Origin of the sequence: Achromobacter sp. UMC46 (genome assembly GCF_014170335.1) — a bacterium.
Lineage (GTDB): Bacteria > Pseudomonadota > Gammaproteobacteria > Burkholderiales > Burkholderiaceae_B > Achromobacter.
The window spans coordinates 1-56,909 of sequence record NZ_LZZS01000031.1; the positions used below are offsets into that span (position 1 = coordinate 1).

The following is a 56,909-nucleotide window of genomic DNA, read 5'->3' on the forward strand; positions in this document are numbered from 1 at the left end:
GGGCAAGGGGGCGCACGTGGGGCGGACGCGGGGGGTGGACGCGCCTGACTGCCCCCGTAACACCCCGTATAATCGCTGGTCGAATCCCCTGCCGCATCTGGCGGGCCCAGCGGTAAGAGCCCCACGAGGCTCGTTTCACTTGTCGGATACGTCTTGAACCTCCCCGCGCTTATTGCCCCCATTGTTGACGATATGAAGGCTGTCGACGCGGTTATCCGCGATCGGCTGAATTCCGATGTGGTGCTGATCCGCACGATCGGCGACTACATCATTGGCGCGGGCGGCAAGCGCATGCGCCCGGCCATGGTGCTGATGGTGGCGCGCGCCCTGGGGTACGAAGGGACCCATCACCAGCTGTTGGCCGCCGTGGTGGAATTCATCCACACGGCCACCTTGCTGCACGACGACGTGGTGGACGAGTCCGACCTGCGCCGCGGCCGTGACACCGCGAATGCCGTGTTCGGCAACGCCGCCAGCGTGCTGGTGGGCGATTACCTGTATTCCCGTTCGTTCGAGATGATGGTCGAGGCCGACTCGATGCGCATCATGAGCATCCTGTCCCAAGCCACTACGGTGATCGCCGAAGGCGAGGTGCTGCAGCTCTTGAACGTGCACGACCCGGACGTCTCGCAAGAGCGCTACCTGCAAGTGGTGCGCTACAAGACCGCCAAGCTGTTCGAAGCCGCCGCCCAGGTCGGCGCCGTGCTGGCGGGCGCGACGCCCGAGCAGGAAGCCGCCGCGGCCGCCTACGGCCGCCATGTCGGCACGGCTTTCCAACTGGTGGACGACGTGCTGGACTACAGCGGCGACGCCGCGGCCCTGGGCAAGAACGTGGGCGACGACCTGCGCGAAGGCAAGCCGACACTGCCGCTGATCCGCGTGATGGAAGTGGGTACGCCGGAACAGCAGCAACTGATCCGCGACGCCATCAAGACGGGCGACGCCGACTTCGCCGCCGTGGCCGCCGCCATCCAGGCCACTGACGCGCTGGAACATGCCCGCCAGGCTGCTGTGGCCGAGGCCGATCGCGCCCGCGAAGCCCTGTCCGCCTACCCCGTTTCCCCTTTCCTCAATTCTCTGCTAGAATTCTGCGCTTTCGCGGTGAATAGAGATCGCTGACCGAAAAGCAGGGGTTTTGAGAAGTAAGGTTTAAAACGTGATGTTTAAAACCCGATTTTCAAAAAAACTGAATTTAGGTTCTAATAGCGGTCGCTGTTGATGGTGAAAAAAGCTGTTGATGGTGGAAAAAGCTGTTGATGGTGAAAAAGACAGCAAGATGTTTGGTTGCACTGAGCGTAGCCGAGCAAGCAGGTGGAGTAGTGATACTCCAAGAAGTAAGACTCGGGGCGTAGCTCAGCCTGGTAGAGTACTGCGTTCGGGACGCAGGAGTCGGAGGTTCGAATCCTCTCGCCCCGACCACTTGATGTGGTCGAATTTTTGAAAGTGTTTCCCGACACTTTTAGCTGAAAGCCGGTATCGCGAAAGCGGGCCGGCTTTTTTGCGTTCGGGAATTACGCTGGTAGGTTGGGCGGCAGCAGAACGAAGCCGTGTCGATCGCGTCGCAAGTTTTCCGGCAGATCAGACTGTCCAATCCTCTAGACGAAGGCCGGGAACTCGGGCGAACTCGCGGGTGTTGTTTGTCACCAGGACAAAGCCCTGAGACCGGGCATGGGCCGCGATCACGTGTGGCGGCCAAGGTCTTTCGGGCATTGCGGGTATCTGGGGGGCTTGGCGGCGGGGGAGACTCGGTTTACTTTCCACTTCCAACCCCACTTCCAACCCCATTTCCAACCCTTAACGGAGCCACGCCATGGTCGGAAAAAAGCCCGCTAGCGAACTCGCCGCCAACGAGACAACCGCCATCGCCAAGCCGAAAAAGGCCGTGAAGTCGTCCGCCGCCAAGCCTGGCGCGCAGGCGGACGGAAAACCCGTTCTGCTGTCTGGCGGCAATCCGCAAATACCCAAAGGCGAAGGCGATGCGCCCGTGCAAGCCTATATCGACGCCATGCCGGGCTGGAAGCAGGACTTGGGCCGTCGTCTTGACGCGCTGATCGCGACAGCCGTTCCGAACGTGCACAAAGCGGTCAAATGGAATTCGCCGTTTTACGGCTTGAAAGGCGAGGGCTGGTTCCTGAGCCTGCATTGCTTCGCCAAGTACGTCAAAGTCGCGTTCTTCCGCGGCCAGTCGTTGCAGCCCGTGCCGCCGGGCGCGTCTAAGAGCCAGGACACGCGTTACCTGGATATCCGCGAGGACGACGTGCTGGACGAGGCGCAGTTCAGCGATTGGGTCAGGCAGGCGAGCCAGTTGCCGGGCGAACGCATGTGACCAGAGACAAATAAGCCACCTTTTGAACTAACCCCCGAAAGTTGGACGTTGATCCAACCTTCGGTGGCTTATTTCTTTGCCGCTCGTTCAAGCGTCTCAGGCGCCGATCAAACCCCGATCGGCCCGCCATCCGCGCGCTGGATCACGACCGTCGACGAGCGCGGGCGCACTGTGCCCGGGGAGGCGACCGTGGCGTCGTCCGTGCCGTAGGACGGCCAGTTCACCGGGTGCTGGATGTTCAGGAAGATGCTGGTGTAGTCCGGCGTGACGGCGAAGCCGGTGATTTCGGCTTCGTTGGGGCCGACGAAGAAACGGCGCAGGTCGGCCTGGTTGGATGCGTTGATGGCCGGGCCCGTGCCGGTGCTGTCGGCCAGCGATCCGGGGATCACGGCCAGCATCTGGTCGTTGGTGGCGCGGGCCACGTTGTTGTTGCGGCCGCCGTCGATGCCGTTGTCGGTCTGGATCCACAGGATGCCGCGGGCGTCGAAGCCCAGGCCGTCGGGGCTGGCCAGCTGGTTCAGCGCGGTCAGGCCCGAGCGGTTGGTGTCGGCGTCGGCGCCGGCGTCCGAACCGAAGACGAAGATGTCCCACTCGAACTTGGCCGAGCCGGCCTCGTCATGCCAGCGGATGATGTGGCCGTTGACGTTGTTCAGGCGGGGGTTCGGCGGGTTGGTGCCGGTGCCGGCGTTGCGGGCGCTGTTGTTGGTCAACGTCAGGTAGATGTCGCCGTTGGTGGGGTGCGTGGCCGTCCACTCGGGGCGGTCCATGGGGGTCGCGCCCACGAAGTCGGCGGCGCCGCGCGTGTTGATGAGGATCGCGTCCAGGCTGCCGAATTCATCGGCCAGCGTGCGGCCGCCCGTGCCGGTGGTGGTGCCGGTCAGCGCCAGCCATTCGCCCGTGCCGTCCGCGTTGAAGCGGGCGACGTACAGCGTGCCGCGGTCCAGGTACTTGGCGCCGACGGCCAGGCGGTCGGTGCGTTCGGCGTCCTTCGGGTCCCACACCGCTTCGGACACGAAGCGGTAGATGTATTCGAAGCGCGAATCGTCGCCGCTGTAGAAGGCCAGGGGCTTGCCGGCTTCAGGCTTGCCGTAGGCGCAGCCTTCGTGGGCGAAGCGGCCCATCGCCGTGCGCTTGGTGGCGATGCTGGTGGGGTCATAGGGATCGATCTCGACCAGGTAGCCGAAACCATTGACCTCATTGCGCCAGTCCTGCGTGGCGCTGGCGCCCGTTTCCGTGACGTTGAAACGCGCGAATTCGCCGAGCACTTCCGAGGCGTCGCCAGCGGCGGTTTCCCACTGGTAGCGGCCGACGGGGCCGGCGGATACGCCGACGCGGCGCTGGTGCGCGGGGCGCGTGCCGGTGTTCACGAAGCAGGCGGCCCAGTTCTCTTCAGCGGTGATGTAGGTGCCCCAGGGCGTGAACCCGTTGCCGCAGTTGTTGTTGGTGCCGCGCACTTGCGTGCCGTTGGGCGAGAACGGGGTTTTGACCCAGTCCGTGCCGCCGACGGGGCCGGCCAGTTTCATGGCCGTGGCCGACGTGAAACGGCGGTTGTAGCGCGAATTGTTGACGATGTTCCAGCGGCCGTTCTCACGGCGCACGTGGACGATGGCCACGCCGTGGGCGTTGATTTCCTTGCGCACTTCTTCGGCGGGGCGCTTGCCGGCCACGCTGGTGGGGCCGTTCGGATGCAGGGCGCGCTCGTCGATGTATTCGTGGTTGACGGCCAGCAGGCCTTCGGTGGAGCTGCCTTCGACGGGGAAGAAGTGCATGCCGTCGTGATGCATGCCCATCGAGTTGAGCAGGTCGTTGGACGTGTTGTTGCCGTTCCGGTCCCACGGCATGGCGTTGTCGTTCAGCGGCGTGCCCCAGGGCGCGAACACATGAGCGACGTAGCCGTTGGGGACCACGCAACCGTCGGTCATCGAGGTGGGCAGGGACTCGAAACCCAGCTTGACCGGGGCCGGCGGTTCGGTGCCGGGGACTTCGGGGTTCGGATTCGGGTTCGGACCGCCGTCCACGGCGTCGTCATCGTCATCGCTGCTATTACAGCCGGCCAGGCCCAGGCTCGTCATCGTGGCGAAGGCGGCCGCAAGACCGCCGCGCATCATCGTGCGGCGCGACAGGCTCTTTTCGAGGATTTCGCTGAAGGGCGTGTTCTGGCCGGGGTTGCGGACGGTCTTGTCGGAAATGGATTTGCTCATTGGGATTCCTGGCGTGGGGGCTGCGTCTTGGGGGACGAGCAATGCTAGAAGTCCGAAATGAAAGGTTCATGACAATGGGCTGAATGATCGGGATCAATGGCCGGGCAGCACATTACCGCGGGCAATTCGTCGCAGTTGTCGGATGGCGCGTCCGCCTGCGTGGTCATGGAAGCCGCCGAAGCGCGCCGGCGCGGGGTGCGCTATGCGGTGGTGACGATGTGCGTGGGCGGCGGCATGGGCGCGGCGGGCCTGTTCGACATCACGGGCTGAGCCTGCCTGGCGTAGCGCTACTTCGCGGTGTTCTCGTCGTCTACCGTCAGCCCGCCGTCTTTCATGATGCCTTGGGCGATCTCTTCGGCGGACTTGCCCGCAAAACCGTGTTCGCCGGCGGTGATGCGGAAGCTGTCGCCTTCCAGCGGGCTTTGCAGCGTGGCGGAGGTCAGCAGCACGCCGTTGGAACGCAGTTGAATGCGCTTGCCCACGCGGTTGCGCGTGAAGTCGGCCAGGGCCTTTTGGCTGTCGGGTTTCAAGGCCACATCCACGACGCGGGCGCCCGTCGCCGGGTCGGCGCCTGGGGTGGCGCTTGCCGCCTGCAAGGTGACGGTTTCGGCGTGCGCGGCCCACGGCAGCGACAGGGCGATGACGGCCGCGCTGGCCAGATGCTTGATAGAGGGCATGGCGGTTTCCTTCGGCTGGGCGATGCCTACATCCTAGCCGAAGCGGCGTCCGGGGACGAGGTCAGGGCTGCCCTGGCGGGCGGGCGCCCAGGGCCCGCAGGATGTCCGGCAGGCCCTGCACCGGCGGCATGCCCGGCACTGGCATGCCCGGCGGATGGCGGACGGCGTCCTGCAGCGTGGCGGCCCATTCGCGCGGATCCAGCGGTTCGCCCATGCGCACGCGCAAGTCCAGCAGGTCCAGCGCGGCGCGGCGGTGGCCGGCGTCCGCGGCGTCGCGGAACAGGCGCTCGGCCACGTTGTAGTTCTTGGGCACGCCCCGTCCCATGCCGGTCAGCTCGCCCAGGTAGGTTTGCGCGGGGGCGAACCCCTGATCGGCGGCGCGCTGATACCAGCGGGCCGCCGTCTTGTAGTCCTGCTGCACGTGCTCGCCGTTTTCGGCGATCAGGCCCAGCGTGGTCATGGCGACCACGTCGCCGGCCTTGGCGCGGGCCTGCAGCGACGCCAGCCGGGGTTCGTCCAGATATTGCGCGCCGCGTTCGATCTCGTATTCCCACGCGCTCATGCGCGCCTTGATCAGGTCGCGGCCCAGCGCAGGCGATGGGCCGCGGCCCGCTTGTCCGGGCTTGCCGCCCGGCGTGGCCGGCGTCTGGCCGTCGGCCAGCGTCGTGAGCGTGACGGTGCCGACCAGGCTGCTGGCGTAGTGCGGAATCTGCCGGTAGGCGGTGGCGACTTGCACATCGCCCGTCAGTTGCTTGAAGAAGTTCTCGACCGGGGCCGAGGCGGGCAGCGTGTCCAGCCCTTGCGCAAAGTAGTACGCGTAAGGGCTGTGGCGCGGCCCTTCGCTGCCGAAGCCGTCTTCGGCCGTGGCCCCGGGCTGCGTGGAAAAGGCGATGAGCTCGCCGCCGGCGGGCACGGCGTGGACGAGGCCGGCTGCGGGCGCGCCGCGGGTCAGGTTGGTGCGGCAGGCGTCCAGCACCATCAGCCGCGCACGCACATTCGCGCGGCGCAACGCCTGCGACACGCGCTTCAGGCTCAGCGAGCTTTGCTGTGCGGTGCGGATGCGGACTTCGCCCACCGGCAACGGCAAGTCCACGCCGAACAGGTAGTTCACGTCGTCCACGGCCACCGCATGGCCGGCGAAGTACACCAGCGCCAGATCCGCGCCGCTGGCCCGGGTGGCGAACTCGTCGACGGCCGCTTCCATTTGCGCAGTGGTCAGATCCGTCAACAGGGTGACGTCGATGCCGCGCTTGCGCAGCGTCTCCGCGATCAGGCGGGCGTCGTTGACCGGATTGACCAGCGCGTTGGCGGGCACGGCGTAGCGCGCGTTGCCGATGACGAGCGCATGCCGGTGCTTGGCGGGAACCGGCGCGGGGGCGGCGGCGGGGTTGGCAAGCGCGACGGCATGCGCCGGCAAGATGCCGGCGCCCAGCAGCGCGGCGAGCAGCCGCCGGCGCGTCAGGGGCGTTGCTGCGGGCGTCGGGATCTTCTTCATGCGTGTGACCTCAAGGCCGGGGGCAGGCGCCGGCGGGGCCGGGGGCGGCGGACAGGACGCCCAGCGCCGCGGCGGCGTCGCGCAGCGAGGACTCGCGCGCGGCGCTCAGCACGTAGCGCCCGTCCGCGTCGGGGCCGTCGACGATGGACACGGCATATTGGGACAAGGTGTTGCGCAGCTGCCTGGCGGTCAGGGTGTCGGGCAGGTCCACCACCAGGCGGGGGCAGGAGCCGCCGCCGCGCGTCAGCACGCCGTCCGACACGGGCGCATCAGGCTGGGCGTCAAAGGGCGCTTGCTGCGCGACCATGACGGACAGCATCAGCGCCAGCGCCCAGCCCAGCGGCATCAACGGGCTGGCGGGCGTGGGCCACAGCCACTGCCACAGCCGGCGTGCGCGCGATGGCGGGGGCGGCGCGGGTTGCGGGCGTTCGGCCAGTGCGCGCAGGAACGCGGAATCGCGGTCGGCCTGGCCGATGTCGTTGTGGGCCAGTTGGCGCGCCTGGGCCAGATTGCGCCATGCTTCGACCTCGGCCCGCAGCGCGGGGTCGCGCGCCATATCGGTTTCGAAGGCGCGGCGGGCATCGTCGTCGAGCTCGCCCGACAGGTAGGACAGTACTCGGTCTTCAACCATGATCAGTCCATCCCTTTGCGGGTGCATTCGGTCACGAGCTTGCGCGCGGCGTGCAGGCGGCTCTTGACGGTGGGCACGTGCAGGTCCTGTTGCTTGGCGATCTGATCCATGGGGACCTCGTCCAGATACAGGAACATCGTGGCGCGCAGGGTGTCGCTAAGCTTGTTCAAGCAATCGCGCATGCGCTTGACGAGCGACAGGTGCTCATAGGCGTGCGCGGGGTCGGCGAATGGCGAGGGGTCGCCCACATCTTCGGCGGGGTCGAAGAGGTTGCCGTCTGGTCCCTGGTCGCCTTCGGGACCGGTCCATCTCACTTCGTGCCGCGTCCGACGGTGCATCTGGATCAGCTCGTGCAGCGAGCCCCGGTACAGATAGCCGCCCAGCTTGCTGACCGCGAGTTCGTGCGCGGCCCATCCGCCGGCCGGTTGGCCGTGCTGGAAGCCCTCGTCCTTGAACGTGCGCGTCTGCAGGAATTTCATGAGCGCGTTATTGAAGGCGTCCACCACGCCTTCCGGCGAGGTGTTGAAGAATTTCTTGCGCAGCTTCAGCGTGATGTGCTGTTCGGCCTTGTTGCGGAACTCCAGCGCATAGCGCGGGTCGGCATGCATGATGCGGAGCAGCGCGTCGACGTTGTTGATGACGTAGCGCTTGGGGTCGAGCGTGTTCATGGTTCAGGTTCTTGGGGTCGAACTGGACGCGGAACGTCAGCCCATCGGCGGGATATGCCGCAGCCCTCCGGGGTGAGGGCTGCGGCACCTTAGCCGTGCAAAGGCGGAAAATCAAGCGCGCCGCCGCAGTACGGCGATGCCGCGGACCGCGAAGGCCACGACGATCGCCAACGACAGGTAGAAGCCGAAACCGAAGCTCAGGCTGTTCCACAACGATGAGGCCATGTCGCCGGCCATGTTGCGGCTGGCGCGCGAATTGCCCATGAAACCGGCGAATTGGCGCGTGGCATCCATGAGTTCGCGCACCTGCGACACGACGCCGGCAAGCGCGATGCCCCACAGGGCCAGCGGCAGGAAGTAGCCCAGGCGGGCCGCGCGCCGGGGCAACAGGGACGGCAGCAGCGGGCCGATCACGGCCAGCAGCCACAGCAACCCGTAGAGGCCTGCGCCCTGGCTCTTGGTGCTTTGAATGTCGCCGCTGTTCTGCAAGCGCAGCAGGTCGTAAAAGCTGAGGCTGCCGGTCGAACCCATCATGCGCACGGTGATCACCGAGAACACCGTGGTGGCCAGCAGGAACAGCAGCGCGCCCACGGCATCGCCGCGGTTGACGCGTCGGGCGGCAATGGCGGCCCAACGTGCGCCGTGGGTCTTGGCCTGGGTCAATACGTCGCGTACCGCTTTGCCTTGCATGGTCTTTCCTTATAGGTGAGGCGGGGATGCCTGTATCCGTAGCTATGCGCGGCAGCCGGAAAGGTTCGATTTATTTTTTGCAGAAATTTTTCGAACCTTTTCCCGCCCGCCGCGTAGCAGGGGGCAAGGGCGCGGATTTTCCCGCCGCCATCCATCCGACCGGAGAATCCAATCATGTCCAACCCCACCCCGCTGACCGCCCTGTACCAGACCGTGGTCCAGGAAGAACTGGGGCTGGTCGCCCGTATTGACGAAGACGGCGACGTGCTGTTCCGGTATCCCGACCTGGGCACCATGTTCTTCAGCCTGAGCGAAACGGACCCGGAGTTCCTGCGCCTGGTCTACCCGAGCTTCGTGGACGCCGACGAACTGGGCCTGACCCGCGCGCAGCTGCTGGAAGTCATCAACGCCGTGAACAACCGCTGCAAGGCCGTCAAACTGAGCCTGCAGCAGGACCGGGGCGCGAAGGCGGGACGCGTGTCGGCGTCGCTGGAAAGCTTTGTGGCCGCGCCCGACACGCTGCCTGCCGAAGCGCTGCTGCGCGCCATCGTGTCGCGTTGCGTGTCGGTCATCCGCCATAGCGCGGGCGAACTGGTGAAGGACGCGCTGGCGCGCAAGCAAGCCGCCGCCGATTGATCCCTGCGCTGGCTACGCGGAATTGAAACAAGCCTGGCCCTGCGTTGTAACTTTGAGATACATTGCACGGCTTTGACAGAAACCGCGCCTAGCTGCCGCCCGGTTTCCCGCCACCACGATGATGTCGATGCACCCGCTCTTATCCCGTTCGCTGATCCTTCGCCTTGCGGCCATGCTGCTGTTGATGGGAGGGTTGAGCGCGTGCGCGGTCAAGACCAATTCCCGCGGCGGCCTGGTCTACGGCGTCGATACCGCCGCCTTGTTCGGCACCGAGATCGGCCAGTTCCCGCTGCAGGACGGGGGGCTGGGCACGCTGCGCCGCGAGGGCAAGAACTTCTCGGTCAAGCTTTCGGGCAATCAACGCGTGGTGCCCTTGAACAACGTGGATTCGGCCCGCATCGCGCGCACCGAGAACGTGGGTCCGCGCACTGTGGTCGTCATCGAGACGCAGCGCCGCAACTGCGACTACCGCTATACCGTGCTGGCGATCGAAGGGTCCGACGTGCTGTCGTGGGACCTGGGCAATTGCCGCGACCGGCCGGCCGTGCTGGTGCAGGACGACCGCAGCGCGATGACCTTCGATTTTCCGAAGGGATCCCGCATCGAGCGTTTCGTCTACACGCAGGACGGCCGCATGCGGCGGGGCGACGTCAAGACGGTGGCGGGCCTGAATCCGCGCGCCAATCCCTTTGCCGACGAGTCGCTGTATCCGCCGGGGTACTTGGAATCGCTGCGTCTGCACGGCGTCTTCCCGCCGCCCGCGGCGCCTGCCGCGAAAGCGGGCAAGCCGGGCAAATCCGGCAAATCGGCAACGCCTGCCCGGCCCGCCGCGCCGGACGCACCCGCCAGGACCCCGCCGGCCGACAACCCGGCTGGACAAAGCCAAAGCGCGGGCCGCGTCATCCCGCCGCCGCCGCAGCGCGTGCCGGGCGGCGACGGACCAGCGCCGGCCGCCAGCACCGCACCACGCGCGGGCGGCGCATCGCGGGTGCCGGCCAAGCTGGACCTGCCCGACGAGGAAATCACCTCGACCCGTCTTGATCTGAGGGATTGACGTGCGCCAGGCCCAAATTCGCCAACTGCTTTTCCTGATCGTCCTGACGGTCGTCTATCTGAGCTTCGAGCTGGGATTTAACGCGCGCCTGCTGGACGTGGTGGGCAGCCGCGCCACGCCGCACGACATCGAAGAACTGGAGTTCTTCGGCCGCACGCTGTCCGGCATCGCCGCCGCGCTGGTGGTGCTGCAATTGTTGCTGACCCGGCGCCTGCGCACGGGGGGGAAGCCGTCTTACCTGAAGATCGGCATTGCCTGCGGGGTGACGGCGCTGGTGGTGTTCACCGCGATCAAGATGCTGGTGAACGTGCTGGTGGATACGCGCGACGGCGATTTCCGCCGCATCGCGGCCAATGCCGGCTTGTTGCAGCGGTCGCTGGTGCAGGGCGACCTGCATCTGGACGGGCTGGTCGACGACGACGTCTATGCGCGGCCCGAGGGCAAGGCGTTCCTGGCCGTGTTCCAGGTGCTGCTGTCCAATATCGACAACCTGGACGAGAAGGTCGAACCCAAGAAGCGCCAGGTGATCCGCACCGATCTGCAGCGGCAGATGAAGACCTTCACGTTCGACGGACGCGAGGTCCGCATGACGGCGCCCGGCATCCGCGGCTACCACCAGGTCTACACCAGCGTGATGCAGTCCGTCGCCGAGCGCTGGAAGCAGTATGCGGGTGTGCCGGTGGGCAATGACATCGGTCTGGCGCGCGAGCAGGACCGCGCCTGGAGCGACTACCGCAGGAACCTGTCGCGCCGGGGCTGGACGCCCGAGAACGTGCCCGCGCGCTATCAGGGCCGCGTGGTGCAGGACGTGCGCAAGCGCATTCCCGTGCCCGGCGATTGGCAGCCCCATGACCGGGCTACGTTCAACCAGGCGGTCGCGCAGCAGTACTGGAAGACGATGCGCAGCCGCACCGTCCATGTAGAGGGCGATGCGATTCCGCCGGGCCTGTCTTACGAGGACTTCGTGGCGCGCCCCGGCGTGCAGAAGCTGCTGCGGCAGACGCTGATGGTGCCGGCCAGCATGAGCGTGGCGTCCAACTACACCGACGCGGCCAGCTTCAAGCGGCTGTACGACGGCATGCTGGACCGCGCCGTGGACGAGGCCATGCCGCGCTTCTCGGCCAGAAGCGAAGACTTCGGGCGGGGCGGCCAGCACTACACGCTGGGTCAGGACGCAGCCCGGGCGGCGATCGTGCCGCCGGTGGCGCTGCTGTTTTCCTTGCTGGGCGCGGTGGGCCACTTCGCCAAGCTGCTGTATTTGATCGCCAAGCTGGTCGTATGGCTGCGCACGCCCGCCGGGCAGGAGCCGGGCCGCACCGCGACGCGCGCCGCAGGCCTGGCGCTGGTGTTGACGCTTGCATGTGTGTGGACGGCATTCTCTTTCATGCAGAACGGCGTCACGAAGAGCGACCTGTTCCAGCAGATGTCGCGCGTGGAATCCGGGCGCGACGACGAATCGGCCGGGCAGGCGCTGCGCCGCCGCGTGCTGGCCAACGTGGCGCACGTGGTGGTGGTGGGGCAGGCCTACACCTATCCTTTCAACGAGGCGGTGCGCACGCGCTTGCTGGGCGGCATCAAGTACGGGTACCACGGCGATGCGGACTAAACGCCTGATCGCGCTGGCGCTGGCCGTCGCGTTGCCCGGCTCGGGCGCCAGCGCCGCCTGCCTGGGCATGCAGGTGCATGCGCATCGCGGGGCGCCCGCGCTGCCCGAGAATTCGCTGGCGTCGATCCGTGCCGCGTACGCGGGCGGCTGGGATGGCGTCGAGATCGACATGCAGCGTTTGCAGGACGGCCGCTGGGTGCTGCACCACGACATGCTCACGGGCAGGACGGTGAGCGGGGTGGGGCGCAAGGCGGTGCTGCAGTTGAGCAGCGCCGATTGGCGCGGCGCCAAACTTGCGGGGCCGGGCGGCGGGTCGTCGCCGCCGTTCCTGGACGACGCCTTGAAAGTGGCGGCCGCGCAGCCCGCCAAGACGTTCAATGCCGAATTGAAGGTCGTCTACCGCGACTGCGCCCCGGTCGGCAAGCTTGTCGCCGGCATGAAGCAGTCATTGCCGCACGGCAATTGGATGATCACGTCGGCCTTCCCCGAGGCATTGCGCTGCGTGCGCGGCACCGACCGGCAAGGCTATCTGGGGCTGATCGTCTTTGATCCCAGGAACGCCGAAGCGGTCAGCGCCAACCCCCTGGGCAAATACGTGTCGCAACGCGCCACGGCGCCCAAGCTCACGCGGCAATGGCTGGGCAATCTGGCCAGGACCGTGGGCGCGCCGGTGGGCGTGCATGTGGACGCGATGACGCTGGCCGCGAACCCGCAGCTATTGCGCGACGCGGCGGCGGAATCGGTGCGCGTCTTCGTCTACGCGGTGGGCGGCGACGCGGCGCTGGCGCAGCAATTGCGCGCGACCCGGCAGCGGGAAGGCTATCTGCCGTCGGGCGTGATCGTCGACGGCGACGCGCAGGCGTTCTGCCAGGCGATGGGCGGATAGGTACCCGGCTGGTAGCGTTGCTGGCGGCGTTGCTGTCGGTGTTGTCTCCGGAATTTCCGCCTACACTTGCCGCTCCCTTCCCGCCGCTCCCACGCAAGGAAACGCCCATGACCGCACGCGCCGCCTGCCTTCTTTCCTGCCTCTTTTTCGCGGGCGTGGCCCAGGCCGGGTCCGCCCCGGCCGAACTGTCGTGCGTGTCGGAAAGCGGCAAAGTGGCCTTGAAGGGGGTGGTGCCGTCGCCGTCGTCGGAAGACCTGAACATCAAACTCAGCTATTTCGACGCGGACCTGACCTTCAATTCGGACACCGCCGCCAACAGCTATGTGGTGTCGGATTTCCCGCAGTCGGTATTCACGCTGCTGGTGCCGTCCGCCGGCACCGCGCTGACGCTCTACGCGCTGCCGTCCACCGTGGTGGTGGACAAGAACGCCGACGGGGACATCGTGGGCGCGTTCCAGGCCAAGCTGACGGCGCCCCGGCCCCGCTCGGCTGCGGGCGCGCAGACCGGCAGCCCACTCAAGGCCACGCTGAACTGCGATTACCGCTACTCGCTGTAATAAGAGACGGCCCCGAGAGGGCCTGGAATGCCCTGACCAGACGACGGCGCAACGTTGCCTGATCAGGGCTTTTTCGTGCCTGTAGACGGCGGATACATGCATGCTTGATGCACGTTCGACGACGAACTGTTGCTATTGCGCTGCACTCTTGTGTCAAGTTATCTAAAGATTCATGGAAATCTTACGATATTCTGAAATACGCCTGACAAGTAGTTGAATACGCAAATAAGAATAAATATCATTGGGTTTCTTGCAAAATCCAATAGCGCTGATAGCGCACCCGCCGCGGGGCGGTCAACGATAAAGTTCCCATGAGAAAAGCAGAGAATTCGACGGCCTTGCCCAAGGCCGGTGGCAGCGCTTCGGCCACGATTTATGCCGCCATGTGCGGTGCGCTCGTTTCGCCGGGCCTGGTCCTGGCCCAAGGCAGCGCAGCCCCGGGCGCCGTGCAGGAATTGAGCCCCGTGCGCATCCAGGGCCAGGCGATCTCCGACGGCTACGAGGCCAATGTCGCGTCGTCGCCCAAAATGACCGCGCCGTTGCTGGACACGCCGCGTTCCGTCACGGTGATCACCGAACAGCTGATGCGCGACCGCGCGTCGACGTCCCTGATGGACGTCTTGCGCACGGCGCCGGGCATCACCTTCGGCGCGGGCGAAGGCGGTACACCGACGGGCGACCGTCCGTTCATCCGCGGCTACGAGGCCAGCACCGACATGATGGTCGACGGCATGCGCGACCTGGGCCGGTTCTCTCACGAAACCTTCAACCTGGAATCCGTCGAGATCCTGAAGGGACCGAGCTCGGCCTATTCCGGCCGCGGCTCCACGGGGGGCAGCATCAACCTGGTCAGCAAGAGCCCGAAGCTTGAAGATTTCGTCGAAGGCACTGTCGGTGTCGGCACCGACGAGAACTGGCGCCTGACCGGTGACGGCAACTGGGCGTTCAGCGAAAGCTCGGCGTTCCGACTGAACTTCATGAAGCAAGGCGGCGACATTCCGGGCCGCGACAACGTCGAGACCGACCGCTGGGGCGTCGCGCCGTCGATGGCCTGGGGCCTGGGCACGCCGACCCAAGTCACGCTTAGCTACTACCACCTGCAGAACGACGACACGCCCGACCTGGGCATCCCGTTCAAGAACGAGTCCCGCCCCGGCCGCGTGACGCCGCCGCGCGTGGACCGCGACAACTACTACGGTCTGGTCGGGCGCGATTACCGCGAGAACCAGGCCGACATGGGCACGCTGATGGTCGAGCACAAGTTCAGCGACAAGCTGAAGCTGCGCAACGGCACGCGTTACAGCGAGTCCCGCAACGAATACGTCATGACGCGCCCGTCGTTCGACAATTGCGCGGCCCGTGTCGGCGGCCGCCCGAATCCGGCCTATGGCGTGTCGCCGTGCTCGACCGAGGCGCCCGGGCTGCAGATCAGCAAGGCGCTGCGCACCCTGCACCAGACCAACCGGTCTTTCGTGAACCAGACCGACCTGTTCGGCGAATTCACGACGGGCACGCTGCGCCACAGCTACGCGGCCGGCCTGGAATACAGCCACGAAAAGATCATCAAGCGCGACGGCATCCCGACGGGCGGCTTCGACCGCACGCTGCGGGACGACCTGTACAACCCGAACCCGCATCAGGCCTACACCGGCAGCCTGAGCTGGGGGCCGGCATACGACGCGGCCAAGACCACGACCCGCGCGGCTTACCTGTTCGACACGATCAAGTTCAGCGAACAGTGGGAAACCAACCTGGGCCTGCGCTATGACAACTACCGCGTCTCCAGCGGCGACGTCGAGCGCACGGACAACATGTGGAACTACCAGCTGGGCCTGGTCTACAAGCCTGCGCCCAACGGCAGCATCTACGTGTCGTACGGCACCTCGTCCAACCCGTCGGGCGAAACGGCGGCGCAGTCCGGCGGCGCCGACGGCGCTGCAGGCGGCCGTCTGACCGCGGGCACCGCGGCATTGGCGCCCGAGAAGAGCCGCAGCATCGAACTGGGCACCAAGTGGGACTTGTTCGACGAACGCCTGTCGTTGACGGCCGCGATCTTCGAAACCCGCAAGACCGATGCGCGTTCGGCCGATCCGCTGACGGGCGACGTCACGCTGGCGGGCAGCAACCGCGTGCGCGGCATCGAACTGAGCGCGGCGGGCTCCATCACGCAGAAGTGGCAGGTGTGGGCGGGCTACAGCTACATGGATCCCAAAGTCACCCGCTACCAAAGCGGCGGTTCGGACTTCAGCGGCAACCAGATGAAGTTCATCGCCCGCCAGAGCGCCAGCCTGTGGACCACCTACAAGTTCATCCCCGAGCTGACGCTGGGGGCGGGCGCCACCTACACCGGCAAGCGCTACGTGGATGATGCCAACGTCTACCAGCTGCCGTCCTACTGGCGCTACGACGCGATGGCGGCCTACCAGTTCAACAAGAACTTCGGCCTGCAGCTGAACCTGAACAACCTGACCGACGAGACGATCTACGAAGCCTCGCACGTGGGCCTGTTCAGCTACGTGGCGCCTGGCCGTTCCGCCATGTTGACCGCCACGTTCCGCTACGACTGAACGCGGCACCGCGTCATGCTGAATGCGCCGCCCCGGCATGGCCGGGGCGGCGTTTTTCATTGTCCGGGGATGCCGGGCAGGTGCAGCGCCACGACCTCGGTGTCGCCGTTGCGGAACGCGGGATACCGGCTACGCACCAGCGGGTCGTGGCCCGGCACGATGTGGTCCGGCGATTCGGCATGCTGTTGCAGCGTTTCATAGCCCGCCAGCATGTCGGCCACATTCAGCACGATGGGGAACGGCGCGTCCAGCCCCATGTTGTCGTAGTAGTGGCTGGCGTCGGAGGCCAGCACGATCCAGCCGCGGGCCGTATGCACGCGCACCGCTTGCAGGCCTTGCGTGTGTCCGCCGATGTGCAGCAGCTGCAGGCCCGGCGCAAGCTCGTCGTGGCCGTGATAGAAGGCCACCCGCTTGTCGTAGACGCCGCGCACCACGTCGACCACGTCTTCCACCGCGTAGGCGTGGCGCAGCATGTCAAAGCGCATGTTGCAGCCGCAGGCGTAGTGCAGTTCGCTTTCCTGCAGGTGCAGCCGGGCGTGCGGCAGCTTGCGGATGTTGCCGGCGTGGTCGTAGTGCAGATGGGTGACGATGACGTCCTGGACGTCATCGGGGGCGATGCCCAGCGTCTTCAACGCATCGATGGGGCAACGCAGGAACTCGCGGCCGCGCGCGCGGGCGGCCGCCTCGTTGAAGCCGGTATCGACCAGCCAGACGCGCGCGCCGTGGCGGATGGCCCAGACGAAATAGTCCATCGGCATGGGGCCGTCGTGCGGGTCCGGCGGCGTGATGAAGTTCTGGCCGCGGCGGCGGGCGACGGTGGCGTAGCGCAAGGCATAGACTTCGTGGTTGGGCAGCGTCATGCGATTCCTCGGACGGTTCGGATGTGGTCGAGTTCGGGCCTCAGGTACTCCAGCAGGCGCTGGGGGTTCTCCACCATCGGGAAGTGGCCCAGCTCGGGCATGACGGTGAAGCGCGCGCCCGGGATGCGCGCGGCGACGCGGCCGCTGTCCTCCGGGCTGGCGGAGTAGTCGTAGGCGCCGGTCAGGAGCGACACGCCGAAACGGCGGGCGTCCAGGCCGGCCAGGTGCTCGGCGGCGTCGAAGTCTTCGCTGTAGAACCACAGGTCGTTGGCGTAGACGTTGAAGCCGCCCTGCGCGTAGATCCACGCGGCGTCGCGACGCGCTTCCAGCGTGGCCGCGGGGCCCATCAGCCCGCGCACATAGGCGGGGTTGTGCGCCGCCTGGTTGACCTGCGGATGGCACAGCATCGGCGTGCGCCGGCCCGTGGCTTTCCATGGCGCTTCCAGCGCCACCACGCCCGCCACGTCGTCCGGGCTGCGGGCGGCAGCAACCAGCGCCATCGCGGCGCCCATCGAACAGCCCAGCAGGACGGCGGGGGCGCCGGCCACCTGGCGGATGACGGCGATGCAGGTCCGCAGATAGGCCTCGCGGGTCAGGCCCGCTTCGGTCCAGGCCTGGCCCGGCAGCGGCATGCTGCGGCCGTGGCCGGGCATGTCGAAGGCGATCATGCGCCATTGGCGTCGCAGGCCAGGGTCCGTCATCAGCGCGTGGTACTGGCGCGAATCGGCGCCGGCCGTGTGCAGCATCAAGAGCGGCGGGCCGTCGGCCAGGCCGCTGGTTTCAATGTAGAGGGACGTGGACGCCGTGCCCAGGTCCAGGGTGGCGTAGTGGCCGGCGATGGCGCTGCGCTCCAGCAAGGCGGGCGCGGCGTGAAGCTGTCCGCGCAGGATCTCGAACAGCCGTTCCAGGGGATGCAGGGCCTGGGCGATGGCCAGGGCGTCGCCCTTTACGCGCAGGCCGTGGGCCTGGCGGTGGGCGGCGGTAAAGGAGTGGTAGCCCGGAGGCGGGGCGGGGGCCAGCAGTTTGCGCCAGGTGTCCGGCGGGGCGCTCACGACGAGGCATTGCGACGGGGCAGCGGGCTGCCCGGCCCAGGCGGGGATCCGGTCTTCCGGATCCGCGCCGGCTTGCAGCCAGATGGCGCACGGCAGGCCCCTGGCTGCGGAGATGAATTCGCTATCCTGCTGCGCCAGGGCCGCCGCGGCCCTCAGTTCCTGGACGATCGCCTTCACTGGTGGATGCCTCCTCTTGTTGGCGCCTGAGCACTTCGAGCGCGGTGCGTTCCGCGTTCACGATATGGCTCTGTGCGGCCGCTTGGGCGCCTTGTGGATCCCGAGCCTGGATGCGCTCGAAGATGTGGTCGATTTCGGCCATGCTTTCCGGCAGCCGGTCGGCGCGTGCGAACGAGGTGGCGCGCAGCAGGTTGATGCGCGACAGCAGGCCGGGCAGCATGTCCTTGATCAGATCGTTGTCACAGCCTGACAGCAGCACGTCGTAGAAATCGCGCTTGGCCGCCAGCAATGCCGATTTGTTGCTGCCCTTGGCCTGGCGGTGCAGCGCGTCCACGGCCCTGCGCAGGCGTTCGACGTCCGGGTCGCTGGCCAGCCGCGCGAATTCATGCGCGGCGAAGCCTTCCAGCAGGGCGCGCAGCGAATACAGGTCGCGGGCGGCCTTTTCGGTGATGCGTACCACCGTCGGGCCGCGGTGCGGCTCGATTGAGATCAGGCGTTCGGCTTCCAGCGTGCGCAGCGCCTCGCGCAGCGTGCTGCGGCTGATGCTCAGCTGTTCGCACAGCTCGGCCTCGCGCAGGCGTTCGCCGCCCTTGATGCGCCCGTCCATGATGGACGTGCGCAGGAATTCCTCGACGCGGGTGCGCAAGGTGGTCGGTTTTTCGAATACTGCGCCGGTGGGGGTGGGCATGGCTGTCTCTCGCTTAGCGTATCGGCGGGCGCGAGCGGCAGCGGGGGCTTTTGGCCCGGCTGCGGCGAACCGCCGGTTCAACGTAAAGACGCAATATATCCCGCCGGCGGGCCATGGCTATAACCCGAGGTAGGCGGCGCGCACGCGGCTGTCTTCCAGCAGCGCGCCGCTGGGGCCGGACAGCACCATCGTCCCGGATTGCAGCACGTAGGCGTGTTCGGCCACCGACAGGGCCAGCCGGGTGTTCTGCTCCACCAGCAGGATGGTCAGGCCGCCTCGGTGGATGTCGATCATGGCCTGGTGCATTGCTTCGACGATCTTGGGCGCCAGGCCGTGGCTGGGCTCGTCCAGCAGCAGCAGGCGGGGTTCCAGCATCAGCGCGCGCCCGAACGCCACCATCTGCTGTTCGCCGCCGGACAGCGTGCCGGCCTGCTGCCGGCGCCGTTCACGCAGCCGGGGGAACAGCGCGTAGACGCGGTCGCAACTGCGCTTGAGCCCGGCCGCGTCCTGGCGGCGGGTGTAGCCGCCAAGGGCCAGGTTTTCCTCCACGGTCATTTCCGGGAAGACATGGCGGCCTTCGGGGACGTGGGCGATGCCCAGTTCCGGGATGCGGTGCGGCGGCAGGCGCAGGATTTCTCGGCCGTCGAAGGAGATGCTGCCGCTGACCTTGTCCAGCAGTCCCGAGATGCAGCGCAGCAGCGTGCTTTTGCCCGCCGTGTTGGCGCCGACGACCGCGATGAAGCCGCCTTCGGGCACATCCAGCGAAACCTCGTGCAGCACCGGGCTGCGGTCGTAGGAGGCGGTCAGCCCCTGGATCCGAAGCAGGCTCATGCCGCCACCTCCGCCTGTTCTACCGATTTGCCCAGGTAGACCTCGATCACCGTCGGGTCGGAGGCGATGTCGGCGGGGCTGCCCTCGGCGATCTTCTGGCCGAAGGACAGCACCAGGATGCGGTTGCACAGCCGCATGATGGCGCGCATGTGATGCTCGACCACGATGAATGTGATGCCGGCCTCGTCGCGCAGCGTGCGGATCAGATCCATCAGCGCGTCCATTTCGGACTCGTTCAGCGCCGCCATCACCTCGTCCAGCAGGAAGACCTTGGGGGCGGTGCACAGCGCGCGGGCCAGTTCCACGCGGGCCTGCTCGGGAAAAGACAGCTCGCCGGCCGGCTTGGCGGCGATGGCGGACAGACCGACACGGTCCAGGTTGCTGCGGGCCACCTGGCGGGCGCGCGGCACGTCGTGGCGCAGCAGGCCGCCCACCAGCACGTTGTCCAGCACGGTCATTTCAGGAAACAGCGCCACGTTCTGAAACGTCTTGGTCATGCCGCGCGCCGCGATCTGATGGGGGCGCAGGCCGCAGACGTCCTCGCCGTCCAGCTCGATGCGGCCGCCCTGGCTGGCGTACAGGCCCACCAGCAGGTTGAACAGCGTGGTCTTGCCCGCGCCGTTGGGGCCGATCAGGCCCAGGATGTCGCCGCGGGCCACGCTGAACGACACGTCGTCCACGGCTTTCAGGCCGCCGAAGCGGCGCTGCACGTTCGAGACTTTCAGGATGTCAGGCATGCTGGCCCCGCGTCAGATTGCGTAGCCGCGTCCACAGCGCCGACAGCCCGCGCGGCTCGATCAGGATGATGGCGATCAGGATCAGCCCGAAGGCCAGCTGGGACACGCCGGCGGTGTGGCCCGACAGCCAGTCGTTGAACACTTCTTCCAGCGGGATGATGACCAGCGCGCCGATCAGCGGGCCCGCCACGGTGCCCACGCCGCCGATGATGCAGATCAGCGCCACGCGCACCGAGATGCCCACCAGCGAGAACACGGTGTCCGGATCGAAGAAGTAGATGAATTGCGCGTACAGCGTGCCGCAGGCGCCCATCAGCGCGGCCGATACCACGGCGGCCAGGATGCGCGTCTGCGCGGTGTTCACGCCGATGACTTCCGCGGCCTGCGGGTTGGCCTTCACGGCGCGCAGGCGGTAGCCCAGGCGTGAATGGCTGATCAGCGCGAAGACGACCGAGGTGACCAGCGCGGCGCCCAGCATCAGGTAGTAGTACGGGATGCTGGACTTGAACTGCATCTGCGCGAACCCTTCAGAGAACGGGATGGACAGGCCGACCGGCCCGCCGGTGACCGATGCCCAGGTGTTGGCGATGGCGCGCAGCACTTCGCCGAACGCCAGCGTGGCCAACGCGAAGTAGTGGCCGCGCAACCGCATGGTGGGCAGGCTGAGCAGCGCGCCCGCGACGCCCGCCACCGCCATCGCCGCCACGATGCCCAGCCAGGGGGAAATGCCGTAGCGCAGCAGCAGCAGGGTCGAGGTGTAGGCGCCCAGGCCGAAGAACGCCGCATGCCCCAGCGATATCTGGTTGGCCAGGCCGCCCACGATGTTCCAGGACTGGCCCATCGCGGCGAACAGCAGCACCAGCGTCAGGACGCGGATGCCGTAGCCCTGGTCTTCCATCAGCCACGGGGCGGCCAGCGCGATGGCGAACAGCACGGCCCACGGCAGGGATTGTCGAGTCATGGCCATCAGGCAGCCCTTTTCAGAAGTCCTTCCGGGCGCACGGCCAGGACAAGGATGAAGATGGCGAACAGCACCAGGTTCTGCAGCTGCATGGGCAGCACGAGCGAGGACAGCGACTGGATCACGCCGACCGCGACCCCGCCCACCACCGCGCCCATCACGCTGCCCAGCCCGCCCAGCACCACCGCCGTGAACATCAGCACGCTGAACTGCGCGCCGACGGTGGTGGACGCCGTGAGGTAGGGCAGGATGATGCCGCCGCCCAACGCGGTCAGGCCCACGCCCAGCCCGAAGGCCAGCTGGTGCACGCGGTGGGTGGAGATGCCGGACAGCCGGGCGGCCATCGGGTCCTGCGCGGTCGCGCGCACCGCCATGCCCCACCAGGTTTTCTTCAGCACCCACCACAGCGTCAACCCGGCCACCGCAGCCACCGTGAAGGCCAGCAGGTAAGGCGCGCTGAGGAGGATCGGGCCGACCGCCAGCGCGGTCATCTGATAGGACGTCTGCACCGAGCGGAACGCCGATCCGAACAGGATCAGGGCCAGGTTCTCCATGACGATGAGCAGGCCCACCGTCAGGAAGATCTGCGCCACCGCCGGCGCCTTCAGCACCCGGTTGATCAGGAACTTCTGCGTCAGCACGCCCAGCACGAAGGCCACGGCGAACGACAGCAGCGACCCCACCAGCGGGTCCAGCCCCAGCAGCTTCCAGGCGAAGTACGCGACGAACATGCCTACCATCAGGAATTCGGCCTGGGCGAAGTTGACGATGGAGACCACCCCGAAGACGAGCGTGAGCCCGATCGAGATGACCGCGTATACGCCGCCCAGCAGAATGCCGTCCACCAGCGCCTGCAAGAATTGCATGACAGTCCTCCGGTTCGCGCCGCGCGCTCAGCTGGCGGTGATGACGCGGCCCTTGGCCAGCGCCTGCGGCCACACCGAGACCAGTTCGTTGTTCTGCCACTGGACCATGATGGGTTGCGCCAGGGTGTTCAGCCCGTTGGCGTCGAAATGCACGCCGCCGCCCGACATCACGCCGGCCCAGCCTTCGCTGTACTTCCGGGCGCGCAGCGCCTTCGATACCGCCTCGGGCTTGTCGGACGCCGCCACTTCCAGGGCCGCGGCCAGCACGCCGGCGCAGACCGCATGTTCCAGGGCCTCGTGCGGCATGAAGGTGCCGAAGCGCTTGCGGTAGCGCTCGGTGTATTCCGGCGCCTGGTCGTAGTTGGCCGGCGCGATCGACAGCACGGCCTGCGAGTATTGGCCCAGCGCCTTGGCGAAATCGGGGATCACGTAGCCCGCCGCGCCGCCCACGACCGGCACCGTCAGCCGCTGCTGGCGCATCACGCGGATGATCAGCAGGCTGTCGTTCAGGTAGGAGATCGGGAACACGATCTGGGCGTCGGACGCGCGCAGCTTGCTGATCAGCGGCGTGACGTCGGTGATGCCCAGCGGATAGGCCTCATCCAGCACGATCTGGGCGCCGGCCGCCTTGGCCGCGTTGCGCACGCCCACGGCTTGCGACGTGCCGTAGGCCGTGTCTTCGTACAGCAGCGCGATCTTCTTGATGGCGGACGCGCCCGCCACGACGGACGCCGCATAGTCGTACTGCGCGCGGCCCAATACCGAGCCTTTGGACACCACCTGGAAGATGTGCTTGAAGCCGCGTTCGGTCAGCACGTCGGAGAACGACATGGTCAACAGCGGGATGCCGCGGCGTTCGGTCACTTCGGACACGGCCAGCGTCAGCGACGAGGCGTAGGCGCCGATCAGCGCCACGCAGCGGTTCTGCGTGATCAGGCGCTGCGCCACGGTGGCGGCGGTGGTGGGCTGCGAGGTGGCGTCGGCGATGATCAGCTTGAGCTTGGCGCCGCCCAGCGACTTGATGCCGCCCGCCGCGTTGATCTCGTCCGCGGCCAGTTCCAGGCCCTGCCGGGAATTGATGCCGAACTGCGCGTTGGCGCCGGACAGCGGCAGGATCACGCCGACATTGATGTCGGCCGGGGCAGCCAGTGCGCGGCCGGGCAGGGTGGCCGCCAGCGCGGCCGCACCCAGTCCAGCGACAAATTCCCGGCGCCCGTGGCGCACGGCCTGCTTGGGGTTGTTTTTCATGCTTGTCTCCTGGCTTTTTGTGGGTATGGGCGCACGGCAGCCAGCCCGGCGCGTTGCCGCATTATTGTGCTCATTTTTTAAGCAGTCAAGCATATTGTCTGACAATCAGACTATTGACGATCGGGCAAAAATTGACTGACAATCAGACAAAACAGACCGAGCACAAGCCGGTTCGACGCCCGTCACCATCATCAAACGAGGAACCCATGGCAGACATCAAATCCGAAACCCAAGCCCTGTTCGACCAAGGCCTGACCCTGCGCCGCGAAGTGCTGGGCACCGAATACGTGGACGGTTCGCTGGCCCGCGCCAACGACTTCATGATGGCCTTCCAGCACATCACGACCGAGTGGTGCTGGGGCTACACCTGGGGCCGACCGGGCCTGGAGAAGAAGACGCGCAGCATGCTGAACCTGGCCATGCTGACGGCGCTGAACCGTCCGGCCGAGATCAAGCTGCACGTCAAAGGCGCGCTGAACAACGGCGTGACCGTCGAAGAGATCAAGGAGATCCTGCTGCAAGCCACCGTGTATTGCGGCATCCCCGCCGGCCTGGACGCCTTCAAGGTAGCCAACCAGGTGCTGGAAGAAGCCGGCGCCTTCAAGGAGCCGCAAGCATGAGCGCGCCGCAAGAACGCGTGGGTGTGGTCGGCATCGGCAGCATGGGCTGGCCGATGGCGGCGCGCTTGGTGCAGGCGGGTTATGCGGTGGCGGTGTTCGACGCCGTGCCGGGCCAGGCGGACAAGTTCGCCAAGGAAGTGGGCGGCCAGGCCACCGCCACCTGCGCCGCGCTGGCGGCGCAATCCGACATCGTCTTCACGATGCTGCCCACCAGCGCTATCGTGGAACAGGTACTGTCCGGCGAACAAGGCGTGCTGGCCGGCCTGCGGCCGGGCAGCGTCGTGGTGGAGATGAGCTCCGGCGTGCCGGCGCACACGCAGCGGCTGGCTCAGGCGGTGGCCGCCGCGGGCGGCCAGATGGTGGACGCGCCCGTGTCGGGCGGGGTGCCGCGCGCGCGCACCGGTGAACTCGCGATCATGTTCGGCGGGCCCGCCGCCACGCTGGAACGCGTGCGCCCGGCGCTGTCGGCGATGGGCACGTCGATCACCGCCGTGGGCGACGTGGGCAGCGCCCATGCCATGAAGGCGCTGAACAACCTGGTGTCGGCGGGCGGCTTCTTGATCGGCGTCGAAGCGATGCTGATCGGCCAGCAGTTCGGCCTGGACCCCAACGTGATCGTGGACGTGTTGAACGCGTCGACGGGCATGAACAATTCCACGCAGAAGAAGTTCAAGCAATTCGTGCTGTCGCGCGAGTTCAATTCGGGCTTCGGCCTGGACCTGATGGTCAAGGACCTGGGCATTGCGCTGGGCATCGCCACCGATACCGGCACGCCCACGCCGTTCGCGTCGCTGTGCCGCGAACTGTGGGCGTCTGCGGGCAAGACCCTGGGCAAGGGACAGGACCACACCGCCGTGGCGCGCCTGTCCGAGCAACTGGCCGGCGTGGAGCTGGCCGCCAAGAAAGGCTAGGCCCTTCGGCACCGGCGCGGCCGTGGCCGCGCCGCCTTTTCAACCTGCATCACAACAACCGCCAGGACTAGGCGGAGGGCCGGCTGTCGCCGGCAGAAACAGCGAGGAGCAAAACATGAAGAAGACTTTTCTGGCGACCCTGGGCGCCGGCCTGATCGCGCTTGGCGCCAACGCGTCCGCGCAAGACTATCCCACGCGCGCCATCTCGATGGTGGTGCCGTACGCGGCGGGAGGTTCCACCGACGGCCTGGCCCGCATCGTGGCCCAGGCCATGGGCGAGAACCTGGGCCAGACCGTGGTTGTGGAAAACCTGGGCGGCGGCGGCACGATGATCGGCAACCAGCGCGTGACGCGCGCCGCGCCGGACGGCTACACGATCACCTTTGGCAACATGGGGTCGCTGGCCATCGCGCCGTCGCTGTACCCCAAGAGCAAGTTCGATCCGCGGCGCGACATGAGCGCGGTCGGGCTGGTGGCGACCGTGCCGATGGTGCTGTCCGTCAGCAAGAAAAGCGGCATCGCCACGTTGCCGGACTTCGTCGCGCGCTTGAAGAAGAACGGCGCGGACGTGAACTTCGGCAATGCGGGATCCGGCTCCACCAGCCATATCGCCGCGGCCTACTTCATGCACGTGACCCATACGCAAGGGATGCAGATCCCCTACCGGGGCGCAGGCCCGGCGATCGCCGATCTGATGGCGGGCACGGTGGATGCGGTGATCGACCAGACCGTCACGATGATCCCCATCCATGAAGGCAAGCGCGTCACGGCGCTGGCAGTGGCGTCCGCCACCCGCCTGCCGCAGATTCCCGACGTACCGACGTTTGCCGAGGCGGGTGTGCCGGACTTCAACATGAGCGTATGGAACGGCATCGCCGCGCCCGCGGGCACGCCGCCCGCCGTGATCGCGCGGCTGGAGCAGGCCTTGGCCGCGGCGTTGAAGAGCCCGGGCGTGCGCGAGTCGCTGAACAAGCTGGCCGCCCAGGCGCCGGCCGAGAAAGAGCAGGGCGCAGCCGCGTTCCAGGCGTTGATCGCCCGCGATGTGCCGAATTTCGCGACCTTGATCAAGGATGCCGGCATCACGGTAAATTGATCCCTCCTACGGTTTGATTCCTTTCTGGGAGCCCCCCGCATGCGTCCGACCCTTTCCGATTCTTCCTCGCAAGAACCGCCCCTGTGCCTGGCGCCGCTGCCAGAGATGGACGCGGCGGCTTTTGAGGCGCCGCCCGGCGCGTGCGATACACACGCGCATGTCGTGGCCGCGGACGCCGCGGCCTATCCTTTGGTGCCGGAGCGCACCTACACGCCGCCGCCGGCCCCCGAGTCCGCTTATCTGGGCATGCTGAAGCAGACCGGCATGTCGCGCGGCGTGCTGGTGCAGATCAGCGTCTACGGCACCGACAACCGCTACATGCTGGAGGTGCTGCGCCGCCATCCCGACCAGTTGCGCGGCATCGGCGTGGTGGCGCCCACCGTGACGGACAGCGAGCTGGCGGACATGCATGCGGCCGGCGTGCGTGGCTTGCGCATCAATGTGCTGTTCGGCGGCGGCATCGGCTTTGACGCGATGGAGACGCTGGCGCATCGCATCGCCGGCCTGGGCTGGCACATGCAGTTCCTGATGGACGCGCGCCAGCTGCCCGAGCTGTTGCCGCGCATGCGCAAGCTGCCGGTGCCGGGCGTGGTGGACCACATGGGCCACATGCCGGTCGCCGAAGGCGTGGACAGTGCGGGCTTCCAGGCCTTGCAGCATCTGGTCCGGGACCATGGCTGGTGGGTCAAGCTGTCGGGCGCCTATCGCATCAGCGACCGCTTCGACGATTTCAGCGACGTGACGCCCTGGGCGCAGGCGCTGATCCAGACGGCGCCGGACCGCATGCTGTGGGGCAGCGACTGGCCGCACGTGCATCAGACGCGCATGGTCAACACGGGCCGCCTGCGCAACCAGCTGGCGCTGTGGGCGCCGGACGCCGCGCTGCGCCGACGCATCCTGGTCGACAACCCCGAACGCCTTTACGGTTTCTCGCCAGCGCTGTAATCCCCTGACCGCCAATCACCAAGAGGCAAGCCATGCAATGGTATAGAGAGCTGAACAAGACGGAACGGCGCACCTTCGTCGCCGCGTTCGGAGGCTGGGCCATCGACGCCCTGGACTTCATGGTGTTCACCTTCGTGATCGCCACGCTGATGACGTTATGGGGCATCGACAAGGGCCAGGCCGGCATGCTTGGCACCGTCACGCTGCTGTTTTCCGCCATCGGCGGATGGCTGGCGGGCATCCTCGCCGACCGGTATGGCCGCGTGCGCGTGCTGCAATACACGATCCTGTGGTTCTCGGCTTGCACGGTGGCGATCGGGTTCGCGCAGAACTTCGAGCAGTTGTTCGTACTGCGGGCCTTGCAGGGCCTGGGCTTTGGCGGCGAGTGGGCCGTGGGCTCGGTGTTGATGGGCGAAATCGTGCGGGCCGAACATCGCGGCAAGGCGGTGGGCACCGTGCAAAGCGGCTGGGCGGTCGGGTGGGGCGTCGCGGCCATCCTGTATACGGTCGCGTTCTCTGTCCTGCCCGCCGAATGGGCCTGGCGCAGCCTGTTCTGGGTCGGCGTGCTGCCGGCCTTCCTGGTGCTGTACATCCGCAAGAACGTGCCCGAGCCCGAGGTGTTCCAGCGCGCCCAGGCCAAGGTGCAGGCCGGCGAGGCCCGCGCGTCGTTCTGGACGATCTTCTCGCCCGCGCTGTTGAAAACCACGGTCATCACCGCCGTGCTGTGCACCGGGGTGCAGGGCGGCTACTACGCCATCACCACGTGGCTGCCGACCTACCTGAAGGTCGAGCGCCAACTGTCCGTGCTGAACACGGGCGGCTACCTGATGGTCATCATCTTCGGGTCGTTCTGCGGATACATCGCCGGCGCCTATCTGGCCGACCGCATGGGTCGCCGCGCCAACCTGCTGATTTTCTCGGTGCTGTCCACGGTCAGCGTCTACGTCTACACGCAGTTGCCGCTGACCGACGGCCAGATGCTGTTCCTGGGCTTTCCGCTGGGCTTTGCCGCGTCCGGCATCTTCAGCGGCATCGGCGCCTATCTGACCGAACTGTTCCCGTCCGGCGTGCGCGCGTCGGGGCAGGGGTTCGCGTACAACTTCGGCCGCGGCATCGGTGCGCTGTTCCCCAGCCTGGTGGGGTTCTTGAGCCAGACGCACGGCCTGGGCTGGGCGATCGGGGCATTCGCAACCGGGGCCTACGCCGTGGTGATCGTGACGGCGTTGCTGCTGCCCGAAACGAAGGGGCGCGTGCTGGAGTGACGCCAGCGCGTCCCGCAGGTGAGGCCGGCGGTCGGTCGCGGGCGTCACCCGCAAGCGTCCGCCTTTTTTGATTGGATACGGGTTTACCCGGTAGCTGTTCAAAAGCCATAATTTGTATGATGACCCGATAACTTCTACACAAGAGACAGGTCACCATGCTGGTTGCGACGCCGATTTTCCCTCCCGATGTGCCGCGGGTTTTCTTGCGGTCCCGCCCCGGCTTGCCAGGGGCGTTCCATGACTGAAGAATCCCGCGTCCGCGAAGAGATCTGCACCGTCGGCGCCAGCCTGTACCACCGCGGCTACACCGTGGGCGCCGCCGGCAACATCAGCGCCCGCCTGGACGACGGCTGGCTGATCACGCCCACCGACGCCTGCCTGGGCCGGCTGGATCCGGCCGAACTGGCCAAGGTCGATCTCGACGGCCAATGGGTCTCGGGCGCCAAGCCTTCCAAGACCCTGGTGCTGCATCAGGGCATCTACCGGGCCAGCCCCGAATCGCGCGGCATCATCCACACGCACTCCACGCACCTGGTCGCGCTGACGCTCGCCGGCGTCTGGCGGCCCGACGAAGTGCTGCCGCCCATCACCCCGTATCAGGTCATGAAGGTGGGCCGCATCCCGTTGATCGGCTACCGCCGTCCCGGTGACCCGCAAGCCGCCGCCGAGGTGGCCGCGGTGGCGGGGCAGGTGCGCGGCGCGCTGTTCGAGCGGCTGGGGCCGGTGGTGTGGGAACGCTCGGTCGCGCAGGCGTCCTATGCGCTGGAAGAGCTGGAAGAAACGGCTCGCCTCTGGCTGATGAGCACTCCCCGGCCGGCGCCGCTTGCCGCTGACGCGATTGAAGAACTGCGCGCGACCTTCGGCGCGCGCTACTGACCCGACATTCGTATAAAGCCGCCCGGACGCGCTGCGCGTCACACGGCGGCGCACCCTCCTGGAGACTTGCATGCCCCCGATGGAATTGGCGTCGACCGCGCCCGCTGCCGCGACGCAGCCTGAATCCCGCGAGACCGCCCGTGCCTACGCCAAGGTGTTCTGGCGCCTGGTGCCGTTCTTGATGCTCTGCTACGTGATCGCGTACCTGGACCGCGTCAACGTCGGCTTCGCCAAGCTGCAGATGTCGCAAGACCTGGGCTTCAGTGAAACCGTGTTTGGCCTGGGCGCCGGCGTGTTCTTCATCGGCTACTTCCTGTTCGAAGTGCCCAGCAATCTGCTCATGCACCGGTTGGGCGCGCGGATCTGGATCGCGCGCATCATGATCACGTGGGGCATCCTGTCCGGCATGTTCATGTTCGTCGAAACGCCCACCGGCTTCTACATCCTGCGCTTCCTGCTGGGGCTGGCCGAAGCCGGCTTCTATCCGGGCGTGATCCTGTACCTGACCTACTGGTATCCGGCCCACCGCCGCGCCAAGATCATCGCGCTATTCATGTCCGCGATCCCGGTGGCCGGCATCTTCGGCAACCCGCTGTCCGGCTGGATCATGGAGGCCTTCCACGGCACGCATGGCTTGCAGGGCTGGCAGTGGATGTTCCTGATCGAAGCGATTCCGGCATTGGCGATCGGGGTGGTCACCGTGATGTACCTGGACAACGGCATCGCCAGCGCCAAGTGGCTAACTGCCGAAGAGAAGCAGATCCTGACCCGCGAGATCGAGCAGGACCAGAAGCAGACGGGCACGCAGAAGCACTCGCTGCGCGCCGTGTTTTCGGACAAGCGCGTGTGGTGGATGTGCCTGATCTATTTCGCCTTCGTCGCCGGCCAGTACGGACTGACGTTCTGGATGCCGACGCTGATCGAGTCGACGGGCGTCACGGGCGCCTTCAACATCGGGCTGCTGAGCGCCATCCCGTTCCTCTGCGCCATCATCGTGATGAACCTGCTGGGCCACTCGGCCGACAAGCGGCGCGAACGCCGCTGGCACCTGATCGTGCCGGCGCTGGCGGGCGCGGTGGGTTTCGCCGCGGCGGCCTCCTTCGCCGACAACACCGTGGTGTCGCTGATCTGCCTGTCGATCGCCGCGGCCGGCGTGCTGACCTGCGCGCCGCTGTTCTGGTCGCTGCCGACCGCCTTCCTGTCGGGCACCGCGGCGGCGGCGGGCATCGCCATCGTCAACTCGGTCGGCAACCTGGCCGGCTTCGCCAGCCCCTACATGATCGGCTACCTGAAAGACCTGACCAGCTCGACCGCATCCGGCATGTATGTGCTGGCCGCCGTGCTGGTGATCGGCGCCATCGCGGTCTGGTTCACGCCGGCCAAGCTGGTCAACCGTTGATGGCCACGCGCCGACCGCTCTTCGACTTCAAGGAACCGCCATGCCGCGCCTAGCCGCCAACCTGACGATGATGTACGCCGAACACTTCTTCCTGGACCGTTTCCAGGCCGCTGCGGGGGACGGGTTCGCGGGCGTCGAATTCCTGTTCCCCTATGAATTCGCCGCCGCCGACTTGAAGGCCAGGTTGCAGGACAACGGCTTGACGCAGGCGCTCTTCAACGCACCGCCCGGGGATTGGGCCGCCGGCGAACGCGGCATCGCGTCGCTGCCGGGCCGGCAAAGCGAGTTCCAGCGCGGCATCGACCAGGCGCTGGAATACGCCGCCCAGCTGGGCAACCGCAGCCTGCATGTGATGGCGGGCCTGATCCGCCCGGGCGAGGACCGCGCGGCGCATCGCGAGGTTTACCTTGCGAATCTGGCGCTTGCGGCGCGCGCGGCCGCGTCCGCCGGCATCACCATCGTGATCGAACCCATCAACACGCGCGACATCCCCGGCTTCTTCCTGAACCGGCAGGACGACGCGCAAGCCATCTGCGCCCAGGTCGGCCAGCCCAACCTGAAGGTGCAGTTCGACTGCTACCACTGTCAGATCGTCGAAGGCGACATCGCCGTGAAGCTGCAGCGCGACATGGCCGGCATCGGCCACATCCAGATCGCCGGCGTGCCCGACCGGCACGAGCCCGACCTGGGCGAACTGAATTACCCCTACCTGTTCGAGCGGATCGACGCGCTGGGCTACGCCGGCTGGATCGGCTGCGAATACCGCCCCAAGGCCGGCACCTCCGCAGGACTGGGCTGGGCCAAACCTTATCTTGCCAACCATTGAGCCTCCCACCATGAAGATCCTGATCACCGGCGGCGCCGGATTCCTGGGCCAGCGGCTGGCCCGAAAACTGCTTGAGCAAGGCACGCTGACGCTGGACGCCAGCGGGCCGCAACCCATCACGCGGATCGACCTGCTGGACGTCGTCAAGTCGGACGCGCTGACCGATCCGCGCGTGCGCTCCCTGGAGGGCGACATCTCGGATCCGGCGGTGCTGCGCCAGGCCATCGACCGCGACACGCGCGCCATCTTCCATCTGGCCGCCATCGTCAGCGGCCAGGCGGAAGCGGATTTCGACCTGGGAATGCGCATCAACCTGGACGCCTCGCGCGCCTTGCTTGAAACCTGCCGCGCGCAGGGCCATCAGCCGCGCGTGATCTTCACCAGCTCGGTCGCCGTCTACGGCGGCGCCTTGCCCGAGACCGTGTGCGACGACACGGCCCTGAACCCGCAGTCTTCCTACGGCACCCAGAAGGCCATCGCCGAGCTGCTGCTGGCCGACTACACGCGCCGCGGCTTCGTCGACGGCCGCGTGCTGCGCCTGCCGACGATCAGCGTGCGCCCGGGCCGCCCCAACGCCGCCGCGTCCTCGTTTGCCAGCGGCATCATCCGCGAGCCCCTGAACGGCGAAGCCGCCGTCTGCCCGGTCGGCGCCGATACACGCCTGTGGCTGCTGTCGCCGCGCGGCGCAATCCAGGCGCTGATCGCGGGCTGCGAACTGCAGGCCGATGCCGTGGCCGACCGCGCGCCGATCAACTTGCCCGGCGTGTCCGTCACGGTGGCCGAGATGGCGCAGGCGCTGCGCGAGGTAGCGGGCGACGAGGTCGCCGACCGCATCACCTGGCAACCCGACGAACGCGTCGAGCGCATCGTGGGCAGCTGGCCTGGCCGTTGGGACACCACACGCGCGACGCGCCTGGGTTTGCAAGGCGACAACAATTTTGCGGACATCATCCGCGCCTACCAAGCGGACGACCTGACATGACGCCTACGCAAATTGTTCCCCGCCGCGTCGGCGTCATCGGCCTGGGCGCGATGGGCGCCGGCATCGCGCAAAGCCTGCGCCGCGCCGGCCACGACGTGCACGTCTACGACATCCGCCCGGACGTCGCCGCGGCGTTTGCCGCGCAGGGCGGCGTGGCCTGCACCACGCTGGCCGACATGGCCGCCGCCTGCGACATCGTGGTCAGCGTGGTCGTCAACGCCCAGCAGACCGAATCCGTACTGTATGGCGAAGGCGGCATCGCGGCAGCCCTGCGCGCAGGCGCCGTGTTCGTGATGTGCTCCACCGTGGATCCCACCTGGTCCGTCGCGCTGGAAGCGCGGCTGGCCGAAGTGGGCGTCCTGTACCTGGACGCACCGATCTCAGGCGGGGCGGCCAAGGCCGCCGCGGGCCAGATGACGATGATGACGGCGGGCAGCGCCGCGGCGTACGAGGCTTGCGGCGCGGTGCTGGAATCGATGGCGGGCAAGGTCTATCGCCTGGGCGACCGCGCCGGCGCGGGCAGCAAGGTCAAGATCATCAACCAGCTGTTGGCCGGGGTGCACATCGCGGCCGCCGCCGAAGCGATGGCGCTGGGCCTGCGCGAAGGCGTCGACGCCGACGCCTTGTACGAGGTCATCACGCACAGCGCGGGCAACAGCTGGATGTTCGAAAACCGCATGGCCCATGTGCTGGCGGGCGACTACACGCCGCTGTCGGCGGTGGACATCTTCGTGAAGGACTTGGGGCTGGTGCTGGATACGGCGCGGCACACGAAATTCCCGCTGCCGCTGGCATCCACCGCGCACCAGATGTTCATGCAGGCGTCCAGCGCCGGGCATGGCCGCGAAGACGACAGCGCCGTCATCAAGATTTTCCCGGGCATCACCTTGCCGGAGGCCAAATGAGCATCAAACTGGGCTGTATCGCTGACGACTTCACGGGTGCCACCGATCTGGCCAACAACCTGGTGCGGGCCGGCATGCGCACGGTGCAGACCATCGGCATCCCTGGCGCGCCGTTGCGCGATGACGCGGACGCCGTGGTCGTGGCACTGAAGACGCGCACGTTGCCCGCGGACGAAGCCGTGGCGCAGTCTCTGGCCGCGTTGGAATGGCTGCAGCGCCAAGGCGCCGAGCAGATCTACTTCAAGTACTGCTCCACGTTCGACAGCACGCCGCAGGGCAACATCGGCCCCGTGACCGACGCGCTGATGACGCGGCTGGGCGCGGCCTTCACCATCGCCACGCCGGCCTTTCCCGACAACAAGCGCACGGTCTTCAAGGGCTACCTGTTCGCCGGCGACGTGCTGTTGAACGAATCTGGCATGCAGCACCATCCGTTGACGCCGATGACGGACCCGAACCTTGTCCGCGTGCTGGCGGCGCAGACGTCGCGCAAGGTCGGTTTGATCGACTACACCGTGGTGGCCGCCGGCAGTGAGGCGATCCGCGCGCGCATCCGGGCCTTGCAGGCCGAGGGCGTGGAGATCGCCATCGTGGACGCGGTGTCCAATGAGGATCTGCTGGCGCTGGGGCCGGCCTTGCGCGGAATGCCGCTGGTCACGGCGGGGTCCGGCGTGGCGATCGGCCTGCCGGGCAACTGGGGCCTGGCCGCTGCCGGGGCCGCTGGCCAGCCCCGCGCCGCCGGCTTGCAGGCCGTCGTGGCGGGAAGCTGCTCCACCGCCACCAACGGGCAGGTGGCCGCCTTCATCGCCAGCGGCCGTCCGGCCTATGCGCTGGATCCGTTGCGGCTGGCGGCGGGCGAAGACATCGTCGAGCAAGTCCTGGCCTGGGCTGAACCGCGCATGCAGGACGGCCCGGTGCTGGTCTACTCCACCGCACAGCCGGACGCGGTCAAAGCGGCGCAGGGCGCGCTGGGCGCGGCGCGCGCAGGCGCCATGATCGAAGAGGCCATCGCGCGTATCGCGGTCGGCCTGGTCGAACGCGGCGTGCGGCAGTTGATCGTGGCGGGCGGCGAAACGTCGGGCGCGGTGGTGCAGGCGCTGGGGCTTGAGCAGATCGCCATCGGCGAACAGATCGACCCGGGCGTGCCGTGGTGCGCGGGCTACACGCCGGCGGCGCAGGGCGACGTCAGCATCGCGCTGAAGTCCGGCAACTTCGGCACACCGGACTTCTTCACCAAGGCGTTCGGGTAGCGCTTTTCGTTCGAGGGTGCCGCGGCGAGCCTAGCGGTGTGCCTGGCTCAGCCGCTTGGCCGCGTTCACCATATGGATGCGGGCCGCTTCGCGGGCGCCTTCCACGTCCTGGTTGCGGATGGCTTCGACGATGGCGATGTGCTCTTGCATCACGTCGCGCATCAGGTTGGCGTGGCGGGCTTCGTTGCCGCGCGTCACGCGCGTGGCGGCTTCCAGGAACTGGCTGACAAAGGCCAGCGTGGTCAGGAAGTACGGGTTGCCGGTGGCGCGCGCGATGCTGCGGTGGAACGCCACGTCTTCCTTCACGCCGTTGCCGCCGTCGGCCACCGCTTGCGAGATCGCCGCCAGCGCGCGGTCGATTTCCGTCATGTCGCGCTTCTTGCGCACGGCCGCGGCCTGGGCCGCGATCTCGGTTTCCAGCGCGCGTCGCAGGTCCACGATGTGCAGCACGGCGTCCAGCGAGCTCAGCTCGGCGGCGTCGATGCGCAGCGCCCGGTTGCCCGTCAAACCCGTGACGAACACGCCGCTGCCTTGCCGCGCCTCGACGATGCCGTCCTGCCGCAACCGCGACACCGCTTCGCGGATGACGGTGCGGCTGACGCCGAACTGTTCCGCCAGCATGGCTTCGGTGGGCAGCTTTTCACCGGGCAGCACGCGCCCCTCGTCGATCTCGGCGAGCAGGCGCTTGGCGACGGTGTCGGTCAGCGTAGGAGGGGAGGGAAGTCGTGGAAACGCCATGGATGATGACCGCAGAGTGGGGGCGACAGGCCGGTGTGGATGCCACCGGCTGGCCCGGCGCCCATGATAACCGGTTGCCCTAGGCCGGCGCGCCCGGGCGCGCCGCCATCAAGCAGTCAATGAAGCACTGGGCGGCCGGGGTGGGCGGCGAGTCGGCTCGTGTCAGGATGGACACGCGAGCGGCGGGCAGTTCGTGCGCCAACGGCAGCATGCGCAGCGGCCGCGGCATCAGCTGGTGGTCGAACAAGGCCCGCACGAAGATGCCCAGCGCATCGCTTTCCGCCATGATGGCCAGGGCGATCGCGATGGACTGGCAGGGGATGATGTCGCGCGGCGGCGGCAGGCCGTGGGCGTCGAATGCCAGCCGCAGCAGGTTCGCCGGGGCCTGGATGTTGCCGGGCAGCAGCCACAGCGCGTCGTGCATGTCGGCCAGGCTGCGCGCGCGGCGCAGGGGGTGGCCGATCCGCGCGCCTACCGCCATCGGCAAGGTGAACAAGGTCTGGCGCGCAAAGCCGTCGTCGATGTTGCCGTCATATTCCGTCTGCACCAGCAGGTCGTAGCGGCCCGATTCCAGCTGCTCGTGGCTGAACGGCGGCGCCACCTCGTTGAAGGACACGGCCACGCGCGGCATCCGGGCGCGGAACGCCATCAGCGCGGCGGACAGCGCCGTCAGCGCCGAAGAGCTGATGGCCAGGTTCAGCGAACCGCCTTCGCCGTCCCGCATCTGGCCGATCTCTTCCTGCGCTTTGCGCGTTTCCTGCAGGATCAGCACGGCGCGCCTGTACAGCGCCTCGCCGTAGGTCGTCAATTCCACGCCCCGGGCGCTGCGGCGGACCAGTTCGGCGCCCACGCTTTGTTCCAGTTCCCGCAGGCTGCGCGTGGCGGCGGGCTGGGTGACGAACAGGGCGCGCGCCGCGGCGCGGATGCTGCGGTGTTCGGCGATCAGGACGAAGGCGCGTAATTGGCGCAGGTTCATGGGAGGAGTCCGACATCGGAACCGTCCTAAGCCGGGCTTGGCATATCAGGAAAAGGTTTCACTGGAACAAAAATACTGTCTTTTCCTTATCGTGCGCCATCCGTATATTCATCCATACGGGGCCGTCATAGCGTCCGGTTTCACGGACCAGCGCCCCGGCACGGACATCAAGGGGAAATCATGTCTATCGCCATCGCCGCCGCTCCTGGCCGGCAGCCTCTGCATTCGTCGACGATGCGCCGGCGTGTGATCGCCGGCACCACCATCGGCAACGCGCTGGAATTCTTCGACTTCACCGTCTTCACGTTCCTGATGCTGATCATCGGGCCGCTGTTCTTTCCCGCCGCCTCCAGCTACGGCCAGCTGCTGCTGACCACCGCCACTTTTGGCGTGGGTTTCCTGATGCGGCCGGTGGGCGGCATGCTGATCGGCTCGTACGCCGACCGCCATGGCCGGCGCGCGGCCATGACGCTGACCTTGTGGCTGATGGGGCTGGGTTGCGCGCTGATCGCGGCCGCGCCCACCTACGCCCAGATGGGCGTGATGGGGCCCGTGCTGATGGTGCTGGTCCGGCTGATCCAGGGTTTTGCCGCCGGCGGCGAGGTGGGCGCGTCGACCACCCTGCTGCTGGAGCACGCGCCGGCTGACAAGCGCGGCTTCTATTCCAGCTGGCAGTTCGGTAGCCAATCGCTGGGCGTGATGCTGGGCGCGCTGACCGTGGCGCTGCTGACGGCCGCGCTCACCAAGGACCAGATGCAGGCCTGGGGCTGGCGCGTGCCGTTCGTGATCGGCATCCTGACGGTGCCCGTCGGCGCCTACATTCGCCGCAACCTGGAAGAGACGCTGGAACCCGCGCAGGCGCCCGAGGCCGGGCGCGCCGCGTCCGGCCACCAGCCGCTGCGCCTGGTGTTCGCGCATCACAAGGCGCTGGTGGTCAAAGGCATCCTGCTGGTGATCGGCGGCATGGTGTGCGCGCAGATCATCGGCTTCTACATGCCCGCCTACGCCAGCAAGGAACTGGGCTTGCCCGCGTCGTCGGGCCTGTTCGCCAGCGTCGTGCTGGGGGCCATCGGCTTTGCGATCGCGCCGTTCGTCGGCATGCTGGCTGACCGGGTAGGGCGCAAGCGGGTGATCTTCTGGTCGCGCGCAGCCACCATCTGCGCGCTGCTGCCGTGCTTCCAATGGCTGGTGTCGGCGCCCAGCACGGCCCGGCTGATGACGGTGATCGCGCTGCTGGCCGTCTTGCTGGCGCTGCAGATGGCGCCCACCATCACGATGCTGCCCGAGCTGTTCCCCAAAGCGGTGCGCACGACGGGGATGTCGGTCGTGTATGGTCTGGGCATCTCGGTCTTCGGCGGCTTCGCGCAGTTCTTCGTGACCTGGCTGCTGCACGTCACCGGCAACCCGCTGGCGCCCGCCTGGTACTTGATGGTGACCGTGGCGCTATCCACCGTGGTGCTGTTCTGGATCCAGGACCGCACCGGCCATGCAATCGACTCGAAGGAGGCATGATGCCCAGCAGTACGAGCTACTTCCCCCGCAGCTACGCCGAATCGCGCGAGCGCTTCTTGGCCGAAGCCGCGCGCCTGGGCGCCGGCGTGCAGTCCTGGCCGATCGAGGCCATGGGCAGCGAGGGCGAGGCGCTGGCCACCGATACGGCGCTGATCGGCGCGTCTGACGCGGAGCGCCTGCTGATCATGACGTCCGCCACGCATGGGGTCGAAGGATTTTGCGGCGCGGGCTGCCAGTTCGCGCTGATGGACGACGCGCCGATGTTAAAGCGCGCGCGGCAAGCGGGCGTGGCGCTGCTGCTGGTGCATGCGGTGAACCCCTACGGCTTTTCGTGGATCGCCCGCACGGACGAGGGCAACGTCGACCTGAACCGCAACGCCCAGCCGTTCGGCGGCACGCCGCTGCCCGTCAATCCGGGCTACGGCGATTTGCACCCGCTGCTGCTGCCCGACCAATGGCCGCCGTCGGACGAGAACCAGCGGGACGTGGCGCGCTACATCGGCGAGCACGGGCAAGCCGCGTTCGCGCAGGCGGTGTCGCGCGGCCAGTACACGCATGCCGACGGGCTGTTCTACGGCGGGGCCGCGCCGGCGGCGTCGCTGGTAAATCTGCGGCGTATCCTGGAAACGCAGGCGCGCCGCCACGCCCATATCGGCTGGATCGACGTGCATACGGGCCTGGGGCCGCGCGGGCACGGCGAGAAGATCTATGCGGGCCGCCGCGACGAGGCCGAAGTGGCGCGCGCGCGGCAGTGGTGGGGCCTGGACATCGCCGTGCCGTTCCAGGGCACGTCGGCGTCGGTCGACATCACCGGCCACCTGGCGGGTCTGATCTACCAGGCCTGCCCCGAATCGTCGCCGACGCTGATGGCGCTGGAATACGGCACCGTGCCGTTCGACGACATCGTGCTGGCGCTGCGCGGCCGCAACTGGCTGCGCGCCCATCCGGACGCGTCGCCCGCCTTGCGCCGCGACATCCTGCAGGCCACGCAAGACGCGTTCTACTGCCACGCCTACGACTGGCACGGCATGGTGCTGGGGCAAAGCCGCGTGGCGGTGCTGCAAGCGCTGTGCGGGCTGGAAGCGGCTGGGCCGGGGGCGCCTGCTGCGGTCTGACGAACACGGCTTGGTCTGATTTTCACCCCGATCAGACGGGTCTTCGAACCCATGCGGTCCGTCGGGACATCGCGCCGGATGTCCCGGATTCGACCGCCGTTTTGAAGATGCTGCGCAGCGCCAAATTCGCCGAGGACCTATTCCGGAAAGGCGAATGACACCGCGAAAAACCGCGCTCCCCATCCCGGCGAGGCCGATGTTGCGCTGCGCTGACGCGATGCGCCGCAGGAGGGGGCGGCGGCGCGTCAAGACGTTCGAACGTTTGACGCCGGGTGGGCGCCAGCGCAAGCCGCACGTATCCAAACTTGAGAAAGTGAGCTTCTCCTGGCCGAATGCCGTCCGTATATTGCGTGCCACGCTGCGGGCGCCGTCCGCGGGCTTCGGGTGTCTGCCGTCGCGCAGCGCAACAAGGAGGGAGGAGCATGTCTACTGTCACGATGCCGATGGCCGGCGGCCAAGGGCTGTATTCACCGTCCATGCGCCGGCGGGTTATCGCCGGCACCACGATCGGCAATGCGCTGGAGTTTTTCGACTTCACCGTCTTTTCGTTCCTGATGCTGGTTATCGGGCCGCTGTTCTTTCCCGAGGCGTCCAGCTATGGCCAGTTGCTGCTGACCACCGCGACCTTCGGCGTGGGTTTCCTGATGCGCCCGGTGGGCGGGATGCTGATCGGTTCGTATGCGGACCGCCACGGCAGGCGGGCGGCCATGGCGTTGACGCTTTGGCTGATGGGGGTGGGCTGTGCGCTGATCGCCGCGGCGCCGACCTACGCGCAGATGGGGGTGGCGGGGCCGGTGATGATGGTGCTGGCCCGGTTGATCCAGGGCTTTGCCGCAGGCGGCGAAGTCGGCGTGTCGACCACGCTGCTGGTGGAGCATGCGCCGGCATCGAAGCGGGGCTTTTATTCCAGCTGGCAATTCGGAAGCCAGTGCCTGGGCGTCATGCTGGGCGCGCTGGTGGTGGTGATTCTGACCGCAGCGTTAAGCCCTGAGCAGATGCGGGCTTGGGGCTGGCGCCTGCCCTTCGTGATCGGCATATTGACCGTTCCCGTCGGTGCCTACATCCGCCGCAACCTGGAAGAGACGCTGGCGCCAGTGGCGGCCGGCCTGGGGCACAAGGCCGGCCGTGCCGAAACGGGCCATCAGCCGCTGCGTCGCGTGTTCGCCGAGCACAAGGTGGTCGTGCTGAAGGGGATATTGCTGGTGATTGGCGGCATGGTCAGCACGCAGATCATCAGCTTCTACATGCCGGCCTATGCCAACCGGGAACTGGGCTTGCCGGCGACGTCCACGTTGTCGGCCAGTGTCGTGGTGGGCGCCATCGGTTTTGTGGCCGCGCCCTTCATCGGCATGCTGGCCGACAGGGTGGGGCGCAAGCGGGTGATTTTCTGGTCGCGCGCCGCCACCGTAGGCGTTCTGCTGCCGAGCTTCCACTGGCTGGTTTCCGCGCCAAGCACGGGCCGCCTGATGCTGGTCATCGCGGTGCTGGGCCTGTTGCTGGCCTTGCAGACCACGCCCCTTATCACGATGTTGCCCGAACTGTTCCCGAAAACGGTGCGCGCGACCGGGATGTCCGTCGTCTACGGGGTGGGGATTTCGGTGTTCGGCGGGTTCGCGCAGTTCTTCTTGACCTGGCTCTTGCATGTGACCGGCAGCCCGATGGCGCCCGCGTGGTATTTGATGGCGACGGTCGCGATATCCACGGTCGCGCTGTTCTGGATACGCGACCGAACGGGTCAAGACATCGATTCCCGGGAGGCATGATGCAGACGGCCTCGCGCTATTTTTCCCACAGCTACGCCGAGTCCCGCGTCCGCTTCGAGGCACGCGCCAGGCCGCTGGCCGCGCGCTTCCAATCCTATGGCATCGATGCGCGGGGGCGCCAGGGCGAGGCGCTGGCGACCGACGTCGCCTTGATCGGGGATCCGCGAGCCTGCCGGCTCTTGATCGTGAGTTCGGCCACCCACGGCGTGGAGGGGATCTGCGGTTCGGGCTGCCAGCTGGCGTTGCTGGACGATGCGCCCATGCTGGCGCGCGCGCGGCGCGCCGGCGTGGCGTTGCTGCTGGTGCATGCGGTCAATCCCCATGGATTTTCATGGCTTGCCCGCACGGACGAGGGCAATGTCGACCTGAACCGCAATGCGCAGCCATTCGATGGCGGACCGTTGCCGGTCAATGCCGGGTATGCGGGGATACACGGCTTGCTGCTGCCCAAGGAGTGGCCGCCGTCCAGGACAAACCAGCAGGACCTTGCCCGCCACGTGGCCCAGGCGGGGCAGCAGGCCTACGCGGTTGCCGTGACTGCGGGGCAGCATACCCATCCCGATGGCCTGTTCTACGGGGGCGCCGGCCCGGCGGCATCGCTCCTGAATCTGCGGCGCATCCTTGGCGAGCATGCCGGCACGGCGCGCACGCAGGTGGCGTGGATCGATGTGCATACCGGGCTGGGCCCGCGCGGCCACGGTGAAAAGATCTATGCCGGAAAGCGCGATGCCGCCGGCGTGGCGCTGGCCAGGCAGTGGTGGGGGGCGGACCTGGCCGTGCCTTTCCTGGGCAGTTCCGCATCGGCCGACGTGACGGGGTACGTCGGTGGGCTGTTGCACGAGGCATGCCCAGCTGCTTGCTCTGCCGTCATATCGCTGGAATTCGGCACGGTGCCCTTGCCAGACATGGTGCAGGCGTTGCGCGGCCGCAATTGGCTGCTTGCGCACCCCGACGCCAATGATGCGTTGCGCCGGGACATATTGCAGGGCACCCTGGACGCGTTCTATTGCGATGCGCCGGACTGGCACGGCATGGTACTGGGGCAAAGCCGGGTGGCAGTGCTGCAAGCGCTGTGCGGGCTGGAAGCGGCGCGTTGACCGCACAGCGCCCTGGGCGCGCAAGTCTGTACTGATCTTCCGGGTTGCACCTGCCGCCGCCGTGCTGTCGCAGCGGGTTGCACCTGCGTACCCCCCTGCGCCAGGGATTACCCGCGAGTCCGTCCGAGTGTTGGGTTATCCCTAGTTGAGCCGGGCAGCAACCCGTCGATATGCTTGGGTTAACCGAACGAACCGAAGAGTTCACACCGGAGGAGTTTCAAACCGAGCCGGCACCTCGCTGACAAGGAAACAGGATTTGCATAGCGCGCCTCCTTTGGACCCGGCCGTCGCGGCCGCCCGGATCAAGCCTATTCGCGTGATCCCGTGGGCAACGTGGCTGCACCGTGTCTTCGTCGTCCTCATGTATGCGTTCATGCTCTGCCCCATCGTGCTGGTGGTCTGGCTGAGCTTCTTCAAGGACGCGATCCTTTACTTCCCCCCGTCCGGCTACACGCTGTCCTGGTACGTGAAAGCGTGGCAGAACCCCGCGTTTGCCAACGGCTTCCTGTTCAGCCTGCAAGTGTCGCTGGTGGCGGCGGCCATCGGCGTGGCGATGGGCGTCCTGGCCGCGGTGGCCATCGCCCGCTACCGCTTCCAGGGCAGCAAGGGGATCAACACCTTGCTGCTGTCGCCGCTGCTGATTCCCGGCATCGTCGCGGGCGTAGGCATCTACCTGTTCTACCTGCGCGCCGAAGAATTCCTGGACCAGGACATCATCGGCACCTTCGGCGGCCTGGTCATCGCGCACGTCTGCCTGACGATCCCCTGGACGGTACGCCTGGTCACGGCCGGCATGGCGGGGCTGGACGGATCCATCGAGGAAGCCGCGCGCAACCTGGGCGCCAGCGCCCCGGTGGCCTTCATGCGGGTGACCCTGCCGATGCTGCGCCCGTCCATCGTGGCGGCCGCGCTGTTCAGCTTCGTGGTGTCGTTCGAAAACCTGGAGCTGTCGCTGTCGCTGGTGGGGCCGGGACGCACCACGCTGCCGATCGCCATCATGCAGTACCTGGAATTCAATCTTGATCCGACCATCGCTTCGGTGGCTTCGGTGCAAATCTTGCTGTTGGGGATCATCATGCTTGTGACCGACCGCTACGTGAAACTCAGTCAGGTGGTGTAAGACATGGCGAAGGTCTCAATCGAGAATATCCGCAAGCAATTCGGCGCGGCGGTGGCAGTGTCCGACTTTTCACTGGAAATCGCCGAAGGCGAACTGGTGACGTTCCTGGGCCCCAGCGGCTGCGGCAAGACGACCACGCTGCGCATGATCGCCGGCTTCATCACGCCTACCGCGGGCCGCATCCGCATCGGCGACACCGACGTGACCCGGTTGCCCGTGCACAAGCGCGATACCGGCATGGTGTTCCAGCGCTACGCGCTGTTCCCGCACATGACGGTGGCCGAGAACGTGGCGTTCGGGCTGGAAATGCACAAGGTGCCCAAGGCCGAACGCGACGCCAAGATCCGCCGGGTGCTGGACATGGTGCGCATGACCGAACTGCGCGACCGCTACCCGCGCCAGTTGTCCGGCGGCCAGCAGCAGCGGGTGGCGATCGCCCGCGCGCTGGCCATCGAGCCCAAGGTGTTCCTGCTGGACGAGCCGTTGTCGAACCTGGACGCCAAGCTGCGGCTGGAAGTGCGCGAAGAGATCCGCTCGCTGCAGCAGCGCCTGGGCCTGACCACCGTGTTCGTCACGCATGATCAGGAAGAGGCGTTGGCGATCGCCGACCGCATGGCCATCATGCACGACGGTATCGTGCAGCAGGTGGGCGCGCCCGACACGCTGTACGAGCGCCCGGCCAACCTTTTCGTGGCCGACTTCCTGGGCAAGATGAACGTGTTCACGGGACGCGGGGACGCCGGCAACCAGTTTCACACCGACACGGGGCAGCGCATCGCGACGCCTGGCGGGGCAGGCGCCACGCACGTGGGCGTGCGGCCGGAACGCGTTCGGCTGGCCGCTCAGCCCGAAGGGGCGAACGCGCTGGCAGGGGTGGTCGAATCGTCGCTGTACCTGGGGCCGGTGCTTGAGGTCCGCGTGCAGCTGGAGGGCGGCAACCGCATGATCAGCCAGATCGTCAATGGCGGCGCGGGCCGCGCCCAGCCCGCGCCGGGCGCGCGCGTCTATGCATGCTTCGAGCCCGAAGACTGCGTGGCCTTCACGCAATAGGGGCCGCCATGACGACCGCGACTCAAGACGGGCGGCCCAGCCGCTGGCTAGGCCCGGGGCTGGCGTTTCCGGCGTCGCTGGTGGTGCTGGTGATCATCATGGTCCCCATCTTCCAGCTGGCGCGCTACAGCTTCAACCATTTCGACCCGGCGGAATTGATGCAGACCGCCTTCACGTTCGAAAACTACGCCAAGTTCTTCGGCGACCCCTACTACCGTGACATCTTCTTCACGACCTTGTGGGTGGCGGCGCTATGCACCGTGCTGGCGCTGGTGCTGGGCTTTCCCGTTGCCTATTTCCTGGCGCGCACGCAAAGCCGGTACAAGAGCCTGTTCGTGATCCTGCTGGTGTTCCCGCTGATGGTGGGCAACGTGGTACGGGCGGCGGGCTGGATGGTGGCGCTGGGCAACGCGGGCGTGGTGAACGCGGTGCTGCAGGGCGTGGGGCTGATCGACCGCCCGCTGACCCTGATGTACACGCCCACGGCGGTCGTCATCGGCACGACAGCCGTCGTCATGCCCTATCTGATCCTGACCCTGCAAAGCGTGCTGGAAGGCATGGACCTGTCGGTGGAAGAGGCCGCCCGCAACGTGGGCGCAAGCTTCTTCACGACGTTCCGCCGCATCGTGCTGCCGATCGCGGCGCCCGGCGTGGCGGCGGGCACGATGCTGGTGTTCATCCTGTGCATGAACGCCTACGCCACGCCGGTGTTGCTGGGCGGCTCCGGCCTGACGATGATGGCGCCCGCCCTGTACGACCAGATCACGCGTGCCTCGAATTGGCCGTTCGGCGCCGCGCTGGCCGTCATCCTGGTATGCGGCACGCTGGTCATCGCATTGATCTCGAATTGGCTGATCCATCGGCGCTACATCAAGACCATGGCGTCGTGACCCCGAATCCACAACAAGGAACTTTCATGGCATCCGTATTGTTCAAAAACGCGAACCTGCTTGATCCCTTGCAGTCCGACCTGCTGGAAGGCCACCATGTGCTGGTCGAGGACGGCGTCATCAAGGAAGTGTCGGACAAGCCCCTGTCCAGCGCGTCCGCGCAGGTGATCGACGCCGCCGGCCGCACGCTGATGCCGGGCCTGATCGACCTGCACGTGCACGTGCTGGCCACGCAGCTGAACCTCAGCACGCAGGGCGTGCTGCCGGATGCGCTGGTGATGATGCGGGCGGTGCCGATCATGGCGGCGATGCTGCGCCGCGGCTTCACCACCGTGCGCGATGCGGGCGGCGCAGGCTGGGGGCTGAAATGCGCGGTGAACGAAGGCACGGTCAAGGGGCCGCGCCTGTTCATTTCCGGCCGCGCCATCAGCCAGACGGGCGGCCATGGCGACCCGCGCCCGCGTTCCGACCATCTGCGCCCGATGAGCTTTTGCGGGTGTTGTTTCCGCGCCGGCGACATCGGCCGCGTGGCCGACGGCATCGACGATGTGCGCAAGGCCGTCCGCCAGGAACTGCAGATGGGCGCCGACCAGATCAAGATGATGGCGTCGGGCGGCGTGGCATCCCCCACCGACCCCATCGCCTCGTTCGGCTATTCGGAAGAAGAGATCCGCGTCATCGTCGACGAGGCCGCCAGCCGCCAGACGTACGTGATGGCGCATTCCTACACGGCCGACGCCATCGAGCGCGCCATCCGCAACGGCGTGCGCACGATCGAACACGGCAACCTGATCGACGAGCGCGTGGCGCGCCTCATGGCCGAGAAGGGCGCGTTCGTGGTGCCTACGCTCATCACCTATGAGGCGCTGGCCAACGAAGGGGCCGACTACGGCCTGCCGCCGGACTCGGTGGCGAAAATCGCCACCGTGCGCACCGCCGGCCTGCATTCGCTGGAAATCTACAAGAAGGCGGGCGTGAAGATCGGCTACGGGTCGGACCTGCTGGGGCCGTCGCAGCGCCTGCAAAGCGAAGAGTTCCGCATCCGCAACGAGGTCCTGTCCACGCAGGAAGTGATCCAGTGCGCCACCACGACCGCGGCCGAAGTGCTGAACCAGGTCGGCCAGCTGGGCCGCATCCAGCCGGGCGCCGTGGCGGATGTGCTGCTGGTGGACGGCAACCCGTACCGCGACTTGTCCTGCCTGCTGGGGCAGGGCGAACATCTGGCCCTGATCATGAAGGGCGGCGTCATCGAACACAACGCATTGGGGGTGTAAGTGCCATGAGCGATCCCACGTTTTCGCAATCGGAAGTCGGCGAGGAATCCCGCGACGTCAACGCCGCCAAGGGCTGGCATCCGCCGTCCGCGCCGGCGCCGCGCGACCGCGGCCTGGGTCCGTTTCCGCGGTTGATCCTGCGCGGGGCGACGATCATCGACGGCACCGGTGCGCCGCCTTGGGGGCCGGTGGACATCGTCATCGAAAACGACCGGATCACGGCGCTGGTGAACGTGGGCACGCCGCACAAGGCCATCGACCCCAAGCGCCGGCCCGGCCCGGGCGACCACGAGATCGACTGCCACGGCAAGTTCGTGACGCCGGGTTTCGTGGACGCGCACGCGCATATCGGCACGCCGTACCATGCGATGAGCGGCATCGTCCCGCCCGCCGACTACATCTACAAGCTGTGGCTGGCGCATGGCGTGACGACGGTGCGCGAGATGGGCGCGATGGGCGGCCTGGGCTGGACGATGGAACAGCGCGAACTGTCCGCCGCCAACAAGATCGCCGCGCCGCGCATGGTGGTGCATTCGGTGTTCCCCGCCGTGAACGACCGCGTCAAGACCATCCACACGCCGGAGCAGGGCCGCGAGTGGGTGCGCAAGCTGGCCGCGCGCGGCGCGGACGGCATCAAGTTCTTCGGCGCGCCGCCCGCCATCATGGAAGCGGCGTTGGACGAAGCCGCGCAACTGGGGCTGCGGTCCGGCTGTCACCACGCGCAGATGGCGGTAACCCGGGTGAACGCGCTGAAGTCCGCGCGGTGGGGGCTGACCAGTTCCGAACACTATTACGGCCTGCCCGAAGCGCTGTTCGAAGACCGCATCGTGCAGTCCTTCCCCACCGACTACAACTACAGCGACGAGTACTACCGCTTCGCCGTGGCCGGCCAGACCTTCATGCAGGCCGCGCAACCGGGGTCGGCCAAGTGGCGCCAGGTCATGGACCAGTTCCTGGAACTCGGCCACACCTTCGTGCCGACCTTCAACATCTATGACGCCAACCGCGACCTGATGCGCGCGCGCCGCGCCGACTGGCACGACGAATACACCTGGAAGGCGGTCTGGAAATACTTCCAGCCTCAGCGCGGCGGGCACGGCGCCTATTGGTACCGCTGGAGCACCACCAACGAGATCGAGTGGAAGCAGAACTACCGGCTGTGGATGCAGTTCATCAACGAATACAAGAACCTGGGCGGGCGCGTGTGCGCGGGCAGCGATTCGGGCTTCATCTTCCAGATATACGGCTTCGGCTTCGTGCGCGAACTGGAACTGCTGCAGGAAGCGGGCTTCCACCCCATCGAAGTGCTGCGCGCCGCCACTTCGCAAAGCGCCGCGCTGCTGGGCATCGATGACGACACCGGGTCCATCGACGTGCAAAAGCGCGCAGACCTGCTGATCCACGACCAGAACCCGCTGACCGATTTCAAACTGCTGTTCGGCACCGGCGCCATGCGTCTGAACGACGACACGGCCAAGGTGGAATGGAAGCGTTGCCTGCAGACGACGATCAAGTCCGGTGTGGTGTACGACACCGCGGAACTGCTGGCCGACGTGCGCAAGATGGTCAAGGACAGCTGGGCGGAAGACGCGGACGGTGAACGCCCGCCCTTCGGCGGCTCGCCCGCGGGTTCGCCTTGCGACAACGCGGAAGAAGGCGCCTGACATGGCCGTTGACCTGTTCCTGCTTTGCGGTTTCCTGGGCAGCGGCAAGACCACGCTGCTGGTGGACTACCTGCGCGACCCGGCTTCCCGCGACACCGGCGTGATCGTCAACGAGGCGGGCGAGGTCGGCGTGGACGGCGCCATCGTCGCCAATGACAGCGACAACGTGCCGATGACGCTGATGGCCAACGGCTGCGTCTGCTGCTCGCTGCGCAGCGACCTCGTCTACACCCTGAGCGCGCTGCTGGATGCGCCACGCCCCGAAGGCGAAGGTCCGCTTCAGCGCGTGATCCTGGAATGCAGCGGTTTGTCCCGCCCCGGGCCGATCATCGCGTCGCTGGCCGATCCCGAGCTGGCCGGCCGCGGCCTGCGGCTGACGGTGGTCTGCACCGACGACTGCGCGCGGGACCCCGACGCGCTGGCCCAGATGGACGAAGCCATGGCGCAGTTCGGCGCCGCGCACCGCATCGTGCTGACGAAAACGGATCTGCTGCCGGCAGGCGAACTGGCGGCGCGCGCCGAGCGCGCTTCCGGCCTGAACCCCCTGGCCGCCGTCATCGCCGACCCGGACCGCCGGCGCGCGGTGCAATCGGCGTTCGCGCCGTCGCAAGGCGTGGCGGATCTGGCGGGACTGGCCGCGCGGATGCTGACCGCAGGCGGGCAGGGCATGGCGCACCCGCGCATCCGCGTCATGGCGGCGCGTGCGCACGCCGGCATCAGCTGGTCGGATTTTTCGGAATGGCTGGACAACCTGGCGGGCCTGTGTGGCGAACGCCTGTTGCGGGTCAAGGCGGTGGTGCGCGTCAACGATTGCGCCGACCCCATCCTGATCCAGTCCGTGGGCACCACCTTCAGCGCGCCGCAACGCCTGACCCGGCAGCCCGATGCGCCCGACGCCATCATCGTCATCGCGCGCGACATTGACGCTCAGGAAATTCGCGCCTCCGCGCCCCACGCGTCCGTGGACATGCTGGCCTGAACACCGCTAGAACCCGGGAAGCGCGGCCGCCAGCCGGCCGCGCTTTCGCACCGTAGCAAGTCGTCAGTTCCCCTTCGATACGAGGTTGTTATGCAAGAGAAAAACCTGACTCGCCGTGGCTTCATCAAGACCGCTTCCGGCCTGGCGCTGGCTCCCGCGCTGGGCTGGGTGCCGGGCATGGCGCACGCCGCCGAAAAAGAGATCGTCGTGGGCACCTGGGGCGGCGACTACCAGAACCTGCTGCAACAGATCATCAACCCCATCGTCGATAAGAAGGGCGTGAAAGTCGTCTACGACACCGGCAACGCCGTGGGCCGCGTGACCAAGCTGCGCGCCGAGAAGAACTCGCGGCGCGGCAGCATGGACGTGGCGCTGCTGGGCGAAGTCGACATGTACGATGCCGAACGCTCGGGCACGCTGGAGCCGATCGACGCCAGGAAACTGCCCAACCTGGCGCACGCCATCGGCGCGCTGAAGACGCCCTATTCGATCCCGCACATCTTCAGCGCGATGACGCTGGTCTACAACACCGAGAAATTCCCGACCCCGCCGGATTCCCTGGAGGCGCTGCTGGACCCCAAGTGGAAGGGGCAGGTCGGTTTTTCCGACATCCTGTACCTGTACAACGCGGTCTTCGTGGGCCTGGGCGCGGGCGGCGACACCAAGAGCTTCGACGGCGGCAAGCGCTTCCTGACCAAGCTCAAGGCCAACGCGCCGCGCATCTACCCGTCCAACGAGGCGGTCGCGTCCGCCTTCAAGTCCGGCGAAATCGCGATCGCGTGCATGTGGAAGGCGCGCGCGCTGCAATGGAAGGACAGCGGCTTGCCGCTGGGCTTCGTGATCCCCAAGGAAGGCTCGGTGCCCGTGTCGTTCGAGGCCGGGATCGCCAAGAACAGCCGCAACAAGGACGCCGCGTGGGAATACCTGAACGCGATGCTGGACCCGCAAGGCCAGATCGGCTTCGCCGAAAAAATGGGCTACGCGCCCACGGTCACGAATGCGTCGCTGCCGGAAAACCTGAAGCGCGTGGGCTTTACGGATGCTGAAGTGAAGCTGCTGCATGCCTATGACCTGAAGCGCCTGACGGAAGGCAAGGCCGACATCCTGGAATTCTGGAACAAGGAATTCAAGGCGGGTTAATGAGGCCGGCGCCCGGACGCAGCGGCGCTGTGTCCGGACTTTCCCGCGCGGGTCGGCGCGGCCCCTGAAGGATCGGATTGCGCCATGGCGGCATGGCGCGTTCCCCCTGGGTCATCTTGCGGCAATCTTGAAATGTTATATCATTCGTCAGCTATTTGTAATGATATAACATCCAAGAGGGCAAAGATGAAAGGCAAGCAGCTAGGGGCCGATGAGGAAAGAGGCGGGGCGGGGGCCCTGCGGGCAAACCGCCGGGGCGCGTTGAAGCCGTTGATGTGTTCGCTGATGCTGATCGCGCCGGTCGGCCTGGCCGAGGCCCAGACCGAATCCGAACGCGCCAAGACGTTGTCCCCGATCACCGTGTCCGCCAATCCGTTGGGTCTGGACCTGAACAGCACGACCTTGCCGGCCTCCGTGCTAGAGGGCGACGCGCTGATCGAACAACGCGCCGGCACCTTGGGCGAAACGCTGAAGAACCTGCCCGGCGTCAATAGCGACACCTTCGGCGGCGGCGCCAGCCGTCCGGTGATCCGCGGCCAGAGCGCGCCGCGCGTCAAGGTGCTGTCCGACGGGTCCGAGGTGATGGATGCGTCCAGCATTTCCCCCGACCACGCGGTGACGGTCGAGCCGCTGCTGGCCGAGCGCATCGAAGTGCTGCGCGGCCCGGCGACGCTGCTGTATGGCGGCGGCGCGATCGGTGGCGTGGTGAACGTGGTGGACAAGAAGATCCCCACCACCGTGCCGGAAAATGGCATCGAGGCCGAGGCCGAACTGCGCGGCGCGACGGGCACGAAGGAACGCGCGGGCGCCGTGGGCATCACCGCGGGCGAAGGGCAGTTCGCCGTGCGCGTGGAAGGCATGAAGCGCCGCACCAGCGACTACGACGTGCCCGATTGGCCGGGCGGCAAGCTGGCGGGGTCGTACAGCGAATCGTCGCAAGGCTCGGTCGGCATGTCGTGGATCACGCCGCGCGGCTATGTGGGCCTGGCGTTCACCCACCTGGAAAGCAAGTACGGCCTGCCGGGGCACAACCACGAATACGAGGGCTGCCACCCCCACGGCACGCACCTGCATTGCGGCGGCCACGACCACGGCGAAGAGGAAGCCGGACACGACCACGAGCACGAGCATGGGGGCGGCGACGTGCCCTACGTGAAGCTGCGCAGCAACCGCCTGGACCTGCGCGCGGAATATCAGGACCCGTTCGCGGGCTTCGAGAAGATCCGCGTGCGCGGCGGCCTGACCGACTATCAGCACGACGAGATCGAAGGCGGCCAGGTCGGCACGCGTTTCAAGAACAAGGGCTACGACCTGCGCGTGGAGCTTCAACACAAGCCGATTGCCGGTTGGCGCGGCGTGGTGGGCGTGCAGAACGCCTACAGCGACTTCCGGGCCGACGGCGAAGAGGCGTTCCTGCCGCGCAGCAAGACGCGCTCCAATGGCCTGTTCGTGCTTGAGGAATACCAGTTGAACGACTGGCGTTTCGAATTGGGCGCGCGGCAGGACTGGCAGCGCATATCGCCGTCGGGTGGCGCGTCGCGCAGCAGCTTGTCGGGCACGTCGCTGTCGGCCGCGGCCATCTGGGACTTTGCGCCGCAGTACTCCGTGGCGCTGTCCCTGTCGCGTTCGCAACGCCTGCCCAACGCGCAGGAGCTCTATGCCGACGGCGTCCACCTGGCCACCAACACGTATGAGCTGGGCAACGCCGACCTGGGCCGTGAGACCTCGCACAATATCGACCTGACCTTGCGCAAGCACTCGGGCGACACGACGTTCTCGGCCAGCGTGTTCCACAACCGCGTGAAGAACTACATCTACGCGAATACGCTGGACCGCTACGAGGATTTCCGCCTGATCGAGTACACGCAGCGCGACGCGGAATTCACGGGTGTCGAGGGCGAACTGCGCCATCAGTTCACGCCGGTGTTTTCGGCGGCGGTGTTCGGCGACTACGTGCGCGGCAAGCTGACGGGCGGCGACGGCAACCTGCCGCGCATTCCGGCGGCGCGCGCGGGCGTGCGCGGCGAAGTGAAGTGGCAACAGTGGTCGGGCGGCGTGGAATACGCGCGCGTGTTCTCGCAAAAGGACATCGCGTCGTATGAAGACAGCACCCCGGGCTACAACCAGGTCAACGCCGTGGTCGCGTATCGCGGCCGCTACGGTGCGACGGGCTATGAAGTCTATCTGCGCGGCACCAACCTGCTGAACAAGCTGGCCTACAACCACGCCTCGTTCATCTCGTCGGTGGCGCCGCTGCCGGGCCGCAGCGTGCTGCTGGGCGTGCGCATGACGTATTGATCGCTTCGGCGTCCCACGCGGACGCCTGCCGCGATCCGGATGCCGGGGCCATGTGCCCCGGTTTTTTATCGCGCCGCAGCCGGCCGGCGCTACGGGTAGACCCCGATACCGATCTTGTTGACGCTTACCGACGCCGTTCCTAGAATCGAATTTGTGATCACATATCAGAAATAGCAGAGACAAAGGCATGACCCAGCAGCTATTCAGTGTCCAAGACAAGATCGTTTTGATTACCGGTGCCGCGGGCGGCATCGGCGCCGCGCTCAGCCGGGCCTTTGGCCAACGGGGCGCGACGCTGGTGCTGGCCGACCTGGCGGGGGAAAAGCTGGACGCCCTGGCGTTCGAGCTGCGCGAAGCCGGCGTGAAGACCGGAGCCATCGCGCTTTCCGTCGACAACCGCGAGGCCTGCGCGGACGCGGTGGCCGACGTGGTGTCGCGATACGGCGGCGTGGACATCCTGGTCAACTGCGCCGGCGTCAATACGCGCATGCGTCCCGAGCTGTATGCCGAAGACGTGTGGGACCGCATCGTGGACATCAACCTGAAGGGCACGTTCAACATGTGCCAGGCCGTGCATGCGCCGATGAGCCTGCGCGGCAAAGGCAAGATCATCAATATCGGTTCGATCCTGGCGCTGGCCTCCAACGCCGTGACGGCGGCCTATTCGGCCAGCAAGGGCGGCGTGCTGCAGCTGACGCGATCGCTGGCATGCGCCTGGGCGGCGGACGGCATCACCGTCAACGTGATCCAGCCGGGCTGGATCGACACGGCGCTGTCGCGCCAGGCGCGGGTGGACATCCCGGGCCATGCCGAACGGGTGGTGGCCACCACGCCGCTGGGCCGTTGGGGCGAACCGGACGACCTGGTCGGCGCGACCCTGTTCCTGGCCAGCGCCGCATCGGATTTCGTGACGGGCGCCAGTCTGGTGGTGGACGGCGGCGTGACCGCGCATATCTGAACGGCAGGCAGCCGGCCCGTCAGAGGCTGGGCCGCCACAAGGAGGAGACATGCTTTTCGAGGACATCGGGCAGACGACAGAAGCGCGCACGCTGGTAGTGGAAGACAGCGACTGGGCGCAATTGACGCGCGCCGACGCCATGCGCTTGACGACCCTGTTCCTGGCGGCGCGACGCTTCGAGGAAAAGATCCTGCAGCTGGACAAGCTGAACCTGGTGCACGGGCCGGCGCATTCCAGCATCGGCCAGGAAGGCGGCGCGGCGGGCTGCATCGCGGCCCTGCCGGCAGACACCCTGATGAACGGCACGCACCGCGCGCACCACCAGTGCGTGGCCAAGGCGGTCAACGCGCTGTATGACGAGGGCATGGATCCGGCCGCCAGCGGGCTTAGCCCCCGCATGCGCCAGGAGATCCAGGGCCTGATGCACGAGATCCTGGGGCTGAAAGACGGATGGACGGGCGGACGCGGCGGTTCCATGCATTTGCGCCGCGCCGACCTGGGCATCATGGGCACCAACGCCATCGTCGCCGGTGGCATCCCCATCGCCTGCGGCCATGCGTTCGCGGAAAAGCAGCGCGCATCGGGCAAGCTGATGGTCACCTTCTTCGGCGACGGCGCGGTGCATCAAGGCGCGACGCACGAAGCCATGAACCTGGCGGCGCTGTACGGCCTGCCGATGATCTTCTTCCTGGAAAACAACAAGTACGCGGTGTCGATGAGCGTGGAGCAGTCCACGTTCCAGACCGAACTGCTGACCCGTCCGCAGGCGCATGGCATTGCGGCCGTCAAGGTGGACGGCATGAACCCGTTCGCCGTCTGGCTGGCCACGCGCTGGGCCCAGGCGCATATCGAACGGGAAGGGCGCCCCGCCTTCATCCTGGCCGAGGTCTACCGCTATTACCATCAGAGCTCGTCGATCCCCGGCAGTGCGTTCGGCTACCGCACGCGCGACGAGGAAAATGCCTGGAAGGCGCGCGACCCCTGGCTGTTCCTGCAACGCGAACTGACCGCGCGCGGCATCCTGGACGCCGACACGCTGGCCGCCCTGGACGCCACCGTCACGGACGCCGTGGAGGCAGCCGCCGCTTCCTGCGTGGAAGGCACGGGCTCCGCCACCCGCATCCGCGCCGAACTCTGGCCGGCGGCGGCAAGTGTCGACGACCACCTGACCAGCGACATGCGTGAGTTCGACGGCGCGCGTTTCGCCGAGGCCGAGGACTTCGATGCCGACGACATGGAAAGCCTGTCCTACATCGAAGCCATGTCGCGCACCATGGGCGCGCGTATGGCCGAGGACGAGCGCATCTACGTGTTCGGCGAAGACGTCGCCAACATGGGCGGCGGCACGGTCGGCGCCACGCGCGGGCTGACGGAACCGTACGCGGGCCGGTTGGTCAATACCCCCATCACCGAGAACGGCTTCTGCGGGCTGGCCACGGGTGCGGCGCTGTCGGGCCTGCGGCCCGTGGTCGAACTCATGTACAGCGACTTCTTCCTGGTCGCCGGCGACCAGTTGCTGAACCAGGCGGGCAAGATCCGCCACTTGTTCAACGGCACGGCCAGCGTGCCCCTGGTCTTGCGCACGCGCATTCCGGGAGCGGAGGGCTACGGTTCGCAGCATTCGATGGACCCCGCCGGCGTGTTCGCGCTGTTTCCGGGATGGCGCATCGTGGCGCCGTCGAACGCCTTCGATTACGTAGGCCTGATGAATTCGGCGTTGCGCTGCCAGGATCCGGTGCTGGTGATCGAGCCGCAGGAACTGCACAAGCGCAAGACGCCGGTGCCCAAGGACTTGGACTACTGCATCCCCATCGGCCGAGCCAAGCGCGTGCAGGAAGGCGACCAGATCACGCTGCTGGCCACGCTCAGCATGGTGGAGCGGTGCCGGCAGATTGTGGGCGAAACCGGCGTGCGCGCCGACATCATCGACCTGCGCACGCTGTCGCAGCGCGATATCGACTACGACACCATCGGGCGTTCGGTCATGAAGACGGGCCGCGTCGCCATCGTCGAACAGACGACGCGCGGCGCCAGCCTGGGTGCCTTGATCGCCGACGAGATCCAGCGCCGCTATTTCGATTATCTGGACCAGCCGGTGCAGCGCGTCACGGGACGTTGGGCGCCGCCCACCGTGTCGCAGGCGCTGGAACGCGCAGCGCTGGCGGACGAAGACGACCTGCGCGCCCTGATTGCCGGCATGCTGCGCGACAGCGCGCTGGACAACCGCAACCAAGGAAACGTCCATGCCCTGCGCGCTTGAAGGAAAAACCATCCTGATCACGGGCGCGGCCGGCGGCATCGGCAGCGAAACCGCGCGGGTCTGCGCCGAGCAGGGCGCGGCGCTGGTGTTGGCCGACCGCGAGGCGCCCGAGGCGCTGGCCGCCGAATTGCGCCGGCTGGGGACTGCGGCGCAGGCGATCGCGTTCGACGTGACCGACCGTGCGGCGGCCGAAGCGGCGGTGCAAGGCATCGACCGGCTGGATGCGCTGGTGGCCAACGCGGGCTATTGCCCATGGGACGATTGGACCGCCGACGGCTGGGACGACGTGTTCCGCCAGGTCATCGACATCAATCTGCTGGGCGTCATGCACCTGACCCGCGCGGCCCTGGCCAAGATGGCGGCGCAGGGCGCCGGCCGGATGGTGCTGGTGTCGTCGGTGGCGGCGCGCATGGGTGGCCTGGCGGCCAGCCCGCACTATGTGGCGGCCAAGGGCGGCACGCACGCCTTCGTGAAATGGCTGGCGCGCAAGGCGGCGGATTCGGGCGTTACCGTCAACAGCGTGGCGCCGGGCGCCACCGCCACGGCCATGGTGCAGGGCGCGGCCCTGGATGCGAATAGAATTCCCTTGCGACGCATGGCCCAGCCCCGCGAGATCGCCTTGCCCATCGCCTTTTTGTGTTCGGATGGCGCAAGCTACATTTGCGGCGCCACGCTGGACGTGAACGGTGGCGTCTACATGAATTAGGCGCCGACATGGACAACAGCATCTTGGAAGGCCTGCTGGACAAGCAGGAACGCGTGACCGTCGCGGATCAGATCTATCTGCAGACGCGCCAGCTCTTGATGAGCGGCGCGGTGCCGCCCGGCGAAAAGGTCACCTTGCGCGGCCTGGCCGCCGCCTTGAACACCAGCCCGATGCCGGTGCGCGAAGCCGTGAACAGGCTGGTGGCGGAAGGCGCGCTGGAAATGCTGCCCAGCCGCGGCCTGCGCGTCCCCAAGCCCAGCCTGCCGAAGTTCCGCGAGATCGTGCGGATCCGCTGCTGTCTGGAAGGCTTCGCCGCCGCGGAAGCCGTCAAGGTGATCAGCGACGAGACCGTGGCGCGCATCGAGCGCCATGCGCAAGATTTCGACAAGCTGGGGCACCAGCGCAAGATCGACACCTTGAAGACGATCGAAGCGAACCGGAACCTGCACTTCACGCTGTACGAAGCGGCGGCGATGCCGCTGCTGGTCACGATGATCGAGAACATCTGGCTGCAGATCGCGCCCTTGTTCTCGCTCAGCATGAGCAGCAAGGACCGCCAGTCGGAAAGCTGGGAATCGTTCAGCCATCATGACGCGCTGCTGGCGGCGCTGCGGCGGCGCGACGCCGAGGGCGCGCGCGACGCAGTGGTGGCGGACATTTCCGATGCGGCGGCCTATATCGAGAAGACAGGCAACTTGGCCATTACCTGAAGCGAGTCAGACATGGATATCGAAGTCGTGATGCCCGCGATCGGCGCGGGCACGACAGAGGGCAGGATTCTCCAGTGGTTGAAGCAGTCCGGCGACAACGTGAAGGTGGGCGATATCCTGGCCGAAATCGAAACGGACAAGGCGGTCATTGAACTGGAGGCCCTGGACAGTGGCGT

The 56,909-nt window shown here is 67.1% G+C and carries 53 protein-coding genes, 1 tRNA gene and 1 pseudogene (1 of these 55 running past the window's edge); 38 read left to right on the forward strand and 17 right to left on the reverse strand.

What is annotated here, in order from left to right; all coding sequences use genetic code 11:
* The first annotated feature begins 153 nt into the window (after positions 1-153).
* A complete protein-coding gene (gene ispB, locus A9973_RS20920; RefSeq protein WP_183015604.1) occupies positions 154-1,119 on the forward strand; it encodes an octaprenyl diphosphate synthase in 966 nt (321 codons plus the stop codon).
* 223 nt (positions 1,120-1,342) lie between these two features.
* Positions 1,343-1,419: transfer RNA gene (locus tag A9973_RS20925), tRNA-Pro, on the forward strand.
* Between the two features lie 159 nt (positions 1,420-1,578).
* On the opposite strand, the pseudogene A9973_RS31245 reads toward A9973_RS20925, so the two are convergent.
* Positions 1,579-1,680: pseudogene (locus A9973_RS31245) on the reverse strand (VapC toxin family PIN domain ribonuclease); the annotation flags it as partial.
* 130 nt (positions 1,681-1,810) lie between these two features.
* On the opposite strand from A9973_RS31245, the gene A9973_RS20930 reads away from it, so the two are divergent.
* Positions 1,811-2,326, forward strand: a complete 516-nt coding sequence (locus tag A9973_RS20930; protein WP_183015605.1) for a DUF1801 domain-containing protein — start codon at positions 1,811-1,813, stop codon at positions 2,324-2,326.
* Positions 2,327-2,433: 107 nt separating this feature from the next.
* Here A9973_RS20930 and A9973_RS20935 read toward each other — a convergent pair whose 3' ends face one another.
* On the reverse strand, positions 2,434-4,527 hold the full coding sequence (locus tag A9973_RS20935) for a PhoX family phosphatase (protein ID WP_183015606.1): 2,094 nt from the start codon (positions 4,525-4,527) through the stop codon (positions 2,434-2,436).
* A 96-nt stretch (positions 4,528-4,623) separates the two neighbouring features.
* Here A9973_RS20935 and A9973_RS31250 point away from each other — a divergent pair, with 96 nt between their 5' ends.
* Entirely contained in the window at positions 4,624-4,797 is a 174-nt protein-coding gene (locus A9973_RS31250) for a hypothetical protein (protein WP_370539523.1), read from the forward strand.
* A gap of 17 nt (positions 4,798-4,814) precedes the next feature.
* Here A9973_RS31250 and A9973_RS20945 read toward each other — a convergent pair whose 3' ends face one another.
* The 5 genes from A9973_RS20945 to A9973_RS20965 all read right to left on the reverse strand — a co-directional run bounded on the left by A9973_RS20945 (position 4,815) and on the right by A9973_RS20965 (position 8,688).
* The gene (locus A9973_RS20945) at positions 4,815-5,204 is read right to left on the reverse strand and encodes a hypothetical protein (RefSeq protein ID WP_183015607.1); all 390 of its coding nucleotides are present in this window, start codon (positions 5,202-5,204) and stop codon (positions 4,815-4,817) included.
* A 61-nt stretch (positions 5,205-5,265) separates the two neighbouring features.
* Positions 5,266-6,699, reverse strand: a complete 1,434-nt coding sequence (locus tag A9973_RS20950; RefSeq protein WP_183015608.1) for a caspase family protein — start codon at positions 6,697-6,699, stop codon at positions 5,266-5,268.
* Positions 6,700-6,709: 10 nt separating this feature from the next.
* Entirely contained in the window at positions 6,710-7,330 is a 621-nt protein-coding gene (locus tag A9973_RS20955) for a hypothetical protein (RefSeq protein ID WP_183015609.1), read from the reverse strand.
* Between the two features lie 2 nt (positions 7,331-7,332).
* Positions 7,333-7,998, reverse strand: coding sequence for an RNA polymerase sigma factor (locus A9973_RS20960; protein WP_183015610.1), 666 nt, complete (start codon positions 7,996-7,998; stop codon positions 7,333-7,335).
* Positions 7,999-8,109: 111 nt separating this feature from the next.
* Positions 8,110-8,688, reverse strand: coding sequence for a hypothetical protein (locus tag A9973_RS20965; RefSeq protein ID WP_183015611.1), 579 nt, complete (start codon positions 8,686-8,688; stop codon positions 8,110-8,112).
* A gap of 174 nt (positions 8,689-8,862) precedes the next feature.
* On the opposite strand from A9973_RS20965, the gene A9973_RS20970 reads away from it, so the two are divergent.
* The 6 genes from A9973_RS20970 to A9973_RS20995 all read left to right on the forward strand — a co-directional run bounded on the left by A9973_RS20970 (position 8,863) and on the right by A9973_RS20995 (position 15,994).
* Entirely contained in the window at positions 8,863-9,324 is a 462-nt protein-coding gene (locus tag A9973_RS20970) for a hypothetical protein (protein WP_183015612.1), read from the forward strand.
* A gap of 127 nt (positions 9,325-9,451) precedes the next feature.
* Positions 9,452-10,378 carry a hypothetical protein gene (locus A9973_RS20975; protein WP_183015613.1) on the forward strand — a complete coding sequence of 309 codons (927 nt, stop codon included), beginning with the start codon at positions 9,452-9,454 and terminating at the stop codon, positions 10,376-10,378.
* Position 10,379: 1 nt separating this feature from the next.
* A complete protein-coding gene (locus tag A9973_RS20980; protein WP_183015614.1) occupies positions 10,380-11,984 on the forward strand; it encodes a hypothetical protein in 1,605 nt (534 codons plus the stop codon).
* Positions 11,974-12,870, forward strand: coding sequence for a glycerophosphodiester phosphodiesterase (locus A9973_RS20985; RefSeq protein ID WP_255469255.1), 897 nt, complete (start codon positions 11,974-11,976; stop codon positions 12,868-12,870). Before A9973_RS20980 ends, A9973_RS20985 begins: the two co-directional genes overlap by 11 nt.
* Before the next feature lie 107 nt (positions 12,871-12,977).
* Positions 12,978-13,427, forward strand: coding sequence for a hypothetical protein (locus tag A9973_RS20990; RefSeq protein ID WP_183015615.1), 450 nt, complete (start codon positions 12,978-12,980; stop codon positions 13,425-13,427).
* 311 nt (positions 13,428-13,738) lie between these two features.
* Positions 13,739-15,994, forward strand: a complete 2,256-nt coding sequence (locus A9973_RS20995) for a TonB-dependent siderophore receptor (RefSeq protein WP_183015616.1) — start codon at positions 13,739-13,741, stop codon at positions 15,992-15,994.
* A gap of 56 nt (positions 15,995-16,050) precedes the next feature.
* On the opposite strand, the gene A9973_RS21000 is transcribed toward A9973_RS20995, so the two are convergent.
* The 8 genes from A9973_RS21000 to A9973_RS21035 all read right to left on the reverse strand — a co-directional run bounded on the left by A9973_RS21000 (position 16,051) and on the right by A9973_RS21035 (position 23,414).
* Positions 16,051-16,854: an N-acyl homoserine lactonase family protein gene (locus A9973_RS21000; protein ID WP_183015617.1), complete on the reverse strand. Its 804-nt coding sequence runs from the start codon at positions 16,852-16,854 to the stop codon at positions 16,051-16,053.
* Complete coding sequence (locus tag A9973_RS21005; protein ID WP_183015618.1) at positions 16,851-18,083, reverse strand: alpha/beta fold hydrolase; 1,233 nt, start codon at positions 18,081-18,083, stop codon at positions 16,851-16,853. The genes A9973_RS21000 and A9973_RS21005 overlap by 4 nt, the downstream gene beginning before the upstream one ends.
* Positions 18,028-18,771, reverse strand: coding sequence for a GntR family transcriptional regulator (locus A9973_RS21010; protein WP_183015619.1), 744 nt, complete (start codon positions 18,769-18,771; stop codon positions 18,028-18,030). Before A9973_RS21010 ends, A9973_RS21005 begins: the two co-directional genes overlap by 56 nt.
* A gap of 117 nt (positions 18,772-18,888) precedes the next feature.
* The gene (locus A9973_RS21015; RefSeq protein ID WP_183015620.1) at positions 18,889-19,602 is read right to left on the reverse strand and encodes an ABC transporter ATP-binding protein; all 714 of its coding nucleotides are present in this window, start codon (positions 19,600-19,602) and stop codon (positions 18,889-18,891) included.
* Entirely contained in the window at positions 19,599-20,339 is a 741-nt protein-coding gene (locus A9973_RS21020; RefSeq protein WP_183015621.1) for an ABC transporter ATP-binding protein, read from the reverse strand. Before A9973_RS21020 ends, A9973_RS21015 begins: the two co-directional genes overlap by 4 nt.
* Positions 20,332-21,306 (reverse strand): branched-chain amino acid ABC transporter permease, encoded by a 975-nt coding sequence (locus tag A9973_RS21025; protein WP_183015622.1) that lies wholly within the window; start codon positions 21,304-21,306, stop codon positions 20,332-20,334. The genes A9973_RS21020 and A9973_RS21025 overlap by 8 nt, the downstream gene beginning before the upstream one ends.
* Positions 21,306-22,166 (reverse strand): branched-chain amino acid ABC transporter permease, encoded by an 861-nt coding sequence (locus A9973_RS21030; RefSeq protein WP_183015623.1) that lies wholly within the window; start codon positions 22,164-22,166, stop codon positions 21,306-21,308. Before A9973_RS21030 ends, A9973_RS21025 begins: the two co-directional genes overlap by 1 nt.
* 27 nt (positions 22,167-22,193) lie before the next feature.
* Positions 22,194-23,414, reverse strand: coding sequence for an ABC transporter substrate-binding protein (locus A9973_RS21035; RefSeq protein WP_183015624.1), 1,221 nt, complete (start codon positions 23,412-23,414; stop codon positions 22,194-22,196).
* A gap of 206 nt (positions 23,415-23,620) precedes the next feature.
* Here A9973_RS21035 and A9973_RS21040 point away from each other — a divergent pair, with 206 nt between their 5' ends.
* From A9973_RS21040 to otnK, 11 genes are all read left to right on the forward strand, one after another.
* Positions 23,621-24,034, forward strand: a complete 414-nt coding sequence (locus A9973_RS21040) for a carboxymuconolactone decarboxylase family protein (RefSeq protein ID WP_183015625.1) — start codon at positions 23,621-23,623, stop codon at positions 24,032-24,034.
* The gene (locus tag A9973_RS21045) at positions 24,031-24,945 is read left to right on the forward strand and encodes an NAD(P)-dependent oxidoreductase (protein WP_183015626.1); all 915 of its coding nucleotides are present in this window, start codon (positions 24,031-24,033) and stop codon (positions 24,943-24,945) included. Before A9973_RS21040 ends, A9973_RS21045 begins: the two co-directional genes overlap by 4 nt.
* A gap of 115 nt (positions 24,946-25,060) precedes the next feature.
* Positions 25,061-26,038: a tripartite tricarboxylate transporter substrate binding protein gene (locus A9973_RS21050; protein ID WP_183015627.1), complete on the forward strand. Its 978-nt coding sequence runs from the start codon at positions 25,061-25,063 to the stop codon at positions 26,036-26,038.
* 39 nt (positions 26,039-26,077) lie between these two features.
* The gene (locus tag A9973_RS21055) at positions 26,078-26,983 is read left to right on the forward strand and encodes an amidohydrolase (RefSeq protein WP_183015628.1); all 906 of its coding nucleotides are present in this window, start codon (positions 26,078-26,080) and stop codon (positions 26,981-26,983) included.
* A 32-nt stretch (positions 26,984-27,015) separates the two neighbouring features.
* Positions 27,016-28,245, forward strand: coding sequence for an MFS transporter (locus A9973_RS21060; RefSeq protein WP_183015629.1), 1,230 nt, complete (start codon positions 27,016-27,018; stop codon positions 28,243-28,245).
* Positions 28,246-28,482: 237 nt separating this feature from the next.
* The gene (locus A9973_RS21065; RefSeq protein WP_183015630.1) at positions 28,483-29,121 is read left to right on the forward strand and encodes an aldolase; all 639 of its coding nucleotides are present in this window, start codon (positions 28,483-28,485) and stop codon (positions 29,119-29,121) included.
* Between the two features lie 70 nt (positions 29,122-29,191).
* Positions 29,192-30,520 carry an MFS transporter gene (locus A9973_RS21070; protein WP_183015631.1) on the forward strand — a complete coding sequence of 443 codons (1,329 nt, stop codon included), beginning with the start codon at positions 29,192-29,194 and terminating at the stop codon, positions 30,518-30,520.
* Between the two features lie 40 nt (positions 30,521-30,560).
* Positions 30,561-31,346 carry a 2-oxo-tetronate isomerase gene (otnI, locus tag A9973_RS21075; protein ID WP_183015632.1) on the forward strand — a complete coding sequence of 262 codons (786 nt, stop codon included), beginning with the start codon at positions 30,561-30,563 and terminating at the stop codon, positions 31,344-31,346.
* Positions 31,347-31,356: 10 nt separating this feature from the next.
* Positions 31,357-32,328, forward strand: a complete 972-nt coding sequence (gene denD, locus A9973_RS21080) for a D-erythronate dehydrogenase (RefSeq protein ID WP_183015633.1) — start codon at positions 31,357-31,359, stop codon at positions 32,326-32,328.
* Positions 32,325-33,233, forward strand: a complete 909-nt coding sequence (gene ltnD / locus A9973_RS21085; RefSeq protein ID WP_183015634.1) for an L-threonate dehydrogenase — start codon at positions 32,325-32,327, stop codon at positions 33,231-33,233. The genes denD and ltnD overlap by 4 nt, the downstream gene beginning before the upstream one ends.
* Complete coding sequence (gene otnK, locus A9973_RS21090) at positions 33,230-34,483, forward strand: 3-oxo-tetronate kinase (RefSeq protein ID WP_183015635.1); 1,254 nt, start codon at positions 33,230-33,232, stop codon at positions 34,481-34,483. Before ltnD ends, otnK begins: the two co-directional genes overlap by 4 nt.
* 30 nt (positions 34,484-34,513) lie before the next feature.
* Here otnK and A9973_RS21095 read toward each other — a convergent pair whose 3' ends face one another.
* On the reverse strand, positions 34,514-35,221 hold the full coding sequence (locus tag A9973_RS21095) for a FadR/GntR family transcriptional regulator (RefSeq protein ID WP_183015636.1): 708 nt from the start codon (positions 35,219-35,221) through the stop codon (positions 34,514-34,516).
* 79 nt (positions 35,222-35,300) lie between these two features.
* Complete coding sequence (locus A9973_RS21100; RefSeq protein WP_183015637.1) at positions 35,301-36,197, reverse strand: LysR substrate-binding domain-containing protein; 897 nt, start codon at positions 36,195-36,197, stop codon at positions 35,301-35,303.
* Between the two features lie 180 nt (positions 36,198-36,377).
* On the opposite strand from A9973_RS21100, the gene A9973_RS21105 reads away from it, so the two are divergent.
* The 17 genes from A9973_RS21105 to A9973_RS21185 all read left to right on the forward strand — a co-directional run.
* On the forward strand, positions 36,378-37,709 hold the full coding sequence (locus A9973_RS21105; protein WP_183015638.1) for an MFS transporter: 1,332 nt from the start codon (positions 36,378-36,380) through the stop codon (positions 37,707-37,709).
* Positions 37,706-38,824, forward strand: a complete 1,119-nt coding sequence (locus tag A9973_RS21110; protein WP_183015639.1) for a M14 family metallopeptidase — start codon at positions 37,706-37,708, stop codon at positions 38,822-38,824. Before A9973_RS21105 ends, A9973_RS21110 begins: the two co-directional genes overlap by 4 nt.
* 422 nt (positions 38,825-39,246) lie before the next feature.
* Positions 39,247-40,587, forward strand: coding sequence for an MFS transporter (locus tag A9973_RS21115; protein WP_255469256.1), 1,341 nt, complete (start codon positions 39,247-39,249; stop codon positions 40,585-40,587).
* Positions 40,587-41,684, forward strand: a complete 1,098-nt coding sequence (locus A9973_RS21120) for a M14 family metallopeptidase (RefSeq protein ID WP_370539521.1) — start codon at positions 40,587-40,589, stop codon at positions 41,682-41,684. Before A9973_RS21115 ends, A9973_RS21120 begins: the two co-directional genes overlap by 1 nt.
* Positions 41,685-41,940: 256 nt before the next feature.
* Positions 41,941-42,804, forward strand: coding sequence for an ABC transporter permease (locus A9973_RS21125; RefSeq protein ID WP_255469257.1), 864 nt, complete (start codon positions 41,941-41,943; stop codon positions 42,802-42,804).
* 3 nt (positions 42,805-42,807) lie between these two features.
* Complete coding sequence (locus tag A9973_RS21130; protein ID WP_183015641.1) at positions 42,808-43,854, forward strand: ABC transporter ATP-binding protein; 1,047 nt, start codon at positions 42,808-42,810, stop codon at positions 43,852-43,854.
* A gap of 8 nt (positions 43,855-43,862) precedes the next feature.
* Positions 43,863-44,744, forward strand: coding sequence for an ABC transporter permease (locus tag A9973_RS21135; protein WP_183015642.1), 882 nt, complete (start codon positions 43,863-43,865; stop codon positions 44,742-44,744).
* Positions 44,745-44,770: 26 nt separating this feature from the next.
* The gene (locus tag A9973_RS21140; RefSeq protein ID WP_183015643.1) at positions 44,771-46,018 is read left to right on the forward strand and encodes an amidohydrolase family protein; all 1,248 of its coding nucleotides are present in this window, start codon (positions 44,771-44,773) and stop codon (positions 46,016-46,018) included.
* Between the two features lie 5 nt (positions 46,019-46,023).
* The gene (locus A9973_RS21145) at positions 46,024-47,682 is read left to right on the forward strand and encodes an amidohydrolase family protein (protein ID WP_183015644.1); all 1,659 of its coding nucleotides are present in this window, start codon (positions 46,024-46,026) and stop codon (positions 47,680-47,682) included.
* Position 47,683: 1 nt separating this feature from the next.
* Positions 47,684-48,661 carry a GTP-binding protein gene (locus A9973_RS21150; protein ID WP_183015645.1) on the forward strand — a complete coding sequence of 326 codons (978 nt, stop codon included), beginning with the start codon at positions 47,684-47,686 and terminating at the stop codon, positions 48,659-48,661.
* A gap of 90 nt (positions 48,662-48,751) precedes the next feature.
* Positions 48,752-49,801 carry an ABC transporter substrate-binding protein gene (locus A9973_RS21155; protein ID WP_183015646.1) on the forward strand — a complete coding sequence of 350 codons (1,050 nt, stop codon included), beginning with the start codon at positions 48,752-48,754 and terminating at the stop codon, positions 49,799-49,801.
* Positions 49,802-50,086: 285 nt separating this feature from the next.
* Positions 50,087-52,099 carry a TonB-dependent receptor domain-containing protein gene (locus tag A9973_RS21160; protein WP_255469260.1) on the forward strand — a complete coding sequence of 671 codons (2,013 nt, stop codon included), beginning with the start codon at positions 50,087-50,089 and terminating at the stop codon, positions 52,097-52,099.
* A 187-nt stretch (positions 52,100-52,286) separates the two neighbouring features.
* Positions 52,287-53,057, forward strand: a complete 771-nt coding sequence (locus tag A9973_RS21165; RefSeq protein ID WP_183015648.1) for an SDR family NAD(P)-dependent oxidoreductase — start codon at positions 52,287-52,289, stop codon at positions 53,055-53,057.
* A gap of 49 nt (positions 53,058-53,106) precedes the next feature.
* Complete coding sequence (locus A9973_RS21170; protein ID WP_183015649.1) at positions 53,107-55,317, forward strand: thiamine pyrophosphate-dependent enzyme; 2,211 nt, start codon at positions 53,107-53,109, stop codon at positions 55,315-55,317.
* Complete coding sequence (locus tag A9973_RS21175; protein WP_183015650.1) at positions 55,301-56,023, forward strand: SDR family NAD(P)-dependent oxidoreductase; 723 nt, start codon at positions 55,301-55,303, stop codon at positions 56,021-56,023. Before A9973_RS21170 ends, A9973_RS21175 begins: the two co-directional genes overlap by 17 nt.
* An 8-nt stretch (positions 56,024-56,031) precedes the next feature.
* On the forward strand, positions 56,032-56,733 hold the full coding sequence (locus A9973_RS21180; RefSeq protein WP_183015651.1) for a GntR family transcriptional regulator: 702 nt from the start codon (positions 56,032-56,034) through the stop codon (positions 56,731-56,733).
* A 12-nt stretch (positions 56,734-56,745) separates the two neighbouring features.
* A protein-coding gene (locus A9973_RS21185) for a dihydrolipoamide acetyltransferase family protein (RefSeq protein ID WP_183015652.1) crosses the window boundary here: on the forward strand, positions 56,746-56,909 show its start. Its footprint extends 1,066 nt past the window's final position; only the first 164 of its 1,230 coding nucleotides appear in the window; the start codon lies at positions 56,746-56,748; its stop codon lies beyond the right edge, outside the window.

Coding starts and splice junctions, on each gene's coding strand:
- A9973_RS21175 (WP_183015650.1), top strand. CDS start 55,301: ATGCCCTGCGCGCTTGAAGGAAAAACCATCCTGATCACGGGCGCGGCC.
- A9973_RS21115 (WP_255469256.1), top strand. CDS start 39,247: ATGTCTACTGTCACGATGCCGATGGCCGGCGGCCAAGGGCTGTATTCA.
- A9973_RS21130 (WP_183015641.1), top strand. CDS start 42,808: ATGGCGAAGGTCTCAATCGAGAATATCCGCAAGCAATTCGGCGCGGCG.
- otnI (WP_183015632.1), top strand. CDS start 30,561: ATGCCGCGCCTAGCCGCCAACCTGACGATGATGTACGCCGAACACTTC.
- A9973_RS21040 (WP_183015625.1), top strand. CDS start 23,621: ATGGCAGACATCAAATCCGAAACCCAAGCCCTGTTCGACCAAGGCCTG.
- A9973_RS21100 (WP_183015637.1), bottom strand. CDS start 36,197: ATGAACCTGCGCCAATTACGCGCCTTCGTCCTGATCGCCGAACACCGC.
- A9973_RS21060 (WP_183015629.1), top strand. CDS start 27,016: ATGCAATGGTATAGAGAGCTGAACAAGACGGAACGGCGCACCTTCGTC.
- A9973_RS20965 (WP_183015611.1), bottom strand. CDS start 8,688: ATGCAAGGCAAAGCGGTACGCGACGTATTGACCCAGGCCAAGACCCAC.
- A9973_RS21170 (WP_183015649.1), top strand. CDS start 53,107: ATGCTTTTCGAGGACATCGGGCAGACGACAGAAGCGCGCACGCTGGTA.
- A9973_RS21160 (WP_255469260.1), top strand. CDS start 50,087: ATGCTGATCGCGCCGGTCGGCCTGGCCGAGGCCCAGACCGAATCCGAA.
- A9973_RS21010 (WP_183015619.1), bottom strand. CDS start 18,771: ATGCCCACCCCCACCGGCGCAGTATTCGAAAAACCGACCACCTTGCGC.
- A9973_RS20945 (WP_183015607.1), bottom strand. CDS start 5,204: ATGCCCTCTATCAAGCATCTGGCCAGCGCGGCCGTCATCGCCCTGTCG.
- A9973_RS20985 (WP_255469255.1), top strand. CDS start 11,974: ATGCGGACTAAACGCCTGATCGCGCTGGCGCTGGCCGTCGCGTTGCCC.
- A9973_RS20990 (WP_183015615.1), top strand. CDS start 12,978: ATGACCGCACGCGCCGCCTGCCTTCTTTCCTGCCTCTTTTTCGCGGGC.
- A9973_RS21055 (WP_183015628.1), top strand. CDS start 26,078: ATGCGTCCGACCCTTTCCGATTCTTCCTCGCAAGAACCGCCCCTGTGC.
- A9973_RS21145 (WP_183015644.1), top strand. CDS start 46,024: ATGAGCGATCCCACGTTTTCGCAATCGGAAGTCGGCGAGGAATCCCGC.
- A9973_RS31250 (WP_370539523.1), top strand. CDS start 4,624: ATGGCCGGGCAGCACATTACCGCGGGCAATTCGTCGCAGTTGTCGGAT.
- A9973_RS21070 (WP_183015631.1), top strand. CDS start 29,192: ATGCCCCCGATGGAATTGGCGTCGACCGCGCCCGCTGCCGCGACGCAG.
- A9973_RS21155 (WP_183015646.1), top strand. CDS start 48,752: ATGCAAGAGAAAAACCTGACTCGCCGTGGCTTCATCAAGACCGCTTCC.
- A9973_RS21095 (WP_183015636.1), bottom strand. CDS start 35,221: ATGGCGTTTCCACGACTTCCCTCCCCTCCTACGCTGACCGACACCGTC.
- A9973_RS21180 (WP_183015651.1), top strand. CDS start 56,032: ATGGACAACAGCATCTTGGAAGGCCTGCTGGACAAGCAGGAACGCGTG.
- A9973_RS20935 (WP_183015606.1), bottom strand. CDS start 4,527: ATGAGCAAATCCATTTCCGACAAGACCGTCCGCAACCCCGGCCAGAAC.
- otnK (WP_183015635.1), top strand. CDS start 33,230: ATGAGCATCAAACTGGGCTGTATCGCTGACGACTTCACGGGTGCCACC.
- A9973_RS21030 (WP_183015623.1), bottom strand. CDS start 22,166: ATGCAATTCTTGCAGGCGCTGGTGGACGGCATTCTGCTGGGCGGCGTA.
- A9973_RS21140 (WP_183015643.1), top strand. CDS start 44,771: ATGGCATCCGTATTGTTCAAAAACGCGAACCTGCTTGATCCCTTGCAG.
- A9973_RS21020 (WP_183015621.1), bottom strand. CDS start 20,339: ATGCCTGACATCCTGAAAGTCTCGAACGTGCAGCGCCGCTTCGGCGGC.
- A9973_RS20950 (WP_183015608.1), bottom strand. CDS start 6,699: ATGAAGAAGATCCCGACGCCCGCAGCAACGCCCCTGACGCGCCGGCGG.
- A9973_RS21105 (WP_183015638.1), top strand. CDS start 36,378: ATGTCTATCGCCATCGCCGCCGCTCCTGGCCGGCAGCCTCTGCATTCG.
- A9973_RS20975 (WP_183015613.1), top strand. CDS start 9,452: ATGCACCCGCTCTTATCCCGTTCGCTGATCCTTCGCCTTGCGGCCATG.
- A9973_RS21035 (WP_183015624.1), bottom strand. CDS start 23,414: ATGAAAAACAACCCCAAGCAGGCCGTGCGCCACGGGCGCCGGGAATTT.
- A9973_RS21025 (WP_183015622.1), bottom strand. CDS start 21,306: ATGGCCATGACTCGACAATCCCTGCCGTGGGCCGTGCTGTTCGCCATC.
- A9973_RS21015 (WP_183015620.1), bottom strand. CDS start 19,602: ATGAGCCTGCTTCGGATCCAGGGGCTGACCGCCTCCTACGACCGCAGC.
- denD (WP_183015633.1), top strand. CDS start 31,357: ATGAAGATCCTGATCACCGGCGGCGCCGGATTCCTGGGCCAGCGGCTG.
- A9973_RS20955 (WP_183015609.1), bottom strand. CDS start 7,330: ATGGTTGAAGACCGAGTACTGTCCTACCTGTCGGGCGAGCTCGACGAC.
- A9973_RS21045 (WP_183015626.1), top strand. CDS start 24,031: ATGAGCGCGCCGCAAGAACGCGTGGGTGTGGTCGGCATCGGCAGCATG.
- A9973_RS21065 (WP_183015630.1), top strand. CDS start 28,483: ATGACTGAAGAATCCCGCGTCCGCGAAGAGATCTGCACCGTCGGCGCC.
- A9973_RS21050 (WP_183015627.1), top strand. CDS start 25,061: ATGAAGAAGACTTTTCTGGCGACCCTGGGCGCCGGCCTGATCGCGCTT.
- A9973_RS21150 (WP_183015645.1), top strand. CDS start 47,684: ATGGCCGTTGACCTGTTCCTGCTTTGCGGTTTCCTGGGCAGCGGCAAG.
- A9973_RS21135 (WP_183015642.1), top strand. CDS start 43,863: ATGACGACCGCGACTCAAGACGGGCGGCCCAGCCGCTGGCTAGGCCCG.
- ltnD (WP_183015634.1), top strand. CDS start 32,325: ATGACGCCTACGCAAATTGTTCCCCGCCGCGTCGGCGTCATCGGCCTG.
- A9973_RS20960 (WP_183015610.1), bottom strand. CDS start 7,998: ATGAACACGCTCGACCCCAAGCGCTACGTCATCAACAACGTCGACGCG.
- A9973_RS20970 (WP_183015612.1), top strand. CDS start 8,863: ATGTCCAACCCCACCCCGCTGACCGCCCTGTACCAGACCGTGGTCCAG.
- A9973_RS21000 (WP_183015617.1), bottom strand. CDS start 16,854: ATGACGCTGCCCAACCACGAAGTCTATGCCTTGCGCTACGCCACCGTC.
- A9973_RS21120 (WP_370539521.1), top strand. CDS start 40,587: ATGCAGACGGCCTCGCGCTATTTTTCCCACAGCTACGCCGAGTCCCGC.
- A9973_RS21165 (WP_183015648.1), top strand. CDS start 52,287: ATGACCCAGCAGCTATTCAGTGTCCAAGACAAGATCGTTTTGATTACC.
- A9973_RS20995 (WP_183015616.1), top strand. CDS start 13,739: ATGAGAAAAGCAGAGAATTCGACGGCCTTGCCCAAGGCCGGTGGCAGC.
- A9973_RS20930 (WP_183015605.1), top strand. CDS start 1,811: ATGGTCGGAAAAAAGCCCGCTAGCGAACTCGCCGCCAACGAGACAACC.
- A9973_RS21110 (WP_183015639.1), top strand. CDS start 37,706: ATGATGCCCAGCAGTACGAGCTACTTCCCCCGCAGCTACGCCGAATCG.